The 57,671-nt window shown below is 38.8% G+C and carries 52 protein-coding genes, 6 tRNA genes and 1 riboswitch (1 of these 59 running past the window's edge); of the genes, 14 read left to right on the top strand and 44 right to left on the bottom strand.

Annotation, left to right across the window (positions count from 1 at the left end; translation table 11 throughout):
* Positions 1-178 precede the first annotated feature (178 nt).
* The 3 genes from LREU_RS07830 to adhP all read right to left on the bottom strand — a co-directional run bounded on the left by LREU_RS07830 (position 179) and on the right by adhP (position 4,355).
* A complete protein-coding gene (locus LREU_RS07830; RefSeq protein WP_003668795.1) occupies positions 179-2,671 on the bottom strand; it encodes an ATP-dependent Clp protease ATP-binding subunit in 2,493 nt (830 codons plus the stop codon).
* A 14-nt stretch (positions 2,672-2,685) separates the two neighbouring features.
* Positions 2,686-3,153, bottom strand: a complete 468-nt coding sequence (locus LREU_RS07835; protein WP_003664589.1) for a CtsR family transcriptional regulator — start codon at positions 3,151-3,153, stop codon at positions 2,686-2,688.
* A gap of 173 nt (positions 3,154-3,326) precedes the next feature.
* On the bottom strand, positions 3,327-4,355 hold the full coding sequence (gene adhP / locus LREU_RS07840) for an alcohol dehydrogenase AdhP (RefSeq protein WP_003668796.1): 1,029 nt from the start codon (positions 4,353-4,355) through the stop codon (positions 3,327-3,329).
* Positions 4,356-4,749: 394 nt separating this feature from the next.
* Between adhP and LREU_RS07845 the strand changes: the two genes are divergently transcribed.
* Positions 4,750-5,571, top strand: a complete 822-nt coding sequence (locus LREU_RS07845; RefSeq protein ID WP_003668797.1) for an alpha/beta hydrolase — start codon at positions 4,750-4,752, stop codon at positions 5,569-5,571.
* 149 nt (positions 5,572-5,720) lie between these two features.
* On the opposite strand, the gene LREU_RS07850 is transcribed toward LREU_RS07845, so the two are convergent.
* From LREU_RS07850 to LREU_RS07875, 6 genes are all read right to left on the bottom strand, one after another.
* Positions 5,721-5,794, bottom strand: a tRNA-Pro gene (locus tag LREU_RS07850).
* A gap of 45 nt (positions 5,795-5,839) precedes the next feature.
* Positions 5,840-5,913, bottom strand: a tRNA-Arg gene (locus LREU_RS07855).
* Between the two features lie 5 nt (positions 5,914-5,918).
* Positions 5,919-5,990 (bottom strand) — tRNA-Gly (locus tag LREU_RS07860).
* 90 nt (positions 5,991-6,080) lie between these two features.
* Positions 6,081-6,163, bottom strand: a tRNA-Leu gene (locus LREU_RS07865).
* A 7-nt stretch (positions 6,164-6,170) separates the two neighbouring features.
* Positions 6,171-6,243 (bottom strand) — tRNA-Val (locus tag LREU_RS07870).
* Positions 6,244-6,308: 65 nt separating this feature from the next.
* On the bottom strand, positions 6,309-6,950 hold the full coding sequence (locus tag LREU_RS07875; RefSeq protein WP_003668798.1) for a deoxynucleoside kinase: 642 nt from the start codon (positions 6,948-6,950) through the stop codon (positions 6,309-6,311).
* Between the two features lie 259 nt (positions 6,951-7,209).
* Between LREU_RS07875 and tnpA the strand changes: the two genes are divergently transcribed.
* Positions 7,210-7,668, top strand: a complete 459-nt coding sequence (gene tnpA, locus LREU_RS07880; RefSeq protein WP_003664118.1) for an IS200/IS605 family transposase — start codon at positions 7,210-7,212, stop codon at positions 7,666-7,668.
* A gap of 150 nt (positions 7,669-7,818) precedes the next feature.
* On the opposite strand, the gene LREU_RS07885 is transcribed toward tnpA, so the two are convergent.
* The 7 genes from LREU_RS07885 to LREU_RS07915 form a co-directional block, all read right to left on the bottom strand.
* Positions 7,819-9,294: an amino acid permease gene (locus tag LREU_RS07885; protein ID WP_003668799.1), complete on the bottom strand. Its 1,476-nt coding sequence runs from the start codon at positions 9,292-9,294 to the stop codon at positions 7,819-7,821.
* A 127-nt stretch (positions 9,295-9,421) separates the two neighbouring features.
* A riboswitch (Lysine riboswitch) is annotated at positions 9,422-9,596 on the bottom strand.
* Between the two features lie 37 nt (positions 9,597-9,633).
* Positions 9,634-10,089 (bottom strand): GNAT family N-acetyltransferase, encoded by a 456-nt coding sequence (locus LREU_RS07890; RefSeq protein ID WP_003668802.1) that lies wholly within the window; start codon positions 10,087-10,089, stop codon positions 9,634-9,636.
* Between the two features lie 70 nt (positions 10,090-10,159).
* Entirely contained in the window at positions 10,160-10,834 is a 675-nt protein-coding gene (locus tag LREU_RS07895) for a phosphatase PAP2 family protein (protein WP_003668803.1), read from the bottom strand.
* 55 nt (positions 10,835-10,889) lie between these two features.
* Positions 10,890-11,363 (bottom strand): threonine/serine exporter family protein, encoded by a 474-nt coding sequence (locus tag LREU_RS07900; protein ID WP_003668805.1) that lies wholly within the window; start codon positions 11,361-11,363, stop codon positions 10,890-10,892.
* Between the two features lie 11 nt (positions 11,364-11,374).
* A complete protein-coding gene (locus LREU_RS07905; RefSeq protein WP_003668806.1) occupies positions 11,375-12,130 on the bottom strand; it encodes a threonine/serine exporter family protein in 756 nt (251 codons plus the stop codon).
* 108 nt (positions 12,131-12,238) lie between these two features.
* Positions 12,239-12,439 carry a cold-shock protein gene (locus LREU_RS07910; protein ID WP_003664604.1) on the bottom strand — a complete coding sequence of 67 codons (201 nt, stop codon included), beginning with the start codon at positions 12,437-12,439 and terminating at the stop codon, positions 12,239-12,241.
* Positions 12,440-12,585: 146 nt separating this feature from the next.
* Positions 12,586-13,260 carry a metal-dependent transcriptional regulator gene (locus tag LREU_RS07915; protein ID WP_003668809.1) on the bottom strand — a complete coding sequence of 225 codons (675 nt, stop codon included), beginning with the start codon at positions 13,258-13,260 and terminating at the stop codon, positions 12,586-12,588.
* A gap of 182 nt (positions 13,261-13,442) precedes the next feature.
* Between LREU_RS07915 and LREU_RS07920 the strand changes: the two genes are divergently transcribed.
* Positions 13,443-14,363 carry a cation diffusion facilitator family transporter gene (locus LREU_RS07920; protein WP_003668810.1) on the top strand — a complete coding sequence of 307 codons (921 nt, stop codon included), beginning with the start codon at positions 13,443-13,445 and terminating at the stop codon, positions 14,361-14,363.
* A gap of 65 nt (positions 14,364-14,428) precedes the next feature.
* Here the strand turns inward: LREU_RS07920 and LREU_RS07925 are convergent, their stop codons facing one another.
* The 3 genes from LREU_RS07925 to LREU_RS07935 form a co-directional block, all read right to left on the bottom strand.
* Complete coding sequence (locus LREU_RS07925) at positions 14,429-15,121, bottom strand: VIT1/CCC1 transporter family protein (RefSeq protein WP_003668812.1); 693 nt, start codon at positions 15,119-15,121, stop codon at positions 14,429-14,431.
* A gap of 14 nt (positions 15,122-15,135) precedes the next feature.
* Positions 15,136-15,819, bottom strand: coding sequence for a VIT1/CCC1 transporter family protein (locus LREU_RS07930; RefSeq protein ID WP_003668814.1), 684 nt, complete (start codon positions 15,817-15,819; stop codon positions 15,136-15,138).
* 171 nt (positions 15,820-15,990) lie between these two features.
* The gene (locus LREU_RS07935) at positions 15,991-16,467 is read right to left on the bottom strand and encodes a universal stress protein (RefSeq protein ID WP_003668816.1); all 477 of its coding nucleotides are present in this window, start codon (positions 16,465-16,467) and stop codon (positions 15,991-15,993) included.
* 277 nt (positions 16,468-16,744) lie between these two features.
* Between LREU_RS07935 and LREU_RS07940 the strand changes: the two genes are divergently transcribed.
* Genes LREU_RS07940 through LREU_RS07955 form a run of 4 tightly spaced genes read left to right on the top strand, consistent with a single transcriptional unit; the run spans position 16,745 to position 19,632 of the window.
* Entirely contained in the window at positions 16,745-17,485 is a 741-nt protein-coding gene (locus tag LREU_RS07940; protein WP_003668818.1) for an amino acid ABC transporter ATP-binding protein, read from the top strand.
* 12 nt (positions 17,486-17,497) lie between these two features.
* Positions 17,498-18,328 carry a transporter substrate-binding domain-containing protein gene (locus LREU_RS07945; protein WP_003668820.1) on the top strand — a complete coding sequence of 277 codons (831 nt, stop codon included), beginning with the start codon at positions 17,498-17,500 and terminating at the stop codon, positions 18,326-18,328.
* Entirely contained in the window at positions 18,328-18,966 is a 639-nt protein-coding gene (locus LREU_RS07950) for an amino acid ABC transporter permease (protein ID WP_003668822.1), read from the top strand. Before LREU_RS07945 ends, LREU_RS07950 begins: the two co-directional genes overlap by 1 nt.
* Before the next feature lie 12 nt (positions 18,967-18,978).
* Positions 18,979-19,632 (top strand): amino acid ABC transporter permease, encoded by a 654-nt coding sequence (locus LREU_RS07955; protein WP_003664620.1) that lies wholly within the window; start codon positions 18,979-18,981, stop codon positions 19,630-19,632.
* 112 nt (positions 19,633-19,744) lie between these two features.
* Here LREU_RS07955 and LREU_RS07960 read toward each other — a convergent pair whose 3' ends face one another.
* From LREU_RS07960 to LREU_RS07975, 4 genes are all read right to left on the bottom strand, one after another.
* Positions 19,745-20,932, bottom strand: a complete 1,188-nt coding sequence (locus LREU_RS07960) for a CPBP family intramembrane glutamic endopeptidase (protein WP_003668824.1) — start codon at positions 20,930-20,932, stop codon at positions 19,745-19,747.
* A gap of 147 nt (positions 20,933-21,079) precedes the next feature.
* Positions 21,080-22,936 (bottom strand): ribonuclease J1, encoded by a 1,857-nt coding sequence (rnjA, locus tag LREU_RS07965; protein ID WP_011953539.1) that lies wholly within the window; start codon positions 22,934-22,936, stop codon positions 21,080-21,082.
* Between the two features lie 274 nt (positions 22,937-23,210).
* Positions 23,211-23,558 carry a hypothetical protein gene (locus tag LREU_RS07970; protein ID WP_003668828.1) on the bottom strand — a complete coding sequence of 116 codons (348 nt, stop codon included), beginning with the start codon at positions 23,556-23,558 and terminating at the stop codon, positions 23,211-23,213.
* A gap of 78 nt (positions 23,559-23,636) precedes the next feature.
* The gene (locus tag LREU_RS07975; RefSeq protein ID WP_003668831.1) at positions 23,637-24,083 is read right to left on the bottom strand and encodes a MerR family transcriptional regulator; all 447 of its coding nucleotides are present in this window, start codon (positions 24,081-24,083) and stop codon (positions 23,637-23,639) included.
* A gap of 132 nt (positions 24,084-24,215) precedes the next feature.
* Between LREU_RS07975 and LREU_RS07980 the strand changes: the two genes are divergently transcribed.
* Entirely contained in the window at positions 24,216-25,724 is a 1,509-nt protein-coding gene (locus LREU_RS07980; protein ID WP_003668833.1) for an MDR family MFS transporter, read from the top strand.
* Entirely contained in the window at positions 25,724-26,452 is a 729-nt protein-coding gene (locus tag LREU_RS07985) for a DUF4811 domain-containing protein (RefSeq protein WP_003668834.1), read from the top strand. Before LREU_RS07980 ends, LREU_RS07985 begins: the two co-directional genes overlap by 1 nt.
* 210 nt (positions 26,453-26,662) lie before the next feature.
* Here the strand turns inward: LREU_RS07985 and LREU_RS07990 are convergent, their stop codons facing one another.
* The gene (locus LREU_RS07990) at positions 26,663-27,535 is read right to left on the bottom strand and encodes an RluA family pseudouridine synthase (RefSeq protein WP_011953540.1); all 873 of its coding nucleotides are present in this window, start codon (positions 27,533-27,535) and stop codon (positions 26,663-26,665) included.
* Between the two features lie 77 nt (positions 27,536-27,612).
* Positions 27,613-27,687: transfer RNA gene (locus LREU_RS07995), tRNA-Asp, on the bottom strand.
* Between the two features lie 154 nt (positions 27,688-27,841).
* On the opposite strand from LREU_RS07995, the gene mprF reads away from it, so the two are divergent.
* The gene (gene mprF / locus LREU_RS08000) at positions 27,842-30,427 is read left to right on the top strand and encodes a bifunctional lysylphosphatidylglycerol flippase/synthetase MprF (protein ID WP_011953541.1); all 2,586 of its coding nucleotides are present in this window, start codon (positions 27,842-27,844) and stop codon (positions 30,425-30,427) included.
* A 58-nt stretch (positions 30,428-30,485) separates the two neighbouring features.
* Here the strand turns inward: mprF and LREU_RS08005 are convergent, their stop codons facing one another.
* The 10 genes from LREU_RS08005 to LREU_RS08050 form a co-directional block, all read right to left on the bottom strand.
* Positions 30,486-31,058 (bottom strand): DJ-1 family glyoxalase III, encoded by a 573-nt coding sequence (locus LREU_RS08005; RefSeq protein ID WP_003668839.1) that lies wholly within the window; start codon positions 31,056-31,058, stop codon positions 30,486-30,488.
* A 12-nt stretch (positions 31,059-31,070) separates the two neighbouring features.
* Positions 31,071-32,054, bottom strand: coding sequence for an alpha/beta hydrolase fold domain-containing protein (locus tag LREU_RS08010; RefSeq protein ID WP_003668841.1), 984 nt, complete (start codon positions 32,052-32,054; stop codon positions 31,071-31,073).
* A gap of 48 nt (positions 32,055-32,102) precedes the next feature.
* Positions 32,103-33,662: an MFS transporter gene (locus LREU_RS08015; protein WP_003668843.1), complete on the bottom strand. Its 1,560-nt coding sequence runs from the start codon at positions 33,660-33,662 to the stop codon at positions 32,103-32,105.
* Between the two features lie 76 nt (positions 33,663-33,738).
* A complete protein-coding gene (locus tag LREU_RS08020; protein ID WP_003668845.1) occupies positions 33,739-34,392 on the bottom strand; it encodes a uracil-DNA glycosylase in 654 nt (217 codons plus the stop codon).
* Positions 34,393-34,404: 12 nt separating this feature from the next.
* Positions 34,405-35,772 carry a threonine/serine exporter family protein gene (locus LREU_RS08025; RefSeq protein ID WP_003668849.1) on the bottom strand — a complete coding sequence of 456 codons (1,368 nt, stop codon included), beginning with the start codon at positions 35,770-35,772 and terminating at the stop codon, positions 34,405-34,407.
* A 55-nt stretch (positions 35,773-35,827) separates the two neighbouring features.
* Positions 35,828-36,715 (bottom strand): LysR family transcriptional regulator, encoded by an 888-nt coding sequence (locus tag LREU_RS08030; RefSeq protein WP_003668851.1) that lies wholly within the window; start codon positions 36,713-36,715, stop codon positions 35,828-35,830.
* A gap of 165 nt (positions 36,716-36,880) precedes the next feature.
* Positions 36,881-38,302: an anion permease gene (locus LREU_RS08035; protein WP_003668853.1), complete on the bottom strand. Its 1,422-nt coding sequence runs from the start codon at positions 38,300-38,302 to the stop codon at positions 36,881-36,883.
* 72 nt (positions 38,303-38,374) lie between these two features.
* Positions 38,375-39,769 (bottom strand): flavocytochrome c, encoded by a 1,395-nt coding sequence (locus LREU_RS08040; RefSeq protein WP_003668855.1) that lies wholly within the window; start codon positions 39,767-39,769, stop codon positions 38,375-38,377.
* Positions 39,770-39,887: 118 nt separating this feature from the next.
* Complete coding sequence (locus LREU_RS08045) at positions 39,888-41,276, bottom strand: class II fumarate hydratase (RefSeq protein ID WP_003668857.1); 1,389 nt, start codon at positions 41,274-41,276, stop codon at positions 39,888-39,890.
* A gap of 294 nt (positions 41,277-41,570) precedes the next feature.
* A complete protein-coding gene (locus LREU_RS08050; RefSeq protein ID WP_003668858.1) occupies positions 41,571-43,199 on the bottom strand; it encodes a malolactic enzyme in 1,629 nt (542 codons plus the stop codon).
* 136 nt (positions 43,200-43,335) lie between these two features.
* On the opposite strand from LREU_RS08050, the gene LREU_RS08055 reads away from it, so the two are divergent.
* Positions 43,336-44,217, top strand: a complete 882-nt coding sequence (locus LREU_RS08055; protein ID WP_003668859.1) for a LysR family transcriptional regulator — start codon at positions 43,336-43,338, stop codon at positions 44,215-44,217.
* A gap of 199 nt (positions 44,218-44,416) precedes the next feature.
* Here the strand turns inward: LREU_RS08055 and LREU_RS08060 are convergent, their stop codons facing one another.
* The 3 genes from LREU_RS08060 to LREU_RS08070 form a co-directional block, all read right to left on the bottom strand.
* Positions 44,417-45,010, bottom strand: a complete 594-nt coding sequence (locus tag LREU_RS08060) for a peptidylprolyl isomerase (RefSeq protein ID WP_003668860.1) — start codon at positions 45,008-45,010, stop codon at positions 44,417-44,419.
* Between the two features lie 73 nt (positions 45,011-45,083).
* The gene (locus LREU_RS08065; RefSeq protein ID WP_003668861.1) at positions 45,084-46,130 is read right to left on the bottom strand and encodes a zinc-dependent alcohol dehydrogenase family protein; all 1,047 of its coding nucleotides are present in this window, start codon (positions 46,128-46,130) and stop codon (positions 45,084-45,086) included.
* A gap of 50 nt (positions 46,131-46,180) precedes the next feature.
* Entirely contained in the window at positions 46,181-47,719 is a 1,539-nt protein-coding gene (locus LREU_RS08070; protein ID WP_011953542.1) for an IS1096 element passenger TnpR family protein, read from the bottom strand.
* A gap of 143 nt (positions 47,720-47,862) precedes the next feature.
* On the opposite strand from LREU_RS08070, the gene LREU_RS08075 reads away from it, so the two are divergent.
* Positions 47,863-49,260, top strand: coding sequence for a DUF2252 domain-containing protein (locus LREU_RS08075; protein WP_003668864.1), 1,398 nt, complete (start codon positions 47,863-47,865; stop codon positions 49,258-49,260).
* A 63-nt stretch (positions 49,261-49,323) separates the two neighbouring features.
* Here LREU_RS08075 and LREU_RS10130 read toward each other — a convergent pair whose 3' ends face one another.
* The gene (locus LREU_RS10130; RefSeq protein WP_003668866.1) at positions 49,324-49,497 is read right to left on the bottom strand and encodes a hypothetical protein; all 174 of its coding nucleotides are present in this window, start codon (positions 49,495-49,497) and stop codon (positions 49,324-49,326) included.
* Positions 49,498-49,641: 144 nt separating this feature from the next.
* Here LREU_RS10130 and LREU_RS08080 point away from each other — a divergent pair, with 144 nt between their 5' ends.
* Entirely contained in the window at positions 49,642-50,679 is a 1,038-nt protein-coding gene (locus tag LREU_RS08080) for an aldose epimerase family protein (protein ID WP_003668868.1), read from the top strand.
* Positions 50,680-50,757: 78 nt separating this feature from the next.
* Here LREU_RS08080 and LREU_RS08085 read toward each other — a convergent pair whose 3' ends face one another.
* Both LREU_RS08085 and LREU_RS08090 read right to left on the bottom strand, forming a co-directional pair.
* Positions 50,758-51,198 carry a hypothetical protein gene (locus LREU_RS08085; protein ID WP_003668870.1) on the bottom strand — a complete coding sequence of 147 codons (441 nt, stop codon included), beginning with the start codon at positions 51,196-51,198 and terminating at the stop codon, positions 50,758-50,760.
* 177 nt (positions 51,199-51,375) lie between these two features.
* The gene (locus LREU_RS08090; RefSeq protein WP_003668872.1) at positions 51,376-52,620 is read right to left on the bottom strand and encodes a D-alanyl-D-alanine carboxypeptidase family protein; all 1,245 of its coding nucleotides are present in this window, start codon (positions 52,618-52,620) and stop codon (positions 51,376-51,378) included.
* A 193-nt stretch (positions 52,621-52,813) separates the two neighbouring features.
* Here LREU_RS08090 and LREU_RS08095 point away from each other — a divergent pair, with 193 nt between their 5' ends.
* Positions 52,814-53,611, top strand: a complete 798-nt coding sequence (locus LREU_RS08095) for a serine hydrolase (protein WP_003668874.1) — start codon at positions 52,814-52,816, stop codon at positions 53,609-53,611.
* Between the two features lie 152 nt (positions 53,612-53,763).
* Here the strand turns inward: LREU_RS08095 and gtfA are convergent, their stop codons facing one another.
* From gtfA to LREU_RS08110, 3 genes are all read right to left on the bottom strand, one after another.
* Positions 53,764-55,221: a sucrose phosphorylase gene (gene gtfA / locus LREU_RS08100; RefSeq protein WP_003668877.1), complete on the bottom strand. Its 1,458-nt coding sequence runs from the start codon at positions 55,219-55,221 to the stop codon at positions 53,764-53,766.
* 26 nt (positions 55,222-55,247) lie between these two features.
* A complete protein-coding gene (locus LREU_RS08105) occupies positions 55,248-56,465 on the bottom strand; it encodes an MFS transporter (protein WP_003668879.1) in 1,218 nt (405 codons plus the stop codon).
* Between the two features lie 296 nt (positions 56,466-56,761).
* Positions 56,762-57,671, bottom strand: the 3' portion of a protein-coding gene (locus tag LREU_RS08110; protein WP_003668880.1) for a dipeptidase. Its footprint extends 425 nt past the window's final position; 910 of the gene's 1,335 nt are visible here — the last part of the coding sequence; its start codon lies off the right edge, out of view; its stop codon occupies positions 56,762-56,764.

Raw genomic sequence — 57,671 nt, forward strand, 5'->3', positions numbered from 1 at the left:
AAATGAATGCAATTTGGTAGCTTTTTCTTCTATTATCATTAGAGAACAAAAGTTACAATTATAGCGTTTTTATAATACATAAAACTCAAATATTCAGTTTGTGTATTTCAAATTTAACAAAGCTAGAATGCAAAAACGGTAAATTACTCTGCATTTTCAGAATAATTTACCGTTTCTTTTATTTATTCAATTTTAATTCAACAGCTTTATCTTCATCCGGCTTCTTTACTTTAAAAGTAATTTTACCTTGATGCGCACCTACTGTTACGTCATCCCCCACATTGATTTCACCACTAAGCAGTCCAGTACTCAAATCATCCTCAACATGATCTTGTAAAGCACGACGAAGCGGACGAGCTCCATAAGCGGGATTGTAACCAAGCTTTGCGATCACATCAATTGCAGCAGGCGTAACTTTCAAGTTAATACCTTGCTCGCTTACCCGCTTATTTAAATCATTAACCATGAGTTTAACAATTTGATGAAGTTCTTTCTTTTGTAATGAATGGAAGATAATCGTTTCATCAATCCGATTAAGAAATTCTGGGCGGAAGTATAACCTCATTTGTTGCTTAATCGCCGCCGCCATCGCATTATAGTCTTGTGACATATCTTTTGCCCCAAAACCAACCTCTTTCTCATCCTGAAGCTGAGTTGCTCCAAGGTTAGAAGTCATAATAATAATGGTATTTCTAAAATCAACGCGCCGACCTTTTGCATCAGTTAAGTAACCATCATCTAAAACTTGAAGTAATAAATTAAATACATCCGGATGTGCCTTTTCAGCTTCATCTAATAAGACAACTGAGTATGGATGTTGCCGTACTTTTTCAGTTAATTGGCCACCCTCGTCATAGCCGACATATCCTGGAGCAGCACCAATCAAGCGACTAGTACTATATTTTTCCATATATTCTGACATATCAATCCGGATCATATTATCTTCCGAGCCAAACATTGCAGCGGATAATGCCTTGGCAAGCTCTGTTTTTCCTACCCCAGTCGGTCCTAAAAACATAAAGGAACCAATCGGCCGACTAGGATCCTTAAGCCCGCTTCGTGCACGCCGAATTGCCTTAGCGACTACGGTAACTGCTTCATCTTGACCAATTACTCGTTGGTGCAGAACCTTTTCCAAGTTAACCAATCGTTCACTCTCGCTCTTCTTCAATTGAGTTAAAGGAACTCCTGTCCATTCAGCAACAACTTGTGCAATGTTTTCACCAGTTACTTTCAATTTATAGTTATGAGAATCCTTTTGTTGAGTACGTTGCTTTTTGCGATCAATCTTATCTTTTAGTGCTAATTCTTGTTGACGAAGAGTAGCCGCACGATCAAAGTCTTGATTATCAATTGCTTCTTCTTTTTGGGTTCGCAAATCTTCTAACTGACTTTCTAATGAAGGCTGATGATTTTTCTTATCTTCAGCATCAATCCGAACCATAGCTGCCGATTCATCAATAAGATCAATTGCTTTATCCGGCAAGAAACGATCTGAAATATAACGATCCGACAATTTAACCGCTTCTTCCAACGCTTCATCAGTAATCTTAGCATGGTGGTGTTCCTCATACTTCGGTCGTAGTCCTCGCAGGATTTGCAGGGTTTGGTCAGTAGTTGGCTCATCAACTTGAACAGTAGCAAAGCGTCGTTCAAGTGCTGCATCAGATTCTATATATTTCTGATATTCGTCAAGGGTAGTAGCACCAATTGTTTGCAACTCGCCTCGCGCTAAGGCCGGTTTCAAAATATTGGAAGCATCAATTGCACCTTCAGCGCCACCAGCACCAATTAAGGTATGGAGTTCATCAATAAAAAGAATCACATGCCCGTCGTTTTGAATCTCATCAATCACTTTCTTAAGGCGATCTTCAAATTCTCCTCGATACTTGGTACCCGCAACTAATGATCCCATATCAAGCATCATCAAACGTTTATTAGCCAATTCAGCTGGAACCTTACCATCAACCATCCGCTGAGCAAGCCCTTCAGCAATCGCCGTCTTCCCTACACCAGGTTCGCCGATCAGCACAGGATTGTTCTTGGTACGACGACTAAGAATCTGCTCCACACGTTTAACTTCCTTATTTCGACCAATTACAGGATCAAGCTGGCCATTCCGAGCAAGTTCTGTCATATCACGAGCTAGTTTATCCAATGTTGGTGTACCAGTTTGCTGAATCCGTCGACGAGATGATTGACGATTAGGATTGCGTTGCTGACTATCAGCAATCCCTAACCGCCGTAAAATTACTTTTCTCATCTGTCGTGGCACAACATCTAGACTATATAAAATCCGTGAAGATAGGACACTTTCATCAGCGATTAAGGCTAATAATAAGTGTTCAGTGCCAATCTTCAATGCATGCATTTGTTGGGCTTCTCGACCAGCTAACGATAATACTTGCTTTGCTTTTGGTGAGTATGGGAGATAATCTGAAGCTCCCAGATTTTCCATCGTTCCATAGCCAATTAAGCGTTCAATTTCTTCACGAATATCATCGTTTGTAATAGAAAATTGTTCAAATATTTTATTAGCAATCCCATCTTTATCCATTGAGAGGGCAAGCAGAAGGTGTTCAGTCCCTACTGCTTGGTGTTTAAAGTATTTTGCTTGTTCTTGTGCAATTGCTAGAACATGCTTTGCACTTGGCGTGAACATATTATCCATGTACAATCCCCCTTTTAACTTTCATAGCGAAGTCGATTCAAGAATGATACTAATATCCGGGCGCGAAGTTGATCTTCAACCTTACTATCATTAACTGCTAATGCTTGTTTAGATAATGCAACAAGCATAAGGTCTCCTTCACGTCTCGTAATCACGTCTTCTTCATATAACGTTCGAACAATATCAAAAGCATCACGTTCACGAACCGAGTCGCCAATTGCTTGAATAAGTGAGTTTAGCACATTTACGTCATCAAGTAAATTAACTCGCTCGATTCGAATGTATCCGCCGCCTCCACGCTTACTCTTTACTAAATAACCATTTTGAATGGTAAACCTCGTTTTAATAACATAATTAATTTGTGACGGTACCACATCAAACTGGTTGGCAATCTCAGAACGACGAATTTCGACCTGAGCTGAGTCACCAAGTATTTCTTTTAAGTATGCTTCGATAATATCTGAAATACTTTTATTCTCCATTATATCACCTCGGCTCTTTTGACTAATCTTGACCATTATTTTAACACACTTTTAGAGTCGGCGCCTACTTGTATGATCATTCAGTTACACATTTAAGAAAATAATAAAGACTAGCGAAGCATTCAAGCGCAACACTAGTCTTTTAGAGAATTAAATATGAACTACTTTTTTAATTAGTCGTTATCGTTGTGAACAAAATCAACAACATTCCGACCAACAACCTTGTTATCCTTAAGTTCTTGGATCATATCATTAATTTCGCTTAACTTACGAGTCTTAACAATTGGGTGAACCTTACCTTCTGCACCAAATTGGAAACATTCAGCTAAGTCTTGACGGGTACCAACTAATGAACCAGCAACAATGATACCATCAAGAACAGTCTTAGCAATGTTAAGCTTCATGTCACCTTGTGGAAGCGCAACGGCAACAAGCTTACCATCTGGGCGAAGTGAATCAACTGCTTGGTCGAATGCAGAGGCAGAAACAGCTGTTACTACAGCAGCGTGAACACCGCCAACCTTTTCTTGAATTTGCTTATCAACATCACCGTCATGACGGTTAATTAAAATTTCAGCACCATTCTTCTTAGCGGCTTCAAGCTTATCAGGATTACCATCAACAGCGATAACATGAGCACCAAATACGTTGTGAGCAAGTTGAATACCCAAGTTACCTAAACCACCAGCACCAACGATTGATACCCATTGACCTGGCTTGATGTCAGCAACCTTTAATGCCTTGTACATCGTAACACCAGCACAAGTTAATGAAGTAGCTTCAACAGGATCAAGACCTTCTGGAACCTTAACAGCGTAGTCAGCTGGTACGATACATTGTTCAGCCATTGCACCGTCAGCAGTGTAACCCGCATTAAGAACGTTCCGACAAAGAGTTTCACGACCAGTTAAACAATATTCACAGTGTCCACAGCCCTTGAAGAACCATGCAATTGATACACGGTCGCCAACTTTCAAGGAAGTAACGCCAGGGGCAACCTTAGATACACGACCAACCCCTTCGTGACCGATAATACGACCGGGCTTCTTACCAAAGTCCCCAGCAGCAACGTGTAGATCAGTGTGACAAAGACCACAATATTCCATGTCAACTAAAGCTTCACCGGGCTTCAAATCCCGAAGTTGAACATCTTTAACAGTAACAAAACCGTCTACTGGATCATTAATAACAGCAGCTTTCATAAGGTAAGATCTCCTTTATTAATAAACAAATTACTTTTTTACAATGCTTATAGTACCATAAGTCCTAGACAAATTTAAAGTGAAAATTTGCACATTTACCGAAATAAATAATTTTGTTTTTTTATTAAAGTACTGATATAACAATAATAAAGTCCAGTAAATCAATTCTATTCATATTGTATAGTAAATCACTTACTAATTATCACTAAAACTTTACTGTTACAATTTTAGACGCTCCCTATTAATATGGATGTTATAATTTAATCAATTAGACAAAGGAGTGAGTAGCTAAGTGAAAATGTAAAGCGGCAACATATTCGTTACAATAATCAATCGTTATGGAACGGCAATTGCTGCTGATATCTACACCCCTAAGAATCTAGAAGAAGACAAATTGTTACCAGCCATCGTAATCGGGGTACCTTATGGAAGCACAAAGGAACAGGCAGCAGCAATTTATGCAAATACGTTTGCTCAATTAGGTTTTGTTACCCTTGCATTTGATCAAGTATACATGGGCGAATCAGCTGGCGAACCTCGTCATGTTGCTTCTCCAGACTTATATGCGGAATCTGTTAGTGCCGCAGTTGATTATCTAAGTACAAAAGCAAAGCATGTCAATCGCGAACAAATAAGTGTTATCGGTATCAGTGGAGGGGCAGGCTTTGCTCTTAGCGCTGCGGCTGTTGATACACGAATTAAATCTGTTGTAACAATTTCAATGTATGATATGACAGATATTCGTGAGATGGCTAATCTTGCTCCTGAACAATTATTCCAGCTTAAAGATCAATTATCAAAGCAACGGTGGGACGATTTTGAAAATGGGCAGCCTGACTATCACCCTTCCTTCCCAGAAGAACCATATGATAGTATTGACAATTTACCAAATCATGATGAATTAACAAATGAGTGGCTTCGTTTTTACGCTCTTAAACGTGGCTTCCATCCCAATGCACGTGGAACTGCAACAACCACTTCTAATTTAGCAATGCTTGAATTTTCTGCGTTAGACTATATTAAAGAAATTTCACCACGACCAATCCTATTTGTTTATGGAGACAATGCTCATTCCCGCTCTTACTCTGAGAGAGCTTATTACCTTGCTAACCAACCAAAGCAAAGATTGATCGTAGAAGACTGCGAGCATATTGATCTGTATGATAATATGGAAAAAATTCCAGTAAATCAAATTGCAAAGTTTATAAAGGATTAGTTTCAACGCATAATCAAACGACAAATGCCAATCAGCGCCTCAATTATGGAGCACTGGTTGGCATTTTTCTTTTAAATGTTTTCGGAAATTAATAATAAAAAAACTGCTATCTCTTCTACTATAGAAATGATAACAGTCTTTTTAACTTATCGGAATTACAAGATTTGAACTTGCGACCTCTGCGTCCCGAACGCAGCGCTCTACCAAGCTGAGCTAAATTCCGAAAAAATAAGCGTAACAGTTAAACTGTCACGCTTACTATAATTAGTGCACCCAGAAGGAGTCGAACCTTCAACCTTCTGATTCGTAGTCAGACACTCTATCCAATTGCGCTATGGGTGCATATAAGCGGAAGACGGGATTCGAACCCGCGACCCCCACCATGGCAAGGTGATGTTCTACCACTGAACTACTTCCGCATGTCTCTGATAAGTTATTCCCTATCAACGATTATTAATATTACACGAAAATCTCATCAATGTCAACAAGAATTTTCAAAAAATATTAAATGCGGATGAAGGGACTTGAACCCTTACATCAAAATGATACAAGATCCTAAATCTTGCGCGTCTGCCAATTCCGCCACATCCGCAAATTAATGGAGGATACAGGGCTCGAACCTGTGACCCCCTGCTTGTAAGGCAGATGCTCTCCCAACTGAGCTAATCCTCCATAAATAGGCTTGCTATATAAATCAGCCTATTCAATATATCATCTATATGATCTTTTGTCAAATCCTATTTAAGATTTAATTCAATTAATTTTTCATCAATCATGGCTAAGACCTTCTTAGCAGCAGCCGGATCTTCAACAAAATCATATTTATCACCATCAATAACCATCTTAGGACTTTCATTATAATCCTCATACCATTGAACATAACGCTCGTTTAAGTTTTTATAATATGAATATAAGGAAGGATCATTAGCAATTTGTTCAAATGAACGTCCCCGCTTCTTAATCCGTTCAAGCATTGTCTCAAACGAAACCCTAATTGTAATTAAAAGGTTGGGGGCTTTTTGGTGTGGTTGCTCTGGTAATTCTTCCATCATGTTACCTAATAATGAAGAATAAATATTTGACTCTGTTTCCGTAGCTCGACCCATATCCGCGTTTAACTTGAATAATAAGGCATCTTCAAAAATTGAACGATCCAAAACATTTAAATCATTCGAGTATGAATCTTTAATCTCATCAAGTCGCTTGTTTAAAAAGTAAATCTGTAATAAGAAACCATATTTTTTAGGATCTTTATAAAAAAGCGGCAAAATTTTATTATCGTCAACAGATTCATAGAAGGCTTGGCTATTAAGATGGTCTGCCAATAACTTTGTCAAACTGGTCTTTCCTGCACCGATTGTCCCGGCTAAAGCAATCATTAGTTATTTCCCCCTGTTTCAAATTCAAAAAGTAACGAAAACAATTCTAACATTTAAAATAAAAAGGAGCGAGTATTTTCTCGTTCCCTTTTTATTAATGTCTTTAGACCTAGTTGAGTGCGCGAGCAGAGCGAGTGCACGAAACAAAAAACCACCTGCTATGCGGGTGGGCGATAAAAATTATATAAAAAAGGCCTCTTTTGCCTTAAGATGTAGGTGTTCAAGCCAAAGTCAATAAGGGAAAAGAGGTTATATAAATATGGCTAATAAATTAAATAGCTTAGCCCATACGAAGTGGTTATGTAAGTATCACATCGTATTCATACCAAAGTATAGACGTAAAGCGATCTTCAATCAATACCGAAGAGACCTGAGAGATTATATTCGTTTGTTGTGCAAATATAAGGGAGTAGAAATAATTGAAGGTCATATGATGCCAGATCATGTGCACTTGTTAGTAAGTATTCCGCCGAAACTAAGTGTCTCGCAGTTTATGGGATACTTAAAAGGGAAAAGTGCATTAATGATGTTTGATCGACATGCAAACTTAAAATACAAATATGGGAACCGACATTTTTGGGCTGAAGGCTACTATGTGAGTACAGTTGGATTAAATGAATCCACGATAAAGAAGTATATCCGAGATCAAGAGAAACATGATATAGCAATGGATAAGCTAACAAGTGTGGAATATTCGGACCCTTTTAAGGGTAAGTGAGGTAGTATAAACACCGCTTAAAGCGGTGGCAAAGTAGTCAGAGCATTTTGGCTTGAGCAAAGCGAAAGCCAGCGCCTTGAGACGCCGGCTTTTATTATCGGCTTATAGCCGATGTGCAAACCACCCGTTTGACGGGTGGTTATGATTTTATTAATCATCTTCCGGTTCGTACGATTCACCCTTTGTTCGCCGTGATAAATCAACCTTATCAAGCGGAATCAAGTGCGTCTTGTAACGAATCTTGTAGTAGAAGAAAAGAATTAAGAATAATGGAATTCCCATGTAAGTAATTAAAATGTTTTGCCAATCCATTTTTACAAAAGCATCAATGTTTTGACCACAAATAACGACAATACATAGAGCAAGCGCGAATACTGGACCAAATGGGAACCCTGTTGCATGATACTTCAATTCAGACAGTGTATGTCCTTGCTTAAGAAATGCTTTCCTAAAGCGGTAGTGGGAAATTGCAATTCCTAACCATGCAATAAATCCACATAATCCAGATGCACCAATTAAGTAGTTATAAGCTTTGGGACCAATGAATTGAGTTGCATAGGCTGCTAATGAGACAACCATCGTTCCCAGCAAAGCATAAATCGGAATACCACGCCGGTTTACATAACCAAAAATCCGCCATGCATATCCTTCACGCGCTTGTGAATAAAGCATCCGGGTTGAGGCATATAAACCAGAGTTAGCAGCAGAAATGACGGCAGTTAAGATAACCGCATTCATTGCACTAGCTGCAAAGGCTAATCCCGCCCGCTTAAACACAATTGTAAATGGACTCATTGTAATGTTTGAAACATCTTGATTCAATAAGTTCTTATCTGTATAAGGCAGGATACAAGCAATAACAAAAATAGCAAAAATATAAAAAAGTAAAATTCGCCAGAAAGTTGAATGAATTGCCTTGGAGACAGACTTTTCTGGTGTAGCGGCTTCACCAGCAGTAATTCCAACTAATTCTGTTCCTTGGAATGAGAAACCAGCAACCAAGAAAACGCTAATAATCGCTGGCACTCCCCCAACAAACGGTGCTTGCTTGTAGTGGAAGTTGCTTAACCCAACAGGCTTACCGCCCATAATTCCAAAAATAATTGCAACACCAACAATTAAAAATACGATAACAGTGACCACTTTGATTAAAGCAAGCCAAAATTCGGTTTCACCATAAGATCGTACCGATAAATAATTGATTAAGAAAATTAGCGCCATCACTGTTACACTAAAAATCCAGCCTGGAACATTGGGAAGCCAATAATTCATTACAATTCCCGCAGTTGTAACATCAACGGGAATTGTAATTGCCCAGTTAAACCAATAATTCCAACCAAGAGCAAATCCGAGCGCTGGATCAACAAATTTCGTCGAATAAGCTGAAAACGACCCAGTCAATGGCATATATGTTGCCATTTCACCTAGACTCGTCATTAGGAAATAAACCATAATTCCCATAATTCCATATGCAACCAATGCTCCACCAGGTCCCGCAGTTGAAATAGCGGATCCACTGGCAATAAAAAGTCCAGTACCGATTGTTCCACCAAGAGCAATCATGGACAAGTGACGCGTCTGTAATGTCCGTTCCATATGACCCGTCGACTTAGATTCATCTGCCATAAATATATTTCCTCCAAATTTGTGTGTCTTAACGTCAACATTTTCGAAGAGGATAAATTAAAAGGGTCTTCTGATCGGTAACCCTACCAGAAGACCCAACTTAATACCTATAATTAATCGTTGAATCAATTTAGGAAGCGCCCCGCAATTATTGCGACAGTCTATAGCCTATTATGACTATAGCCCAACACCTACCAGAAATAAGCTAAGTAGTGTTTCGGCATATTTCCCTTTCACTAATACTCCGGTGCTTATTCACCTAATATCAGTTACTAATAAAATATGCAACCTCTTCATCGAATGAAATTATACCCCACTCAAATAAAAATGCAAGCCCGATTATTTAATAATGCGTTGCCATAAATCGTCCTTGTCATAAACAAAGCCACATTTAATAAGCACTCGCTGGGAACGATAATTACTTTGTTTGCATTCCGCATGAATCGTAATTTTAGATGGCAAAATAGAAATAAATTTTTGAAGTGCAGCTGTCATTATGCCTTTATTCCATTGGTCTTGCTGCAAAAGATAGCCTAATTCATAATGATGAGCAATTCTTTTTCCTTCATCCCCATACCAAGGGCTTAATACAACCATTCCCACTACATCCCCATTTAGTTTCACTACCATAACATGATTCTGGTGAACAAATATCTTAATAGCTTGCACACGATTTTCTCTTTGAAGAGGTAAAAATAATCCCACTGCTCGTGTTAAATTTTCATCGTCTAATAATTTAACTATTGCTCCTAAATTGTTATTATCTTTTGCTGATTCAATTATAATTTCACACATTTTTCTCCTATTTCCCGGGAAATAAAAAGAGGAGCAACCAAATAAGATTGCCCTTCATCAATTCCAATTATTAAATTTCAACACTACGAAAGAACGGAATTCGTTGTAATCGTGGTGCCCAAGCGACATAGAGCCATTCAGCTACTTGTAACCATGCATAAGCTAATAACATTGCACCAATAGTATCAAATGGCCAGTGAGCATAAAGATATACCCGTGATACCGCCAGGAAGAAAACTGCAAATATTAATAAGATTTGCAAAATTGTGCGAACAGATGCTTTTTGAATAAGCGGAATTACTATTAAGAATAAAATTGCTACTACCAAGAAGAATCCTAAAGTGTGCCCACTAGGAAAACTATAGCCATCATCTGCCGCTAAGTGTTGTGCAGGACGGACCCGCTTAACGATGTGTTTAATGATTGTTCCAAGCACATCTCCACCAAAAATTGTTCCTAGTGACCACAAAGCTGGAATGCGATAACCTTTCAGCCATAAAACACCTGCAATAATAAATACCCATACTAAATCTAAGACCGGTTTAGCTAAAAATGAAAGTAAGCTCATCAAAGCATGGAACCAACCAATGTCTTCCAGACGCTGACTAGTAAATAATGACTGCAAAACAGCATCAATCATTGTTAGCACTGACGAATTAAACATAATTAATAGCATCAATGCAAGAAAGAAACCACCGCTTAAGGCAAAACGCCACCAACGATGATCATCACGTTCAATAAACATAATCAAGGATTCTCCTAACTTAAATTAATTAATCAAAAATGAGTATACCACAGTGTCAAAAATTCCATCGTGATTTTTTGATTAAATATTTATGAAGATAGTTCAAAACACGATTTAAAAGTTCCCCTAACCCAAAGCCAAGCGTAATTGCCCCAACAATTACAACTACCTGATAGAAATAAACAGTAACAAGGTGGTAATTACCAATAGCAAAATTACGAACCATTTTATAAGCCTGTCCTCCCGGCACGAATGGAACTAGCGCAGGCACATTAAAAACAATAATTGGCATTCGTTTTCGACGAGCAGCTGCCTGACTCAATACCGAAATTAAGATTGCAGCAACTAAATTACTAAACGCAAGGCCAATTCCACTGCAATAATACATTATCCAATAGATTACCCATACGCCTCCGCCAATCATCCCCGCAGTATTGTAGGCACGTTTAGGAATGTTTAAGAGGATCCCAAAACAAACTGTCGAAACATAGCATAAGAAAAATTGTAATAATAGGGTACTCCAATTCATCTCCTACCCTCCTAATTAAAGTGCAAAACAATTACTATCGCGCTACCAATCGAAACGGCAGTTAGGATCGCCTCAATCCCTCTTGTGGGTCCGCTGATTAAATTTCCTGAAACTAAATCCCGCGCCGCATTAGTTAAGGGCACTCCAGGAACCAGAGGCATAACTGCGCCAATAATAATATCATTAATATTATTAGCGAGGTGCATCTTAACAAAGATCACCGCTAAAATACCTATAATCAAGGAAGAACAAAACTCTCCTAAATACTGAATCTTAAATTTTCGTAAGAGATATGAAAACGCAGCATAGCCTATCCCACCGGCAAGGAAGCCGGCCCAAGAATCAGAAACATTGCCTGTAAAGACAATCATCAATGCGCCACTTAAAATTGCAGCGGCAAATGATTCGTACCAATTTTGCCATCTTGGCATCTTTTGGCGATCAATCTTTTTTAATTTAGCAAATGCTTGTGGAACATCAATTTTGCGCCGTGCTAGTTCACGAGAAACTTCATTTACCTCCGCAATTTTACTTAAATTATTTTTTCGATGACGAATAGTAATTACTTGAGCATGGGGATCATTAATTGTTCCGACTACAATTCCGGTCACAGTTGTAAATGCCTGAAAGTCATGTAAGCCAGCACTTTGGGCCATTCGAGATAAGGTATCGTTAACTCGTTCCATATTTGAGCCGTTTTCAATTAAAAGTCTCCCAGCCAGTAAACAAGTTTTAAGTGCGAGTGCTTGTCGTCGTTTTGTTAACATCTTTTCGCCTTCTCTGTTCAAAGATATTTATTATTATCCTCCGTTTAGATAGGGAGCTCAATACTAAAAAAACGACCGGAAAAATCCAGTCGCTTTTTAGTTTAGTATTTAGTCTTTAACGACATTTGCTGCTTGAAGGCCACGTTCACCTTCCTCAACATCAAATGTAACATGTTGACCTTCACTTAATGACTTAAAGCCATCCCCTTGAATAGCAGAAAAATGAACAAATACATCATCGCCACTTTCACGCGTAATGAAGCCATAGCCCTTATCGTCATTAAACCATTTAACAGTTCCTTGTTCCATATTGGAAATCCTCCTGTGCATTAAGCACTAATATAATTTGTAATTCGTCTCAGGTGAAGAGATCCATTTGCAATGAAACAATCGAACCAACCGCACTTAAAAAAACTACAAAAACCATTGTATCACATAAGCAATCATTTACATAATTAATCTTTATTTTCTTGAGCTGTGTCCGGTTCAATAAAAATATTATGTGATGCCTTATATGAAACATTAATTTCTTGGTCGTTATTTTCTTTTTGAATCACAATTGGTCCTTCAAAAGGCTCATGGCGAATTACAGTAACTTGTTCTTGAGGTCGTAATCCTAACTCTTCTAAGTAAGTGAGAAGTTCATGATTATCTAAGAATCGTTCTAGTTCAACTTTTTCCCCATCATCAGCATCTGCCAATAAACGATGCGTTACATCTGGAAACTTGCCATTAGCTGATGGAATTACTCCACCATGCGGACAATGATCAGGGTGTTGAAGAAAAGAATCTAAGGCCGTTGCTAGGCGATCACTTGTCTGATGTTCAAGAATTTCCGCTTCTGAATGAACATCTGCAAAATTATAGTGAAGCTTATCTACTAAAAATGTTTCCCATAAACGATGCTTCCGAACTAATTCCGCAGCATACTTTTGTCCTTTTTCCGTTAAAGAAATACCGGCATATGGTTCATGAACAACCAGCCCTTCGTCAGCCAACTTAGAAATCATCTCGGTTACTGATCCAGCGGCAATTCCTAGTCCAAGGGAAATCTCTTTATTAGAAACTTTTTTATGACTACCACCTAATTCAAAAATAATTTTTAGATAGTCTTCCTTCATTGGAGTCAAATTGTTTCACCTCTGGGTATTAAAATTTGGCCTACGATCGGTCATTGTGTGTTTTTATATATTAACATTGAACCCAAATTGATTATAGCATATTATTAAAAGTGTAGTTTGGAAAGCCTAACTTTTTTGTTATAAGCTTTTTACAAACCCGCAATCGATCTTTACGGAGGAGTAGGTAAATCATGGACGAAAAAGTAACAGGGAAACGCTTTTTAGCAGTTCCCCTCCTAAATGTATTAATTACAATTGTTGAAATTCTTGGAGGTATTCTCTCTGGAAGTTTAGCCTTACTATCAGACGCTTTTCATAACTTGGGAGATTCGCTTTCCATTGTACTAGGCTATTTTGCCCAGCATATTGGGGGACAGCCAGAGAATCGGCAACGAACTTATGGCTACCGGCGAGCTGAAATCCTCTCAGCATTAACTAATAGTATTTTCCTGATTGTTATCTCTGTCTTCTTAATTATTGAAGCTATCAAACGGTTAGAGCATCCTCAGCATATTAACGGGGGCATTATGTTAACCGTGGCCGTGATTGGTCTTCTTGCAAACTTTATTTCCGCAGCCCTTTTACATGCTGGTAGCGAAGACAGCTTAAATGTTAAAGCAACTTATCTCCATATTCTAAGTGATGCACTTTCATCAGTTGCCGTTATCATTGGAGGAATCATTCTTACCTTTGTTAATGTTCCATGGCTTGATCCCGCCTTGACAATTGGGGTTGCCCTCTATATTGCTTATGAGGCTTGGCCAATTATTAATCAAACCATTAAAATTCTCATGCAGTCCTCCCCAGATCTTGATTATAATTCCATCGAAAATGATTTAAAGCAAATCGACGGAGTTACGGCAGTTCATCACGTCCATGCATGGATGATGGATGAACACCGAATCATTTTCTCTGCCCATCTTAATTGTGATGACTTGCCACTAAGCCAGGTTGAGCGAATCTATAGTCAAGTAGAAAAAATCTTGTATGAAAAATATGGGATCTGTCACGTTACTATTCAAGCAGAATATCACCGTGGGAAAGATGAAAAATTATTCAACACTCCTGTTGATGAAAAGAACGTTATTAATAACGATTTCAAAGAGGACTAAAATTAAAAGGAAGCAAAAAGTTGAGCGAAAACTCAGCCTCTTGCTTCCTATTTTTTTTACATCGATTAAAATAATTTTCCGACTCCATAGTGAATCGTAATCGTAATCAAACCAATAATAATATTTCGAATAACTGCAATTTTTACAAGCCCGTTCCCGAGTTTAGAACTGATATAACCGGTTAGAGCGCTCGTAAAAGCAACCGCTAAAATCACGGCATACCACTTATATGCTTCGGGAGCAAAAGTCATCGCCATCAACGGAATCAAGCCTCCAGCAGCTGCTGAAAAAAGAGAAGAAAATGCCGCATCCCAAGGGTTAAGATAGTGACCAAGCTCAATATCATACTTAATCCGAACAACCGTCTCAAGGGGCTTTTTATTAAGGAGGTCTTTAGCAATTTTGATTGATGTTTCAGGGGTAACTCCTTTATTTACATAATAGTCTTTTACTGCCGCAAGTTCCCCTTCATAATCGATTTTTAAGAGCCGCTCTTCTTTAGCAACGGCCGCTTTTTCCGTATCCTTTTGAGTAGATACAGAGGCATATTCGCCAGAAGCCATTGAAAATGCACAGGCAAGCAAATCAGATAAGCCAGCAATGAAGATAGTAAAACGGTCACTTGTCGCTGCTGCTACCGATACCAAAACACCGACAACAGTCAGAATGCCATCATTTGAACCTAGTACCCCTGCTCGTAACGTATTCAGTTTTTCTTCCATTGTTTGCTTCTGATGTTTTTTCACCTTAATACTCATTTAATCTCATCTCCCTACCGCGCAAATAATTGTCCAATCAGGTATGTAACTCCCATTGTTAACAATCCAGCAACTGCATTTCTGATCATTGACTTAATTCGGTTAGATTTTCCTAAAACTGCCGCAAAATAACCAGTAATTAACAAGGCAATCAGAACTGCAATTGCGGTTGCTAAAATTCGAACGTTTGTGGGGGAAACGGTAACCGCCACCATCGGTAAAATTGAACCGGTTGGAAAAGATATAAAGGAAGCAATCGCCGCAGCATATGGGCTTGTAAACTCATTGGGATTAAAGCCATAGCGCTCTTGAACAGTTGTCCCTAAAGCATCTTTTTCCATTAATTCTTTCGTCGCTTGTTTAGCTAGTTGCGAATCGATGTCTTGAGCTTCATATTTCTTTTGAACATAGTCAAATTCATGCTGGTATTGATTTTGAAGGCGTTGCTTTTCACTAATCAATGCCATTTTTTGCGAGTCCTTTTGGGTTGAAACCGAGACATACTCCCCCATACACATTGAAATCATCCCGGCAAGTGTTCCCGACAAACCTGCAATTAAGATAGAACGGGCATTACTCGTTGCCGCTGCCACCCCGATAACAATTCCGGCAATTGAAATAATCCCATCATTAGCCCCCATCACACTTGCACGCAGAACGTTTACCTTTTGTGCTAGTGACATCTTTTTCTTGGACACATTTATCCCTTCTCTCTTTTAGTTTAGAATCATTATAACATAGAGATGAGTAAAAACAACCAAATAATCTTCAAATGATATTCTATCTTAGAATCATTAAAAAATATACTTTCATGTAAAAAGCGATAGTCCTAATCAGAACTATCGCAATAATCTTAAAAATTAAATTATTTATTCATAAGCCTGAACAGTGTTTGTCCGAATAACAAATACTGACGTTCCAGCATGACGAGCCATGTATGATGCCTGAGAACCAACCGCCTTACGATTACCCTTCTTACCAATTGAACCAACAACTAATAAATCTGGCTGAAAAGCGGGGATAACATGATTACAAATCCGCTCAGCTGGCCGCTCCCCACGATCAACAATCGCCGTAATCTTTTCTGGATCAACGCCGTAATCAATTGCTGCTTGGACATATTCATTTACCCGTTGACGTAATTCGTCTTCACTACTATGAACATAATCCTTATCTAAGATTTGATATACATTTACCCGGTCAGTTTCCAGAATTGATACAATTCCTAGCTCTGAACCATCACGTTTCGCCTTATCAACCGCGTATGAGAAAGCGGCACGGGCATCTGGTGCATCGTCAACACCAACGAGGATCTTCTTGAACTTCTTTGGCTTTATTTCGAACATTAGTATTCTCCTCCCTATGTTCTACACTTTAACGGTGAAGCATTACTCGCTCCTCTTCGTTAAATCATATTCTTCACTCCTTATGTTACTACTTATCTCGATTTTGTAAATAATTATTTTGGCCTTCCTAAAATAAAAGTGATTTATTAAAGAATTTTATAATTATTTTTTCAAATTCACTTCTACACAATTCTCATTTTGACGACTTATAGAACAATCGATATAATAAAAGTTACTTACTTCTTGATAATATCAACGAAATGGGGTTAATTATTTCATGTCAATGATTGAATTTCATAATGTACAAAAATATTATGGCAAGTTTCATGCATTAAAAGATATTAATTTAACAATCGATGATGGTGAAACAGTTGTTTTAATTGGGCCATCTGGCTCGGGAAAAAGTAGTTTAATCCGGACCGTTAATGGTTTAGATCCTATTAGAGACGGTCAATTAATCGTTAATGGGTTTGACCTTGCCGATAAGAAAACCAATGTAAATTTAATTCGAAAAGATGTCGGAATGGTCTTTCAACACTTTAACTTATACAACAATAAGAGTGTTATCGAAAACATAATGCTCGCACCACGAATTGTATTAAAGCGTCCGGAAGAAGAAAACCGTGAGTTAGCAATGAAACTGCTTGATAAAGTTGGCCTTGCAAATAAAGCTGAAAGTATGCCTGCTCAGCTATCTGGAGGGCAAAAACAACGAATTGCGATTGCCCGCAGTCTGGCTATGAAGCCTAAATGCCTCCTATTCGATGAACCAACAAGTGCTCTCGATCCTGAAATGATTGATGATGTTTTAGACGTTATGAAAGATATCGCTAAAAACTCCAACATGACAATGTTAGTAGTGACCCACGAAATGGGCTTTGCACGGGCAGTTGCTGACCGGGTTATTTTTATGGCAGATGGTCGGATCTTAGAAGACGATTCAACCGAAAAATTCTTTGGCGACCAGCCTTCTACAGAGCGTGCTCGCGAATTTATGAGTAAGATCAGTGGTCACTAAGGAGGAATTATAATGAAAAAGTATTGGCGATTGATTAGTCTTAGCGCCCTCCTCTTTGTTGCTCTCCTTACTCTTTCTGCCTGCGGTACCTCAATTGCAAAAAAAGATGTTCTGACCGAAGATATGCGTAGTCAACGAATTACCTGGGGAGTTAAAGCAGATACCCGCCTATTTGGGCTGGAAAATATCCGGACAGGAAAGCTAGAAGGATTTGAAATTGATCTTGCAACAGCTATTACAAAAAAGATCCTCGGCCCACAGGGAAAACCAATTTTTGTTCCTGTAACCAGCGGAACCCGGGTGCCCCTATTAAAAAATGGTAATATTGATGCGATTATGGCAACCATGACGATCACTCCTGAGCGAGAAAAGCAAGTTGACTTTACCCATTCTTACTTTGATGCTGGTCAATCTCTCCTAGTTAAAAAGGGAAGTCCAATCAAAAACATCAGCGATTTAAATCGACGAGGTGCTGTAATTCTTGGGGTTTCTGGATCAAATTCAGTTAAAAACGTTGCGAAGTTTGCTCCTAAAGCACGTGTCCTTCAATTATCTGACTATGCTCAAGCGATGACGGCCCTTAAATCTAAACAGGGGGATGCCCTTACCACTGATAATGGGATTCTCTATGGGATGGCAGCTGAAAACCCAGGCTATGAAGTTGTCGGCGGTAACTTTACTAAAGAACCTTATGGAATCGCCGTTAACAAAAATCAAACGCGTTTTCGCAATAAATTAAACTGGGCGTTAAGAGAAGTTGAAAAGGATGGAACCTACAACCGTCTTCTTCTTAAATGGTTTGGCAATGTTAAAGGATTTAATTATCAGGAGATGAAGCGCTAATGTTAAATTTAATTATAAATGAGTGGCATCCCCTTTTAACCGGCCTCTGGAATACTATTCTATGTAGCCTTATTGCACTAATCGGGAGCCTTATTATTGGAACCTTTTTTGCCCTTCTCGAGATTTCGCAGCATCGGGTTTTAAAAATCATCGGTCATGTCTATGTGGAGGTCTTTCGTAATATCCCACTATTGGTAATTACAATGGCTTTTTTCCTGATTATCCCAATGTATGTAGTGAAAATTAATGGATTTACTGCGGGAACAATTGGCTTAACTCTTTATACGTCTGCATTTATTGCTGAAACTGTGCGTGCTGGAATTAATTCAATTGATCCTGGTCAAATGGAAGGAGCCCTTGCCAATGGACTTACTTATGGACAAGCGATGCGCTACATTGTTTTACCACAAGCATTTCGCGTTGTTATTCCACCACTTGGCAATCAATTTATCAATTTGGTTAAAAACTCATCGGTCCTTGCCTTTGTCGCTGGCTTTGATCTTATGTACCAAGGAAATCTAATTGCAAACGATACCTTAGCAACTATGCCCACGTATTTCATTGTCGGGATCATGTACCTCATCATCACGCTTCCGTTGAGTTATTATATGCGACACCTTGAAAAGAAATTAGCCTAGGAGGGATGATCAATGCAAAACTTTATTGACGCTTATTCATGGATTAATATCCGTTTCCTCCTAGAAGGACTTTGGATTACGATTGAAGTTTCCGTAATTTCAATTATAATCAGTTTTATTTTGGGAACTTTTCTCGGAATTATTCGTTACGCTAACATCAAATACTTATCAGCAATTGTAGGATTCATTATCGATATTATCCGTAATCTTCCTCTCCTGCTAATAATTTTCTTCACCTACTTTGGCCTCCCCAATATCGGAATTAAACCAGAAATTATTCCTGCCGCAATTATGGCGCTTTCAATTTTCGAATCGGCAATGGTTGCTGAAATCGTTCGCTCAGGGATAAATTCGATTGATTACGGTCAAACGGAAGGGGCATTAGCTAATGGATTAACTAAGTGGCAAGCATTACGAATTATTGTCTTACCACAAGCAATTAAGAATATGATGCCGGCTCTCGTTAGTCAGTTCATTTCATTAGTTAAGGATACATCACTAGCAACAATCATCGTCTTGCCAGAGTTAATGTACCACGCCCAGATCATCTATGGTCAAAACACAAATTATATTATTCCGATGTTCGTTGCGTTAGCAGTCCTCTACTTTATTGTCTGCTACTCATTATCATTGGTTGCACGTTATTTGCATAAACACATTGCATAAGTATAAACAGAGGCTGAGAAAAACAACAGTTTTTTCTCAGCCTCGTTTTATATGAATATTGTTACGATATCGCGGAAATTAACCACAAGGCGGTTAATTTCCACTCACTTATTTAATACTGAATCATAAAGTCAAACCGTTGATGCTCTCCGGTCAAGCGATTAACATGCCGTTCCATCACTTGACGTCGTTGTCCAAACATCATCCAAACGGCGATTCCAATAAATACTACTAATTCTATTCCCGTCCCAATCCAATTTTGAACTGTTACTTTGCCAGTCATCAACGTTGAATCAGAAGCAATAAATGCCGTCCAATCTAATAGGAAGTGCATTACCATTGCTAGCCATAATTGACCAGTATAAACATAAACGGTTGCAAAAAATAGTCCAATCCCAGCTGCGCTAACTGCTTGTAAAACAGTCATTGACCATTCTTGAGGGCCATAGTTGGTAAGATGAACAATTCCGAATAAAATTGAACTCGTTGCTAATGCCAACGGAAGGCGTTGCTTAACATTGCGCCAAGCATAGAATAAGATGCCAAGAATAGCAAAACGGAATAAGGTCTCTTCCATTACCGCAGCCTCAAACGCCGAAAGGGTAAAATCCCAATTAGCACGGTGGAGCCTTGGCATTTCTCCCGTATTTAAGGCCATAAAGATAATATCAACAACAACTAATCCAGCAAATATCCCCCAATTAAAATCACCGCTCCAGTGTGGTTTTAATCCTGGCCATGATAAATGCCACGTCCGCATAACAGTTGTCGTAAGAATAAAGAAAGCAACTGCGCCAACTGCACCAGTCGATAATGCTAATAATAAGAAGTGATTATCAACCAAGTCTGTTGGTAAGGCAATCAATGGCGTAAAAACCACCTGAGCTAACCAGGCAATAAAGATTAGCCGTTCGATGCTCCAATGCATGAACTCACCAATTACGCTTGCAAATGGTGCAAACATAATAAAGTAATAAAAAATCATCATTGTCACAACGCCCCGGGATGGTAAATGTAATAGAACAATAATTTCTCGAACCATTACATCCCAAGCAAACACTAAAATTATCGGCTGGGCAATTACCTGCAGCCATGCATTCAACTTTTTAACTAACAAGGATACATTAGGTAAGAGTTCAAAGACTAAACCAATTCCTAAAATAATAACCATGATCAATAATGCTAATGCAACGGTCTGACGATTAAATTCGTAATTACGAATCATCATCATTGCCAAAATGACCAGGGTCGCCCCAATTTGAACCCGGTACCAGATCCTAAGATAATCGTTTCCGGTCATTTTTCCTCATCCTCTCTGGGAAATCTAAAATAATTGCTAAATATGATCATACCAAACAATCTCCTTAGTTTTAAGAACAAATCTTCTTTTTTTAGTTTAAACCACAAAAGAACCTGCAGGCAAAAAAACTGCAAGTTCTTTTATCGTTTATTTTGTGTTTCCAGTTGCAACTGGTTGCTTCTCTTTACTATTCTTCTTTTTAGAATGTTGCTGAGAGTTCCGGTGGGAATGATTATTCTGTCGTTCGTTTTTATGTGTTTGATTATTTTTATTGTTTGGTCGACGATAGTGTTGGTTTTCGGAACGATTATTACCGTTCAAAATTGTCACCATCGGAATAATCACTGGACGACGACCGGTGCGATCATAGAGTAATTTTTGTAAACGGCTGATAATTGTCCGGTTTAATACCCGTTGATCAATGTGTTTGTGATTCTTAAATGTATTAAGGATTGCCCAGAATACTTCATGATTGGCTGCCTTAATCAGCTCTTGTGATTCATGCATATAAACAAAGCCACGAGAAACAATATCAGGCCCCGCAACAATTTGATAATCCTTTAAGTCGACAACCGCAATCGCTGTTACGACACCTTCTTCTGAAAGCAAGCGTCGTTCGCGAATTTCTGGATTTCCAACCGTATCTCCCGCATCACGACCATCAATATAAACATCACTAACACTATCAATATGGTCCGCCACTCGACAAGAGTCTTTCGTAAGAGCTAAAACATCCCCATTTGCAAGGACAAAGCTATTTTCCTTTGGTACACCAGTCATTTCAGCTAACTTAGTGTGAATTTTTTGCATTCGGTATTCCCCGTGAACCGGAGCAAAGAACTTAGGCTTCATTAACCGTAGCATAAATTCTTCATCGACTTGACCACCGTGTCCTGATGTGTGGATATTATTAACATACCCGTGAATTACATTAGCCCCGCTCTCTTCAAGCTTATTGATGAGGGCATTAACACTAGTAGTATTTCCTGGAATTGGGTTACTAGAGAAAACAACTGTATCTTCCGGCTGAATAGTAATTTGACGGTGAGTACCATTAGCAATCCGACTAAGGGCTGCCATAGGTTCTCCCTGCGATCCAGTACACATGATCAATACTTTTTCTGGTGGATAATTGTTAATTTCATTTTGGTCAATAAGTGAATCTTTAGGAATGTTAAGGTACCCTAATTCTTGACCAGCAGTGATTGCATTTTCCATACTGCGACCAAAAACCGCAATCTTTCGCCCTTGCGCAATTGCGGCATCAGATGCTTCACGCAATCGATAAACATTAGATGCAAATGAGGCAAAGATAATGCGTCCCTTAATTCGTTCAAAGATCCGGCGAATATGGATATCAACCCAGCGTTCAGACTTTGTAAATTCTGGTCGTTCAGCGTTTGTACTATCTGATGTTAAAAGGAGAACCCCATCGTCCCCTAACTTAGCCATTTGTTGAAGATTAGGACCTGGTAAATTACCAACTGGTGTTAAATCAAACTTAAAGTCACCAGTCTGGACAATGGTTCCTTGAGGAGTATGAACGGCCACACCCAGGGTATCAGGAATTGAGTGCGTTGTTCGGAAAAAGCTCACCCATAACTTCTTAAAATGAACTTCATCAAATTCATTAATTTCATGCAATTCGGCATTTCTTAGTAAGTGTTTTTCTTCCAGTTTTCCTTTAATTAATGACATTGCAAATGGTCCAGCATAAATAGGTGCATTGACCTTTTGTAAGAAGAATGGTAATCCTCCAATGTGGTCTTCGTGACCGTGAGTAATAAAGATTCCCTTAATCTTATCTTTATTTTCAATGAGGTAATCATAATTTTGAATTACGTAATCCACTCCTAGTAATTCATCTTCGGGGAATAAAACTCCACAGTCAATAACAATAATTTCATCTTGGAATTGTACACAATACATATTTTTACCAATCTCACCAAGACCACCCATGGCGTAAAAGGCAACTTCATTGTTTTTAATCTTTAATTTTGTCATAATACCTTTCCTTCTATAGATTTTTATCATGTTAATTAACGGAATTTAAGTAAGCCAAAAGAACCGCTTTGTTCTGACAAGGTCGGTTATTGATATTCATTTTATTATTGGCACTTAATCTTAATTATTTAATCCGTACGTAAAACTAACTATTATTTTACCACATCTACAAAATTGAAGGTAGTAATTGCCTAATTCTTTGATTAAAAAAGAAGGTGGGAGAAAGTATTTATCTTTACTCCACCTTCCTTTTTAAATCCCACTAGTTGCTTGCCTAATCTTCTTCTGGTAACTGTTCCTCTTTTTGTTCCCAAGCCTTCATCCAATCAACAACCGGTTCCCCATCTTCATGAAATTTAACATTAGTCAATGCGGTTAAAATTTTTTGATAAGCTGGCTTACTTAGCCGCGTGCTTACATTAACTAATTCCTGATGACCCATAAAAGCATTATCGCACAAGATTTGATTAATTGTAGCCATTAATTCATTAGATACTTGTGAGCTAAGGATCTCTAAACTGCCCCTACGATATTGATCAACATAAAAATTAATAAAGGAATTAAGGGCAACTTCTTTAGCATCCTCGCTTAACTCACTATAACTTAAGCCTGTTGTAGCCAATTGTTATTCTTCCTTTCTCAAATTAATTTACTTTGGTTATCCTCTACATTTTAACCTTAACACAAAGTTTATTATCCGTTAATTTTCTTTCCGATCCCGAATACGAAGACTAGTCTTTTCACCATCAATCACTGCATATACTTCTTTTGTGGAATCTTCAGCTAATGCACCCAGCTTAACTTCTCCACTATCTTCTCCAGTTTGTTCTACCTCTTTGATGCCGTCCGTAATAAAACGGGTAAAAATCTTATGAAGCTCGCGCCGTTTTCGTTCCTTTTTTACAGCCATCGCTAAAGTAAAACCTTGATCCAAAAATACTTTAATCGTTAATACCTGAAAAATTGTTGGAAAACTAAAATAGTGATTTTTATTCTGCTCATCTTGTTCAGATTTAATATAACCCTTTTTCTCCCAATATCTTAGTTGACTAGTAGAGACACCAGTTACACGTGCTACTTCACTCATACTAATCTTTAATTGTTTACTAGCGATCATTTTTCTAATTTTTTCAGAAAGCGGATCCATTATTTTCCTCCAAAGTGTATATTTCAATCATAAATTACCAAAAATTCGATATCTTTGTCAAATAATTTGACAAAGATATCGAATAGTATTATATTTTTCACATTGTGAAAAACGTAGAGGAGGATTCTATTAGTGAATCAAGAGCAACAACCTGTTGATATTAATGGTCAAACTTATAATCGTTCCTTAATGATCTTCGTCCTATTAATTGGAGCTTTTTGTACCATTTTAAACCAAACTATTCTTTCAACAGCCTTTCCCGCATTAATGGATGCTTTTAATATTAGTACTGCCACCGTTCAGTGGTTAACTACTGGTTTCTTAATGGTTAATGGGATTATGATCCCCGTAAGTGCCTATTTAACCAGTCGTTTTAATACTAAGAGTCTTTTTATCATTGCTATGTCAACCTTTGAAGTTGGGACAATCTTAGCATGGATTGCTCCATCGTTTGCCGTTTTATTAGCCGGTCGTCTTATCCAAGCGGTCGGAGTAGGAATTAACATGCCCCTAATGCAGAATATTATGCTGACTGTTTATCCTCCTGAGAAACGTGGCGCTGCGATGGGAGTAAACGGCCTAGTTATTGGATTAGCCCCAGCAATCGGGCCTGCTCTATCTGGATGGGTTATCGATAGTTATAGCTGGCGGTGGCTTTTCGGAATGATCGCCCCCATTACTGCTTTAGTTATCATTGTTAGTTTTTTTGCAGTTAAAAATGTTATTCCTAATAAAAAGCCGCATCTTGACTGGCTTTCTGTTGTTATTTCAACATTAGGATTTGGGAGCATGCTTTACGGATTCTCAAGTGTCGGTGATAAGGGGTGGACAGATCCGGTTGTCCTTTCAACCATTATCATTGGGGTGATTTTAGTTGGAATTCTAATCATGCGTCAAAATAAGCTAGACGATCCGTTCCTTGAATTCAAGGTATTTGAAAGCAAAGAATTCTCCCTTGCGACCATTCTTAGTTCAATTGTAATGATGGCAATGGTTGGGGTAGAATTCGTCATCCCTCTTTACCTTCAAATCATTCATGGAATGTCCGCCTTCCATTCAGGTCTTACCCTTTTATTTGGAGCCCTTTTCATGGGAATTATGAGTCCAATTACTGGGAACTTATTTGACCGTCATGGTGCTAAACGCTTAGCCTTTACGGGAATGTTTATCTTAACTGTTGGAACAATTCCTTTTGCCTTTATTACTCGTGATACCCCAACTATTTATATTGTCTTCTTATATGCAGTCCGGATGTTTGGTATTTCAATGGTAATGATGCCAGTTACTACAGCGGGAATGAATTCTCTTCCTTACAATCTAATTTCGCACGGTACAGCTGTTAACAATACCATTCGTCAAGTCGCTACTTCTGTGGGAACAGCTATCATGATCTCTGTTTTGACAAATATTACCAATAGCAATCGACCTGCTCATTCACTGCTGACACAATCCCCATTACAATATAAAGCAAAGATGTTTGATGCTACTTTGATGGGGTACCATGCAGCATTCTGGTTTGCAATCGCCTTCTCACTCATTGGTTTATTCCTTACATTCTTTGTTACAAGTGGTAATGGAATTCACCTCCGCCTTGATAGCGAAGACATTGCAGAACCAACTGATAAAGGAGGGATGAAGTAATGGTTATTATTTTAACTTTTCTAGGAGCACTCGCCTTTTTTGCTTGCATGATGTTTATTCGGCAAAAAAGCCTGCGAATTATTTTAGCCACACTCACGGGAATTATCTTTGTGGGCTCAACTCTTTTGATGACACTAAATTACAGTCACCATTTTGGAATGCAAAAAGTTACGACAACAACCACCAAGCGGATTTACTCTGCTTCAAATTCCTCAATGCCCCTGGCAATTTATCAACCGGTTGGTAAAAGCGGCCGCGATGATGTTTATATTTATAACACCAAAGTCAAACAAAAAACGCCTTACCATACCCAAGCAAACGAATACACCACTAGTCGAATTAAATGGACTAATGGTTCTACCCCTCAGCTCGTAACAACTGAGACGCGCTGGCAATATCGTAATAATTTTTATAAAGTCCTATATGCATGGTCAGGAATGAACAATGCATTAGTTAAGCGAACTAACGTGCTAGAATATCCACTAATGTATGTTAAACTCACAACGAGTCAGGCAGATAAACTTGCCAGAGTTGCTAAATCTGCTACGGGTGCCAAATTACAAGCACAAGCAGCAGAACAAGGACGCGCTTTTGTTACATCAAAGGTTCAAGCAGCAATGGCTAAGAATCCTAACATGACTGCTAAACAAATTCAAGAAGTATCAGCACAAGCAGAACAAGAATTTCAGGCCCAAAGCATTCAACAAATTTTAAAACAAGTTAAGTAAAAAATAGTGAGTGGGAATTAACCTTCTCGACAAGGCGGTGGGCTAAGGATAGAACGGTGATTAGCACGGCACGGGCTGATTATCATTCGGACTTAGCCTCGAGCCTTGTGGTTACGACGCGAAGCTAGTTCCACGATATCTTAAATAATCTTCACATAAATAGAGAGGCTGTTAAAAAAACGAAGTTTTTTCAGCCTCTCTATTTTGTATTTAAACTAATTCAAAAAATGCTGCAGGCAATTCTGAGGTAAATGTCATTTGTTTAAGGGTGAAGGGATCGTTAAAGCTAATTTTACTTGCATGAAGCAACTGATGATCATATTTACTAGTATCGCCGCCATAAAGATGGTCACCAATTAGGGAATGACCAATAGCAGCAAAGTGAACCCTGATCTGGTGTGTGCGTCCAGTGTGAAGTCTTACCCGCACTCGTGTCCACTTTGCGCCTCGTTCTTCAACCCAATACTCGGTCAAAGCTCGTTGCCCATTCTCGTCAATTACCCGTGCAGCCTGCCCATCCTTTCTTCCAATCGGCTTGTTAATCTCGCCATGCTCGTCCATAACCTGTCCTTCTACTAAAGCGGTATATTCCTTCAGCATTTGATGTTGCTGCACTTGCTGACTGATCATACTGGAGGCGATATGATGCTTAGCGATAAGAAGTAATCCCCCCGTAAAGCGATCCAGTCGTGTAATTAAATGAGGGCGGAGATCTGCAGAATTATTTGCGATTAAGTATCCCTTTACCCGATTTAAAACCGTATCATTTTGAACGGTTGGTCCTGGGATAGAAGTCACCCCTGCTGGCTTATCTACTACCAACCAATTATCATCTTCATAAACAACATTTAAGGGCTCATTACTACTTTCAACAGTATCATCAGCTAATTCTGGTTGAGCCTTAATGGTTAAAGGTTGATTAGGAAGAATCTGGGTTGTTGGCCGTACCTTCCGATGATCAACAAGGAATTCCCCTTCACCGTTTTTAAGATCGTTAAATAAACGATGCCCCATCCCCAATGACTGAAGATACTTCTTTATTTTAATCGGTTCGGTTCCTCGGTATATCCACGTATTTTCCATCTTAATTTCCTCCATCAACATTGAAAAAGATACAAAAAAAGAGCTGATGACCTAAATCACAGCTCCTTAATATTGAACGGTCCGTACGAGACTCGAACTCGTGATCTCATCCGTGACAGGGATGCGTCCTAAACCAACTAGACCAACGGACCAACTTGACAACAAATAAAAGTATACGAGATTTATCGAAATTAGTCAACAAAAATTTGTGATTTATTTTTGATTTTTCGTTTTTCCTATCTATACCGTAAAAATTATCAATAGTTTATAATGAAAGTACTAGCTATTATTAAGGAGGAGTTTTTAATGCAGCAGTTGGGCAATCGCCTATTAAACTGGTGGTCTAAGTATTCAAAAATCATAAAAGTAGTGTTTGTAACCTCAGTCCTAGTCTTTGTTATTCTCGCGTTAGGTAACTTTTTTAAAACAGTTAAATGGCATGAAGTAGGAGTTGGTTTAGCAAACCTGTCTTGGGAAAGTATCATCCTGCTACTAATTACGGGATGCATCGCAGTCATTCCTATGTTGGGGTATGATTTTGCAATCACTCATTTATTACCCGGGAAATTTAAGAAATCATATATTATCCGCTGTGGATGGATTACTAATACTTTAACAAATATTGCCGGATTTGGCGGAATTCTTGGTTCTACTTTACGAGCATACTTCTATCGAAAGAACGCAACTAAGAAAGAGATTCTACTTGCTATCTCTAAAATCGCTGTTTTCTTACTCTCTGGTTTATCTGTTCTTTGTTGGGTAGCTTTGATCATCATGTTTGTGTTTCACGATGGCGGCCACTTCAACCAATACGCACTTTGGCTTGTGGGAGGCGGATTATATTTTCCAATCGTTTTTTATTTTACTGTTATTCATAATAGTAAAATATTTAAGAATATCACGCCCAAAGTAGGGACCTTTTTAGTCACCAGTTCAACTTGTGAATGGCTATTTGTAGCACTTTTTTTCTTACTAGTCGGTTGGTGCTTAGACGTTCGGCATAGCCTTATTAGCGTTCTGCCATTATACGTTGTTGCCCAAGTTCTCGGGGTTCTTTCAATGATTCCGGGGGCACTTGGTTCGTTTGACCTTTTAATGATGTTAGAACTGTCATTACTTGGCGTTTCCCAAACTACCTCTGTTATTTGGTTATTACTATTCCGAATTTTTTACTACATCGTTCCCTTAATTATTGCCGGATTCATGTTCTTGCACTCTCTGGCATCCCAAGTTAACCAGTTTTTCGACGGATTACCATTGCTAATGGTCCGCAAACTTGCTTACTATTTAATTACAACATTTATGTATGTTTCTGGGATTCTGATGCTTATTACTGCCTCAATTCCAGACATCACAGCACAAAATAAGATTATCGCGAACCTTTATCCCTATACCTTCTTCTTCCTCCACCAATTGACAACCATCTTATTTGCACTGGCTATGCTTGCCTGTGCTCGCGGTCTTCAATCAAAGGTGAAAAAGGCATACCTTCCTACTTTAATATTATTGGTAATTGGAATTGCTAATACCATTTGGAACCTGGGAACATTGAGCTTAACAATTTACCTCGTCATTGTTTTGATACTTGTTTTACTCTCTCGCCATGTGTTATACCGGAAGAAATTGGAATATTCAATTGGAAAATTCGCAATTGATAGTCTTATCTTTGCTGGGGCATGTATCCTCTATGTAATTGTCGGGGTTATTAATGCTCCTCAATATTCCAGTAAGCACCACATCCCTGATTTTCTATTTTTCCCTGGTGAAAAGATTTGGATTTCCGGACTTTTCGGATTAATCCTCGGCCTCTTATTAATTTTCGTTATTCTGCGCTACTTTATGGCCGGGACTGATCCTTTCAATATTCCAAACGTATTTGATGCTGAACGGATCCGCAATGTTATTAAAGAATATGGAGGAAATGAAACTAGTCACCTCGCCTTCTTAAAAGATAAAAGTATCTATTATTACAGTGTTGACGATCATGATAAGCTCTTTTTCATGTATCGCCGTAAATATGATCGCTTGGTCGTAATGGGCGATCCAGTTGGAGATAAGGATAGTTGGCGACCAGCTCTTCGACAATTTGTCTTAGAAGCTGATAAGTATGGCTATCAGCTTGTCTTTTATGAAGTCTCCAGCGATATGACAATGCTTCTTCATGAATTTGGCTTCGACTTTATTAAAACCGGTGAAGCTGGCCTTGTTAAGCTGGCAGACTTTACGCTTGCTGGTAAGCGACAACGATCACAACGAACATTGATGCATAAATTTGATCGTGAAGGCTATACCTTCTCTGTTGAAAAGCCACCATTTAGTAAAGAATTAATGCAAGAGATGAAACAAGTCTCCGATAGCTGGTTAGGAAACGAAACAGAAAAAGGATTCTCTCTCGGTTTCTTTGACTCCTACTACATTAATCAAGCACCTGTTGGCATTATCCGTGATAAAGACGGCAAAATGGTCGCCTTTGCAACGTTTATGCCGACAGGGGGTAAAAAGATTTTAACAATTGACCTCATGCGTCATAGTAAAGATGCCCCTTCTGGAATCATGGATAAAATTTTCATTAGTATGTTCCAGTACGGGCAGGAAAACGGTTATACCTACTTTGATCTCGGAATGGCACCTCTTTCGAATGTTGGTGAATATCAATTTAGCTTTATTGAAGAAAAAGCTGCACACTTCATCTATGAATATGGATATCATTTGTATGGCTTTCAAGGATTACGGCGATACAAAGATAAATATGCGACAGTTTGGTATTCACGTTATACTGCCTTCCGTAAGAAGAATTCAATCATTGCCACAATGATGATTCTAGTTAGTGTCGTTAACCAACGTGTTGATCAGCAAAACCACCGTTCAATCTTCTGGTGGTTGATTAAATAATGTTAAGAGGGTGAGGAAAAACTTTTCCGTTTTTCCTCACCCTCTTTACTTTTATCGCCTATTTTTGATCCATTAAATAATCATATAGCATCTCATGCTTAATCTTATCAGTGTTGTATCCTAATACCTCTGCAATCTGATAAGCAAAGGCTAAGGCAGTTGCGGGACCACGACTGGTAATGATTTTTCCGTCATTATCAACAACCGTAATATCCTCTTCAAAATTTGCTGTTGGGGCAACCTTAGCAATTTCCTCGTTAATTCCCGGGAAGCAAGTATAGTTATGATTATCAAGCAAACCATACCGCGCCAAGGCAATCGGAGCAGCACACATTGCGGCATCCCACTTATTTTCTGCATTGCGTTTTTGCATCAATTTCATCAACCTATCATTATCGCGAAGCTTTTGGGCACCCCCGCGACCACCAGGAAAGGCTACCACATCATAATCGAGGAGCCGATCACTCATTACCTCGTCACAAGTTAATTCAATTCCGTGAGCGCCAGGAACATAAAGATCCTCTAATCCGACCATTGTGGTTTCAATCCCCATTCGCCGGAGAACGTCCACAATTGTAAGTCCTTCTACTTCTTCACAACCTGGTGCAAACACTACAGCAACTTTAGCCAAAATATCACCCCATCAATTATTGATTATTGCAACTACCCGTTTCATTACACCCTTTGCTTCTGGAATTTGATAAAGCGGGTAAATATGAAACAGTCCACGACCCGTATATGAGTTTACAGTGATCCCAGCGTCACGCAATTTTTGAACAAACAAGGTCACATCAGGATACATTATTTCCCTTGTCCCTACAAAAACAGTCACATCGCGCAACTGATCAAGATTCCCATATAAAGGACTTAAGCGATAGTCTTGATGATCCGTATCACCGGCCCACATCGTACCAATTTTTCGCAAACCGTTCACTGCTAGTGTAACATCTTTATCCTCATATTTGCTAATGAGAGGATTTGTAAGGTCAAGATCGAGCCAAGGAGAAAATAAGATGAGGTGACCAGGCTGTGGAAGCCCCTTTTTACCAAGATATTCACAAAAGCCAGCTGCTAATCCCCCACCAGCTGAATCGCCCATAATAGTTACTTTACTAGCAGGCATAAGGGTATAAATTTTACTATAAAAACTAGCAATTTCTTGGTAGGCGGTACGGTAAGTAGCATGCGGAACCAACGAATAAATCGGGACATAAATCTTCGCATCCGTGGCGATTGCCAACCGATTTAAATATTGCCAATGAGTCTTATCGGGGCGCTGAATATAGGCTCCCCCGGTTAGGTACATGATTACTCGTTGATTATCTCCATGATCATTTAAGACATATGTTGTTACTTCCTGTTCTTGACGTTGAACATCAACCGTCACTACAGCAGCAGGCAAGTAGTAATCAGCCTCGTTGTCAATCCATGCGTTCCCCACTAAGGCATTAAACTTATTATTTTCTGCAAGATCGTTTTTAAATCCGCTTAATTGAATTCCCATTTCAGCAAAGGTTGCTTTACTAGAACGATGAGCACCACATCGTCGTAACTCTCGCAAACTATTCTCAAGATTATTAGCCAAATGACTAGCAATTTGAGTATTAAATTTCTTTATTTTCTCCACTGAAACGATCGCTCCTCATTTATAATCTTACTATTATCCTATCATGATTTAAGATTTTGTGTCTTTAAGATTACCTAAAGCCATTAGCTCGCGTTGGTGACAATGATTTTGCCAGCCTAAAATCACAACCAAAATTAAGGCAATAACGATTAAAATTACTGCCGCAATGATAATGTCGCGATATCCATTATAAAGTATCGTACGCATGGTTGGTAAAAGCTTATCTGGAAGGCTACTAGCAGTTTGGGCATTCGATAATTTATTTAGCATTCTTAAGGTAATTCCGCGGTGCGTTTGAACACCCTGGAATAGCTCTTGGTTAAGAATAACGCCATAAACCGCGGACATAAGGGTCTGGCTCAAAATTCGCAATAAGTATCCTAGTGAAGTAGCAATTGGCACATCCCGTAATTCAGCATCTGTTTGAACATTAATCTGTAAAATATTAAAGACAAGACCAACACCGAATCCTTCAAAAGCACCCATGAATAAAATAAGCCAGAATGGTGTTTTTTGTCCCCCAATCATTATTCCTAAATAAGCAATAAAAATTGAGGCTGCACCACAGGTAACAATCCAGTATTTTCCCCACCGTTCCTGCAATACCGGTACTAATTCTGAACCAATAAAGTTAGTAACCGCACCTGGAATTTGCGTCATTCCGCCAAGCAGCGCACTTAAACCTAAAATTCCCTGAGCCCACATTGGAATATAAGTGACAAATGCAATAAATGAGCCCCAAATTATGACGAATAAAGTAAAATCAATTACTAGTTCGCGATTTTTAAACAGACGGCTAGGAACAATTGGGTCGACCGCCTTACTGTCAACTTTTATCATTCCGCCAAGCAATAAGAGACCAACAACTATTAAACAGCCCACTACTAAGCCAGAAGCTGAACCAATCAATTGAACAGCTACTAAAATAATTACTAAACTGACTACCAGTAAAGTCGCTCCAAGATAATCAACTGGCTTACCGGCAGCTTGCTTTTTCACATTCTTATAGAACAAGCTAATGATCGTAATCGCAATTAAAGCAATCGGTACATTAACATAGAAAACCCAGTGCCAGCTCAACGCGTCAACAATCCATCCACCGAGGAGGGGACCAATAATCGAAGCAGTTCCAAAACAAGCACTGGCAATTCCCAATACTTGAGCTCGTTTTTTTAGGTTGTCGTACAATTCAGCAAAAACAATAAACGGGATTGTATTCATTCCTCCAGCACCAATTCCCATTACAGTTCGCGCGATAATAAACCATAAAATATTAGGAGCTAATCCTTGAAAGATTGCTCCAACTAAAAACATGGAGGTAGCAGTAATATAGGCTTGCTTGTTTCCCTTATGCTCACCAAACTTACTCCATAATGGGGTCGCAACAGCCATTCCCAAAAGAAAAGTTGCGATGATCCACCCCATATATTGCAACCCATGAAGGTCACTGGTAATAGCTGGCAAGGCTGTATTTACAATCGTACCATCCATTCCCGCCATGATGTTAGATAGTAACAACGCACCAGTAACAATTGTTCGTCGTTGTTGTAATTCCACTTTTTCATCCCCTTTAATTCTCTCCGTACTAAAGAGGATGGAACAGAGCATCTAAGTGCGTTGTCCCATCCTCTTGAATTACAAACTGTTTTCCATTATACGACCTTAGGCATAAAAAGTATAATGGTTATTTTTTCATTTTCTTAATATCCTGCCCTAACTGTTGCCAATCTGCTTTAATAGTAGGCTCCAATCGGCGGGCATAGAGTACTGCGGCCGGATGATACATTGGCATAATCCAATGCTTGTCAGCCGTCAACTCATAACCATCATGCGCATCATTAGTTCGTTGAATTTTTTCGTGGAGAAGTTGCCCATGAAGCTTACTAATATTAGCCTGACTACCAAGCAGCCGTTGTAAAGCCGTATTGCCAAGCGTAACAATAATTTTCGGCTTAACTTGTGCTAGTTCCCAATCAAACAAAGGGGCAAATGCTAAGACTTCTTTTTTAGTGGGAGTACGGTTAGGCTTTTTTTCAATTACTTCACCCGTCTTCTTATCAACTACCTTTTTAATACTATAAGGCCGTTGACGAACTACACTGGTAATATAAACGGTTGAACGCGAATATCCGATTGATTCAATCAATTTCATCAGTTCTTGACCGGAAGCACCAGAAAAAGGAATATTTACCTTTTCTTCATGACGACCAGGAGCCTCTCCTACTAACATCAAGTCTGGATTAAGTGGTCCTTGACCTGGAGTAAAGCCTGTTAATTGTCGATCCTTTGTTTTTTCTTTTACCTCTGCCAGGAGTGTTGGCGGATATTCTGCAATCATATTCTCAATCTCCTATCCATTATGTCGCCACTTAGAATCTGTAAGAATACGAGCAGCAATCAATCCCATTGGCAAGAATACAACAATCATAAGCGCCTTGGTCATCCAAAGCGTTCCTACACTAATCGAAGTTAAACCGATATTATACATTGCCCGATACATATAAAGTCCCGGGACCATAATAACAATCGATGGAACCGTGATTGAAATTTGCGGATATTGAATCTTACGTTTAACAATCGATGCCAATAACCCGGCAACTAACGCCCCTAAAAATGCGGCTGCTCCTGCCGGTATTCCGGTCAAGTCCGTTAATTCTAAGCGTAAGGTATTAGCAATCGCACCAATACAACCGGCAATAGCTGCCATTTTAGGCGTACTGTTAAACATTATTGAGAAGCCAAATACCCCACAAAAGCTGGCTGGCAGCCGGAGTAAAAAGAGCATTAATGCCGATAGGGGCAATGCTTGAAAATTCTCAGGACGCAGGTTAACCATTAATGCTACAATCCACCCAACCAATGTAGCAACTGTAATAATTGCGATTGCATAGGTCATCCGTTCAAGCCCGGACCGCATATCAAGTTTTGAAATATCAAGGCCACTAGTAATAAATGGAAATCCCGGAATAATAAACAGCATTGCGCCGATATACCCTGCTTCATGACGCGAACTCACATTAAATGTTAATTGCATCAAACTTAAGGCCAGCAGGTAAGAAAGACACGCAACTGCAACCGCGACCGCTACTCCCGCAAATAAGGTAATGTGATGGTCAATCATCTTACGGCGGACATAGTTTCCGAGGCCAGCTCCGATAAAACTACAAAACATTTCAACTGGTCCACCCCCCAGCAGAAATACGAAGGCGCTACATGCCAGCGCAGCTGCTAGTCCTACTTGGTAAGGAGCGTAATTTCCTTTTGAGTGAGCGATTTCTTCCAAACGGGAGTGGATTTCTCCAATTGTCATCTCGCTCCCATTCTGGTCAAATTCTTTAATAAATCGCTCCATCTGCGAAAGTTTTGTCGTATTTACGCTTGTGCTTGGCAAAGATATTGCCTGCGTGTAACTATGGTGGGCATCCATACAAGTATATTCGAGGGAAACTAACCCAATATCGACTGAACAAGTCATTTTCAACGTCCGGGCAACTGTATTCATTGAATCACGGACTCGCCATGCCCCCGTTCCATAAGAAAGCATCATTAATCCAATTCGCCCGACAATCGCTGCTCGTTCTACTAAATTAGCCTCATACGCAGGGGTGAAATTATCGTTTGTAAAAAAGTCATGCCATGGAATCGCCATATGATGCTTATCAGACAAATGTTCAGTCGGCTCAAAATCATTCGCTGAGATCTCTTTATCCTTACTCAAAACCCATCCAGCTCCTCGTATAAATTCTCTTAACTATTTAATTATACGGCGACTGTCAAGCGATGGGAGTAATTTCTTTTAATTTAGTGATTAATTGCTGTTCATCATCGCTTAAAATGTAATCCTCCCGTGTGGCAAGCGAAATAAAAAACTTTTCCGGAATTGGGTCTTTAATATCGAGGGCAACAATTCCTGGTTCATCCTTTACCGCATCTTTAACCATCAAACTAATTCCCTTATTTTGCCGTACCAACTCTTTAATCCAGGAAACATTTGGCACCTTATAAATTGCCGTTTGTGGATTAATTTGGGCATAGGTAGAATAAGCTTGGAAGGCAGCTTTATGCACATATTGCTGGTCATAATTAATAAAGATTTCGTTCGTTAAGTCTTGAAAACTAACTGCCTTTTTCTTTGCAAGCGGATGATCAGCACTTACGATGATACTAAATGGTCGCGCAGTTATTAATTCCGCAAAAATACCGGTTTGATCAATTGGCGCAATTGACCCCAGCATGGCAATATCGATCTTTCCTGCTTGTAATTCACTTAGCAATTCATGAGACCCCACAGAAACGATTTTTATTCGTTGAAGAAGCTGCTTAGAAAGATTGCCGATAATGTGTGAAATATACATTTTTCCAATGATTGGCGGAAGACCGAATTTTATTTGTCGTTGATCGGACCGTGCTATTTCTTGATGGGCAATATCTATTTTTTTGTTTATCGCCAACGCTTTTTCATATAGTAACTGCCCACTGCGCGTAATCATTTCATCCCTATGAACACGATCTTTGCGCACTAATTTTGTGTCAAATTCTTGCTCAAGGCGACGAATTGCCTGGGTAATACTAGGTTGAGAAACATTAAAATACTTTGCTACTTGCGTATAATTTTTTAATTTAACTAACATGGCAAAGTATTGTAAATCACGAGTATTCATCGTCTTAACCCTTTCTATGTCGAAATAATATCTTTATCTTACGTCAATTAAGTATTCATTTGCAATTAAGATTCTGAATATTCTTATAATGCTTGTATTCATCTTTGGCCTAACAAAAAACTACTTGGCAAATTTCACCAAGTAGTTTTCTTTTAAGATAAATTTTTACCACATTCCAATAACTTTCATCCAAAGACTACCAATACCGATCCATACGACAAGGTAGAAAATACCAAGGACTAAGTTTAATGACCACCACTTCGATTGTGGAACATAACCTGAACCAAAGAGAACAGGAGCTGGACCAGAAGCGTAGTGAGTAGTAGATGCCATTAAGTTACCGAAGAAACCAAGCATCAAAGCTGCAAGCATTGGTGGAACATGAGCTGAAATAGCAACAGCCAAGAATGCACTATACATTGCAGTTACGTGAGCAGTAGAACTAGCAAATAGGTAATGTGAGTAGAAGTAAGCAATAATTAAGATCACTAATACCAAAATCCAGTTCATACCGTGAAGCGAGTTACCAACAGTCTTACTCAACCATGGAATAAATCCTAAAGTTGTCAATTGACCGGCCATCATAACAAGAACAGAGAACCATGTCAAAGTATTCCAAGCTCCCGTTTCATGAAGAACATCTTGCCAACTTAACACACCACAGAAGAGTAACAACCCTAATGCAATAAATGCAGCAAGTGTTGCATCGATCCCGATAAAACTTCCGACAATCCAGAGAACTAAGGCAATAACAAAGATAACAGCCATTAATTTTTCTGGTAAAGTCATTGCTCCCATTTTAGAGAGTTCGTCTTCTGCCCATTGCTTAGCATTAGGAGTTTCCTTAATTTCAGGTGGATACATTTTGTAGATCAACCATGGAACAATGATTAAGGAAATAATCCCTGGTACCAAGGCAGCTAAGAACCAACCAACCCAAGTAATGTTTACACCATTACTCTTGGCAAGTGTTTGAACCAATGGGTTAGCGGCCATGGCTGTCATAAACATTGCCGCAGTAATCATATCACCATGATATTCAGCAAAGATCAAGAAAGAACCGATTTTACGTTCTGTTCCTTTTTTAGGATCTGAACCAAACGATTGAGACAATGATTCAATGATTGGGTATAAAACACCACCAGCACGCGCAGTGTTACTTGGTGTAGCTGGTGCTAAAATCAAATCAACACCGATCAAGGAGTAAGCAAGTCCTAAAGTCCGCTTACCAAATGCCTTAACAAAGTTCAATGCAATCCGCCGACCAAGTCCGGTCTTAATGAATCCCCGGGCAATGAAGAAGGCCATTGCGATCATCCAAATCGATGCATTCCCAAAACCAACAATTGCTTTTTCCATTGGAACTGTCTTTGTTAAAACAGTTAAAGCAAAAGCAATAATTGAAACACCACCAATTGGAAGTGGACGGGTAATACATGCAATGATTGTAGCGACAAACAAAGCAAACATATGCCAACCAGCAACTGGAACGGCAGCCGGTTTAATAGGAGTCATAAACCATAAAATCAAACCAATAATAACAGGCCAAATGAACCCCTTATAATTTACACTTTCTAATTTTTTCATTTCCTTATCCCTTATATAGTTAAGTAATTAATTGATAATTGCTCTAGGCAGTTTCTCCCTGCCCATTATTTTTTACTTTAAGCCACGGGCGTAAACAGTTACTTGTTGACCTGCTTGCCGTCCAAAGACAATTGTTTCTGCAATTGAGTTACCACCAACACGGTTATTACCATGTAAACCACCAGCAACTTCACCTGCAGCGTATAATCCCTTGATTACATCCCCATTGCCATCAAGCACTTGAGTCTTTGTATTAATATGAATACCACCCATAGTGTAGTGAATTGCAGGTGCAATATGAATTGCGAAGAATCCTGGCTTAGTAATTCCACGATCCATTCCTGTTGTCCGATGGAATTCTTTATCGTCATGATTTCCAACAGCTTCATTCCATGTTGCGACTGTCTTTTTTAAGTTCTCAGGATCCATGTTGAGGTTCTTTGCAAGATCCTCAATCGTATCGCCATGAACAACAAGACCAACTTTATCGTAAAATTCAATTGCCTTAGCATGGTCACGAATACCTTGGTCAAAAATTAAGTAAGCACTGTGTTCTGGAAGGGCAGTAATCGCATTAGAAACAATCTTTCGAGTGTTTAATTCGTTAACAAACCGATTACCTTCAGCATTAACTAAGATTGCACCTTCACCACGGACAGCTTCACCAATAAGGTAAACATGAGGATTATCTTGTTGAACAGTTGGGTGAACTTGTACAAGATCCATTTGCATTAATTCACCGCCAACGCCTTCAGCAAGCTTCAAGCCATCACCAGTTGCTCCTGGTTGATTGGTAGTCTTGTAATCAGCAAGGTCAGGGCGGAACCGTTTCATGTATTCTTTAGAAGCACCGAATCCACCAGTAGCTAAGATAACAGCCTTTGCGTGGATGGTTTTAATCAGGCCATCAGCATTAGCTTCAACACCGATTACCTTGCCTTCATCATCTTGTAAGAGCTTGTTAACTCTAACCTTGTTGAATACTGGAATGTTTTCCTTTTGAACAACTTCCAATAAACTCTTTACTAAGAAACCACCAATTGGCGCCATACTTGCTGGACGGTGAGTACGCTTGCGAGACATTCCACCAGTAATTGTAATGTCATCAAGCTTAATCCCATGATCAGCTAACCAGTCGATTGCTGGGGCTGTGTGATATACAAAGTAACCTAGCATATCCTTGTCGTTTAGACGTCCACCATCTTGGTATGTTTCGTGGTAGAAATCGGCAACGTTATCAATTACTCCATGTTGTAATTGCACGTTGGTTTCAGCGGCGTTCATTCCTGAAGAAGCCCGGTTAGTATTTCCACCAAGTTCTTCTTCCTTTTCAAGAACGACCGTCTTCATTCCCAATTCGTTTGCTTGAATTGCTGCGGAAAGACCAGTTCCACCAGAACCAATTACAATAACATCGTAATCATTATCTAACTTGCTTACAGATAATGGTTGGAATTTTTCAGCCATGATATTGCTCTCCTTTTAATTATATTTAAATGTATTAACAGTCAAAAAGAGTGGAACAAGTTCTTTTTATTGCTTATCTCCACTCTTGCCAAAATTGGCATTACTTTTAACTCAGTTCTTATTTATCCCGATCAACGTTGGTCATCTTAAGCATGTCCATCCATTCATCGTATTGTTCTTCAGTAAGCTTACCAGACTTCAAAGCAGCTTCTTTTAATGTGCTACCAGCTTTATCGGCAGCTTGAGCAATCTTAGCACTGTCATGGTAACCAATGTGTGGTGACAAGGCAGTAACAGTCATTAATGAATTATCAACTAATTCTTCCATCCGCTTTTCATTAACTGTCATTCCGTGGATCATCTTGTCAGCAAATCCAGTAATTGTTCCAGTTAATAAATCAGCTGATTCGAGGAATGCATCAATCAATACTGGCTTGTAAACATTCATTTCAAAGTTACCTTGTGATGAAGCCATTGTTACTACAGTATCGTTACCGAATACCCGTAAAGCAGCCATTGTTACAGCTTCTGCTTGAGTTGGGTTAACCTTACCTGGCATGATTGATGAACCTGGTTCGTTAGCTGGGATATTTAATTCACCGTAACCTGCACGAGGACCAGAAGCCAAGAAACGAATATCTTGAGCAAGCTTGAACATGTCGGCTGCTAACGTCTTCAAAGCACCGTGAACAACATCCAAACCAGAGTGGTTAGCTAAACCGTAGAACTTGTTTGAATCAGCAGTCAAGTTTAAGCCGTAAACTTCACTAAGCTTTTCAGCAATCTTTTCAGGCATTCCTTCTGCAGCATTCAAACCAGTACCAACAGCAGTACCACCAATTGCCAATTCATCTAATGTTGGTTCCAAAGTCTTAATGTAATCAAGGTCATGTTCTAAGGAAGCAATGTAACCAGAAAGTTCTTGACCAAATGTCAATGGAACAGCATCTTGCAAGTGAGTACGTCCAACTTTAACAGTCTTCATGTACTTTTCTTCCTTAACCTTTAATTCATCAATCAAGTGTTGAACAGCTGGTTTCAACTTATCAAGCGCTTCTAAAGCAACCACATTCATCGCAGTTGGGAATGTATCGTTTGAACTTTGACCCTTGTTAACATCATCATTTGGTAAGATTTCAATGTCAGGGTTAATTTCATGAGCCTTGTGCGCAACAACTTCATTAGTGTTCATGTTGGTTTGGGTACCAGAACCGGTTTGGTAAACCTTTAATGGGAAGTCCTTCCGCAATTCTTCATCACTTAATGCGAGTAATTCATCAATCGCTTTAACGATTAAATTACCCTTTTCTTCAGAGATAGCTTTAGTTTCCATATTAGCTTGGGCCGCTGCCTTTTTAATGTTCAATAAAGCACGGATGATTGCTAATGGCATGTATTGACCGGTTGGGAAGTTATTCCGACTCCGTTCTGTTTGTGGTCCCCATAATGCTTCAGCAGGGATTTTAACAGGACCTAACGTATCTTCTTCAGTACGGTATTCTGACATCTCAAAAACCTCCAATATATTAATTGAGCAATTTTGTCTTGTGAAATGTTACACATCATTTACACGTATATCCTACCTTGTAAGTAAAGCTATAGTCAAATCTTTAATTTTCAATAAATTTCACTTATAGCTATTGCCTTACAAACTGTTATAATAGCTTTTTTCAATCGTGTTTGCAAAAGTTTCACAAACTTCGATACAAAAAAACACCTAAGATTTTTTAATTTCTTAGATGCTTTTCTATTTTTGTCTAATAATCTGGTTTTATTATTCACAAAGATGAAAGCTGACTGATTAATATCGTGGTTTCCAAATTTTCTCTTCTACCACTTTCTTCGCATCAGTAATTTCATCGCCTGCTAAGCCTTGGTCGATAGCAGATTCGGCTACTAGTTCAGCTACTCGCTTAGAAAACTCTGTTAACTTAGAAACAGGAGGCAACACCGCCGCTCCTGGCTTTTCAGGATCAACTAAGCCGCTTAAAGCATGAGCAGCTGCAGCAAGCATATTATCATTTAACACTTTGGCTTCAGCAGCCAAGGCACCAAAACCAACTCCGGGATAAATTAACGCATTGTTAGCTTGCCCAATTTGGTAAACAGTTCCATTATACTCGATATCTTTAACCGGAATTCCCGTTGCGATTAATGCCTTTCCATCAGTCCACTTGAGAAGGTCGGCTGCTTTTGCCTCTGCTAACTTAGTTGGGTTAGAAAGTGGGAAAATAACAGGCCGTGGAGTATGGGCTGCCACTTCCTTTACAACCGCTTCATCAAAACTTCCTGGCTGAGTGGATGTACCAATCATTACTGTTGGATGAACAGCCTTAACAATCGCAAGTAAATTAGTTAATTCATCAGCATTAGCAAATTCGCTCCGTTGACGGGTAAATGGCTTTTGCTTTGGTGTTAAGCCGGGCGTATCGTCAAATAATAATCCTTGCTTGTCAACAAGGTAGAAGTGCTTCTTTGCTTCTTCGGGGGTCAGGCCTTGACGGATCAATTCGTCATAAAGCATCTTAGCGATTCCCATTCCAGCGGTCCCTGCACCGAATGTTAAGAATGTTTGGTCCGTTAACTTTTCTTTTGAGATATTCATGGCTCCTAGCACACCAGCTAAGGCAATAATCCCGGTTCCTTGAATATCATCATTAAAGGTTAAAATCTTATCCTGGTACTTATCAAGAATCCGTGCAGCCGTTCCCCGACCAAAATCTTCAAAGTGTAATAAACTCTTAGGGAACAATCCTTCAACTGCATCAACAAACTTATCGATAAAGTCAAAGTAAGGTTGTCCCTCAACCCGCTTAATTCGATTTCCTAGGTAATTAGCGGACTTCAACAATTTTTCATTATTAGTCCCTGCATCAATAGAAACTGGGAGAACTTGGGATGGATCAATTCCAGCCGCTGCCGTGTAAACCATTAATTTCCCAACAGAAATGTCAACCCCATTTACACCCCAGTCACCAATGCCAAGGATTCCTTCAGCATCTGTAACAACGATGAGGCGAATATCACGACCATCGGCGGCATCAGTAAGTTCCTCTTTAATTAAGTCAGGATGCTCAATGCTCAAATATGCAGCATCTTGCGGCTTAATGTAACGTTCATTATATTGCTCAATCGCCTCAGCAATTACGGGATCATACACAACCGGCATAAACTCCGCAATATGTTTTTCCATCAAGTAGAAGAAAAGCGTACGGTTAGTATTGAATACTTCCATCAACAGGTGGCGTTGTTCAATCCGTGAGTTCTTAGATTGATATAACCGGTAGATTTCGTCTGCCTGTTCCTCAATCGTTCTTACACAAGATGGTAACAAGCCTAATAAACCATACTTTTTTCGTTCTTCAATTGTAAAAGCAGTTCCCTTATTCTTAAAGGGATCATTCAACATTTGCATTCCTTTACGCAACATTATCGCCTATCCTTTACCTTTTATCTGTTTCAACAATCTTAGGGTAATTCCAGCGCTAGTTTATAGTCAAATTTATGCTATGATATAAATAAAATTGATAGTACCCATTATAATTACTGACAGAAAGGCATTTACTATGAAATTAAACGACCTAAAATATTATCAAGCACTGGTAAAATATAAAAATTTTTCGCAAGTTGCAGCAAAATTCAATGTCAGTCAACCTACTATTACAATGGCTATCCAACGACTAGAAAAAGATTTTGGCACGTCATTTTTTGTTCGTGACCATGTCCATAAACAATTGCATATTACGCCGACCGGTAAGCAATTTGCCGTTCACGTTGACGTTATTTTAAACGAATTAAGGATTGCCCGCCAAGAAATCAATCAAGCTGAATCATCCAGTATTCGCTTTGGCCTGCCACCTATTATCGGCAATTACTACTTTCCGCCATTGACCCCGCTATTAATGAGAGAAGGACTTTTAAGTCACTTGGAAACCTCTGAGCACGGTTCTAAGGAAATTCTCAAGATGCTTAAGCACGGCAACCTTGACATGGCATTACTTGGATCGCTTAATCCCCTAAAAGAAGTGGGCTTAAAAACTACCGAACTAGCTGAGTATCCCTTTAAGATTATCGTTAGTAAGCATCATCCCCTCGCAACTAAAAAGGAGATTGATTTTGCTACCCTTAAAAATGAACGCTTTATTGTTCCTGATACTGAATTTTTTCATGAGCAAGCCTTTAAGCAAATCTCTCATTTGGCTCATTTTCGTCCCCAAGTCATCTACCGCACCGCTGACATTCACGTTATCAAAACCATGGTTGCGGAAAATCTTGGAATTGCTTATTTAACAAGTTTAGCGATTACCCTAGAAGATAACATTCATTCATTAAATGTTACTAGCCCGTTAAAACAATCATTTCGCCTGTCAGCTGTTACCCGTTCAACTGAACTGTTAACAGCCTCCAAGCAGAAATTATGGGATCTCTTAACTACAAAAAAAGAATGAGAGTGGAAAATAACCTCCTCGACAAGGCGGTGGGCTAAGCTAGAACGATGATTAGCACGGCACGAGCTGATTAGCGTTCGTACTTAGCCTCGAGCCTTGTGGCGACGCGAAGCTAGTTTCACGTTATCTTACTATTGTTCATAAAAGCAGTTGAGGCTGGGAGAAAACAAAAGTTTTCTTCCAGCCTCATCCCTTTTTATTACTTCTCTTTTTCAATCTTAATTGTTTTAATAATAACGTCTTTCTTAGGCTTATCCATCGCATCCCGCTTAACCTTGCTGACCTTTTCGACAACATCCATCCCGGATAACACTTGGCCAAATACGGTGTGATGAAAGTCAAGCCACGGTGTACCACCATGTTTTTCGTAATAATCAATAATCTCTTGTGGGTACCCAACGGCCTTCATTTGATCAATCATATTTTCTGGAACATGTTCATTAGTGACAATAAAGAATTGACTGCCATTTGTGTTCGGACCAGCATTAGCCATTGAAAGAGCACCAGTGAAGTTAAATAGTTCTTCAGAAAACTCGTCTTCAAACGGGTGACCATAAATACTTTCGCCACCACGGCCGGTTCCAGTTGGGTCGCCACCTTGAATCATAAAATCCGGAATAACCCGGTGAAAAATTACATCATCATAATAATTTTTCTCTGCTAATTTAACAAAGTTTTCAACTGTTTTAGGTGCGTACTTTGGAAAAAGTTGGGCCGTAATTGTTCCCATTGTAGTTTCAATTACTGCTTTTGGTCCTTCAACTTCATCCAATGATAATTGGGGATATTTCATAAATAAAGCCTCCTCTTTTCTCTTCTAAACCTCTCTAACTATCTTAGCAGGAATCAGAAGGAAAAGACAATTATTAGTCCTCACTAACACGTAATACACAAGCTCCCTTAATATCACCGTGCTTAACATAGCGTAATGCTTCGTCAGCCTTTGCTAGGGGATATTCGTGGACTTCAGGATGGATATTAAGACGATCAGCTAATGTTAAGAATTCTTCCCCATCACGACGAGTATTACTCTCAACACTCGTTAATGTCTTTTCGTGGAATATTTCTTTTTGGTAATTCATTGTTGGAATATCAGTCATATGAATACCGGCTAATGCTAATGTCCCCCCTGGAACTAAACTAGCTAAAGCCGGCAAGACCATATCACCAACCGGCGCAAAAATGATTGATGAATCCAAAGGAACTGGTGCTGGGTCATAGGAGCCCTGAACAGAAGCACAACCTAATTCTAGGGCGAATTTCTTGGCATCCTCACCACGCGTAAAGACATGCACTTCAATTCCCTGAGCAAGTGCAATTTGAGCTGTAATATGAGCTGAACCACCGAAGCCATATAATCCTAGGCGACCGCCAGCCGGAACATTGGCACGTTCAAAGGCCCGATAACCAATAATCCCTGCACATAATAACGGAGCTGCCTCTAGGGAATCAAACTTTTCTGGAAGCCGATATGCAAATCCTTCTGGAACTGTGACATATTCTGCATAACCGCCATCATGATCCCAACCGGTATAAAGTGAATGAGGACAGAGATTCTCATGACCTGATCGGCAAAACTTGCATACACCACAAGCATGCCGAAACCATGGAATCCCAATTCGCTCACCAAACTTAAATCGTTGTGTCTCTGGTCCAAAGCCGACAACTTTACCAACAATTTCATGACCAGGAGTAACGTGTTCGTGGTGAACCGGCAAGTCTCCTTCAGTCACGTGCAAGTCCGTATGACATACTCCACACGTTATTACCTTAACAAGGACTTCTCCCCGTTTAGGAGTCGGCACAGGCTTTTCGGTAAATTCGATTGGTGATTCCTTACCATCAATCGGCCCAGGAGTTGTGACTGCCCAAGCCTTCATTGTTTTCGGAATAGCATTTTCGCGTTTTTCCATCCTTAAAGACCTCGATTAATTAAATATTTCATTCTCTATTGTAGTGCTTTTTATTCATAAGAGTGTCGTATTTTTTCAATTTGACGAGACCATTGATCCTTAAATTTTGGAATGTTTAACGGCTCATTAATAGCTGGATCATCTTTTGCCGCTTGGGTCAGCCCTTCTACTCCTCCAATATCATCTAGGATTCCATTTCCAAAACCGCTAACAATTTGGGGACCAGTATGAGCCGGAAGTCGCTTAGGTTTTACTTCCTCAAATTTAATTTTAAAGTTCCACATATCGCCAAAGTCATATACTAGGTTATATTCATGGTCAAGATTACAATCGCCTACCCAACTTTGAGTAATATCTTTTGATTGACCAAAGCCGCTATCAAGAATCGGCAACTGATAATGAGTATTCCCCTGATGCAGTTCAAATAAGTGGTGTCCGTCCGCGTTAAATGCTGCTAAAATTGCAAAGCACAACATGTCCAGACGCGTATCACCGCTGACGGTAAATCGCCGCCACATTTTAGGATGGTAATCACTAAGCTCAACATAAATAGTATATTGTTTATTAACATATTGGATTGCATGCTCGCGTTGGTTTCTTACTTGCCGCTGCATATCACGAATTATACGTTGCAGGTGATACATCCGCTGTTTAGAACCAAGATCTTTTATCCCCTGACTAATTGCTTGAACAAACAAATCGTAGTCTTCACTAGAGAAAAGATCTTCTGCCCGTAAAAACTTCCCAAATTCGCGAAAGGCATCACTTTTAGAATGAAAGCCGGTATCAGTAGGACGATCATTATGTAGTTTTTCATAGTTAATTAAATAGTGATAGACCAAGGTAATATCATCAAGAACAGATTCGCCCAGGGCTTCACAGTAACCGATGTAATCTGCGGCACAATCCAAATCCCGATCAACGATGCTCTCGCTTTTTCCACGACTTTCTAAATAACCTTGATAATCATCTAAAATCTTTTCTCCTACCGCTGTTGCATTCATGATATCGTTAATTGAAAGTGAGCGGTAAAGATAGCGACGGTTATGTTCATTAAGTTTAGGATGAGTAGCCACCTTAAAGTCCGTAACTGAATAATCTTCAAAAACATCCATTACAACATATTCTTCGTCCGTTGTCTTATTGGTAATCCGTGTCTGTTCCGCTAATTGAAGTGCAATTTCAGCATTGGTCGGGTCTTTTTCCCAATCAATAATTGAATTAGGCCCCATCATAAGGTTCTCATACATCTGCAATTGCTGTTGAGTTTCTGGCTGAATTTGACGTGTAAATACTACTTTGCTAAATTGGGCGTCACGAATCATCCTAATTTTTGCATGGGGAATTGGCGAAACTTCTAATAAACTTAAGAATTCACGCTTAAATGCCGCAATAAAAGAGCGTGAGTCATTAAAGCGTTGAGGATAGCGTACAATAATTGGCAACGACATTAAGTTATTCATAATAATCATGAATTCCCCAGTAACACGAATTGTCCAAACATTTGTCTCTAATAGATCAGATGGAGCAATCACCTGTGAATTAACATGCAAATGTTGGGCAAGTGAATTTTCCACTGCAATAATCACCCTATCAACCCCTCCTATAATTTCGCTTATATTAATTTTATTTTGAAAAGCATTATTTATCAACTTAATCAAACCATATTTACAAATAAATTAGAAGATTTAAAATAAGACATAAGTATTGTCTCTGAAAGGATGCGCAACTTTTGATTAATCAAAATCTCGATATCTTTGACTTACGAAAAATTCAAATCAATAAAACCAAAGCTGAATTGGAAAATAATGGTAAACGGCAGCAAAAAGTAGTCTCTAGTGACATGTTAGGAACCTTCACGCCAGTTGATCGGGACCCCGTTAAAATAATTCAGATCACTGAAGCCAACATGATCCCCGAGCTGCTTCCATTGCGTCACCAAAGAATGATTGCCAGTCGCTTTTCATTTTTCCGTGGAACTGCCGAATTAATGGAACATGACCTTAAACGACAGGCTCAAAGCAATCTTCCCATAATTATCTGCGGGGATGCTCATGTAAATAATTTTGGCTTTTACGCCTCCCCTGAACGCAAACTTCTTTTTGGCCTTAATGACTTTGATGAAGCTCGAATCGGAAATTGGGAAAGTGATTTGAAACGGTTATTAGTTAGTGCTGAACTAGCAGGCGAAGAGAACGGTTTTGATCGCAATGACCTTTACCACCTCCTTCAATTAACCACTAAGACCTACCGCCATACTATCAAAAGCGCCAATAAGATGAGCCTTTCCCAACTGTTTTATTTTTCATTTGCCTATGAAGACATGGGGAAAGCGATTGAGTCTTTTGGTGATATTTCAACGCAAATGCAAACAGTCCTTAATAAGGTTCTTAAAAAGAGTCAGCGTAGCAATTCAGAAGAAATAATCCAAAAAATGGCGACTATCAATAACCAAGGGCACCTTGTTTTTCGGGATAATCCACCACGCGCACGTCATCTTAGTGCTGTGCGTTATCAACAGATTGTTAAAGGATATAACAAATATCGCGAAAATGTTCGGCAAGATGTTCGAGTCCTTTTAGCAAACTTTCACATTTCTGATATTATCCGCTACAGTGTCGGGGTTGGCAGTTTCGGAACACGATGTTACTTAATCATGCTTACTGGCAACGATAATAGTCACATCGTTCTACAAGTCAAAGAAGCTATGCCATTGCGTTATAACTTACTTTCCCTCCCTGTACAGCAAGTGATTAGAAATGGAGGGATCGCTGGTCAAAGAATTGTAACAGCGCAACGGGTTCTCCAATCCTCATCCGATCGCTTTTTAGGGAGCACTACTTTCGGCGGTCGTAGTTATTACATTCGACAGTTCCGGGATATGAAAGAATCAATTAATGTTAATAAACTTGACTTTGAAAGTTTTCAATTCTACTGCCAGACGTGTGCTTACTTGCTAGCGATGGCTCATTTCCAAAGTCCCACCGCACCGATGATCCGTGGTTATTTAAAACATCAAAAGATATTAGATACTCTTTTACCAAATTGGGCTTTAAGGTATGTAGATCAAGTCACAGCAGACTATGGACAATTCAAATTGGCAATCGCTAAAGGAAAATTAATAAATTAACTGTAATTAAAAAGGACTTGCATTCATCGTTTTGCAAGTCCTTCCTTAATACTATTTTTAATACTATTTTTCAGAATTTTTTCGCTGATCACTTCCATAACGGTCTTGTTCCTTGATTACACTGCTTTTACGGCGATGCTTATTAATAAAATCTTGCTCAGCAGCGAAAATCATTAAAAAGTCGATAAAATTTTTACTAAAATTCTTTTTAAATTTGTCCCATTTATTTTTGGTCATTTTATATACCTCATAAATATCATCTATCTTTGCTTTTATTTATTCTAGCATATCTATTTTTGTGCAAACGATTGCGTAATTTTAAAATAAAATTGTGGTAAAATAGAATTTGTAAAAGCGCTTACTTCAAGGAGGAAATATTTTATGGAAATATCTAAAGTACCATTTGGAACCTACAAAGGCGATCCAGTAACAAAATACATTTTAACGAACGATAATGGTGTTCAAGTAGGAATTCTTGATTTTGCCGGTTTACTTCAATCTTTTAAAGTTCCAACAAAAGATGGTGGTAAGGCCGATATGATTTTGACTTCTGAAAACCTCGACGAATTTACTAATAATGGCTTTTGTACTAATCGCTTAATCGGCCGGGTTGCTGGACGAATTGCAGATGGTAAGTTCAGTATTAACGGTAAAGATTACCAAACCGAACAAAACGAAGGTAAAAATGCTCTTCATGGTGGAACTAATGGTTTTTACAATCATATTTGGCATGTTGACAGCACAGAAGCAACTAACAATTCTGTTTCAATCACTCTTAGTTTAACCTTAAGTCCTGAAGTTGATACGTATCCTGGTAAGATGCATGTCACTGCAACCTACACTTTAACTAATGACGACTTTCTTTCACTTAAGATGTCGGCTACTACTGATGCAGATACGTTGTTCAACCCTACCAACCACACATACTGGAATATGGCAGCAGCAAATGTTCCAACGGTGGATCAATTAAAGCTTTATGTCAACTCCGAAAATCACTTAGCTGTTGACGACGGCAAGATTCCAACTGGTGAAAAGATCGCTAACGAAGGAACTCCATTTGACTTTAGTACCCCAACTACAATGGGCGATGCGCTAGAAAAAATGAGTTCAACTAAGGAAAACGGTTTTGACGATATTTGGGAAGTTACTCCTAGTCTCACAAAGCCAGTTGCCACACTTGAAGATCCAGAAAGCGGCCGAAAGATGAGTCTTTACTCCGATCGTAACGGATTAGTTATGTATACGATGAACTCAGATGATGCAGCGGTTTACAATCACGGACAAGTTCATCCCCACCTTGGATTAGCAATGGAAGCGCAAAATCTTTCGGATGCACCTCATCACCCAGAATTTGGCGATATTACTTTACATCCGGGCGAAGAAAAAGCATACACCATTAAATGGCACGTTGAATACTAATTAAATTACCAAGTGAAATGCACTAAAAAAAGAGATCGACAATTTGCCGATCTCTTTTTATGTGTTAGGAATTATAAATTAGTCTTTGTCATCTGGGTTATACTTCCCAGCCTTTTGAAGGATTTCCTTTGCCTTTTCAAGGTAGTGGTGTTCTGCACGGAATGCCTTGATCTTGCCACCTTCATCATCGGTAAGAGCTGCTAGCTTTTCATCAAGTTCCTTAAATTCCTTGTTAAGGTCCTTAATAACGCCTTCTTCATCTTCCATGTAAACATAGTGATTTTCTGCTGGATCTTTACGACCTTCACCAGCACGTTCTTCAAGCTTTACTGAGTCCTTATCTACTTTCCAAGCATGCTTAAGGATTGACTTAATATCCTTAATTGTTTCGTGTTGAGCAGTACGGTGCTTCTCATTGTCAACACTATCTTCAATCTTTGTTAAGTGTCCTTCAGCATCTGCAATCTTCTTTGCAATACGATCCAAAGCCTTAAGTTGACGTTTTGCGTAATCAGCCATAAATAATTACCTCCTAATATAATAGCTATAATTCCTAATTCACTTTTATTATATTTTTATAATTTAAATTATAAAAATAATACGTCTTAAAATTATAGTTAATTTTATTATGAGGTAATTTCAGCGCCTAAATAAATAGATGATTGATAGAAATTCTCCTATTCAATCATCTATTTATTAAAACATCGACTTTTTAGCAACGCTTTGGCTTGTACTTACTGGAATATTAAAATCAGGCAGTCCTGGAATATGCAACTCAATTGAGCCAACTTGTTGATTCTTCTTTATCGGTGCAGTTAGTTGTTTTTGATCATCTCCCTGCACTCGTAATGTTGGTTTAGTTGCTTGTAATTTCATATTCTTTGGAAGCCAAACGGTAGTCTTCTTTGTTAGCTTAATATTAGCCTTATTCTTATTTTTACCATTCTTTACTTTTACACTAGTAAGCTTGGCCGAAAGATCACTTACTTTTTTGATTTCAACTGGCTGGTACTCATCGACTAATTTATTATAAAAGTCTTGTTGCATCTTCGACTGGTCATTCCATTCCCCTTTTGTATGCAAGGCAACTAAAATAATCCGGCGTCCTGCAAAGGTTCCTGTTGACACAATACATTTACCCGCGCGATCAGTATTTCCAGTCTTTAAGCCGTCAATTTCCCCATCCTTAGGAGCAAAACCGTTTTGTGGCAAAAGAGCATTCACATTTGTCATTAAATATTGTTGATCTTTAGTTACATCAAAGTTAGCAAACTTTTGCTTTGTAATGTCGAGAGTTTCAGGATAATTTTCAACAAGATACTTTGAGATAAGCGCAACATCTTTAGCAGATAATAAGTTCTCTGCGTCTTTATCTACGCCCTTAAGTTTATGCTTTCCTAAGTCCCCGTTAGGCAGCCCGATCATATTGTAGATTTTTATATCTGTAACTCCTGCCTTTTTCGCAAATGCCATCATCTTTTTATTAAAGGCTGCTGTACTGCCCGCGTCAGCTAATGCCAATGCTTCTGTACTTCCATCAGCAGATACGAGCATCATCGAATCAACTAACTGACGGACTGTGTATTCTTCCCCATTCATTAATGGGACATTTGAAAAGTGCCAATCATCCGCCATCTTGGCAACTGCTGGTGTAATCTTAATCTTTTGATCCCATTTTAAATGATGGTTTCGAATATCTTGTAAAATTACTCCTAAAGTTAAGATTTTAATTACAGATGCAATTGGATAGCGTTTAGTTGCATTTTTTTGGTATAGAACCTGGCCACTTTCTGCATCAATCGCATAAGCTGCTCGTGCATCCATCTGAAAAGCTGCAGTATCAGCATGGACTTTTTCGAACATCCCCAAGCCATTTAAACAGATACTAATTATTGCCGTTATTAATAATAATTTGGCAAAAAAAGATTTAACCTTTTTCATTATAACAATTTCTCTCCTTTACACATTTAACTATCATATCCTATTCTGCCTAAAAAAGGTGTAACGATTTGGTAACAATTCAAATGAAATCCTTATTTTTCATTAAATTAAGAAGATGCACCTTTTAACTTCCATAAATTATCTGTATTATTAATAAGTATGCTAATTTTAATCAGAAAGGGTCGGTTAAAAAATGCAAAGATCGCAACGTCATCGTCGTAAACCGCGCAGACTTATCTTAATTATCATCGCTATTCTGCTCATTATTATGGGTGTCCGGCACTTCAGCTCGACAAGTGCCCGCCTAAAATCCGCATGGAATAAAATCATTTTCACTTCCAATAATAATGTTAGTATTGCGGTATACTCACCAAAGACCCACCAAATTTATACTTCTAGTAATGTACCCCAGCATAAGTTTCGAACTGCTAGTACAGTAAAGGTTAGTATTCTAGCGGGAATTCTTGCTAAGCAACAAAGTCCTCTTACAAGTCATCAGAAATCGCTTGCTACTAAAATGATTGAACAAAGTGACAATGATTCAACTAGCGAATTATTTGAAGATTATCTCGGCGGAAAAAACGGTCTCCAACAAACTTTTGAAAAATTTGGCATGACCCAATCTCAGGCTAATAGCAGTTGGGGGTTAACTGTTACTACTCCAAAAGATCAAGTTAAACTATTAAATAATATTTTCTATAAGTCTAAAGTTTTATCTGATGACGAAAGAAGTGAAATTCGTGATTTAATGGGTAATGTTGAAAGTGATCAAGCGTGGGGGATCTCAGCAAGTAGCGATAATTTTGCATTAAAAAATGGTTGGCTAAATTACGGTAAAGATGAATGGATCGTCAATAGTATTGGCTACGTAAAAAATAGTAACGGAACAGACTACACAATTGCAGTTTATACGGATAAAAATCAATCAATGGCCGCGGGACAACAAGTAATTGAACAACTTGCTCGTGTAACAAAGCCAATATTAGACTAAATTGAAATGATAAACAAAATAGGGGCTGAAAGAAAACTTCAAATTTTCTTCCAGCCCCAGTTTTTATAGGTAGTTTATTGAGAGAGATAAAGCGTTTTGGAAAGGAATACTACCTATTTTGTTTTGAGAGAGATTACTAATTAATTTGATGTCTATTTTTGTTCCATCACTTTTTCACCATTAGCTGTAATAGTGAAAGTCTTGTTAGCAGCATCAGCATCAAGAACAGCCACATTCTTGCCATCCTTATCTTTCCGCGTAACCTTGATAGTTGTTTCAGTTGGTGTTTCCACTTCAATTGAACCATCAAGATCAAAGGCTGCAAATTTATTCCGCCATGCAAGTAAGTCTAAGAGATTCTTAACTACTGGACGTTGAACTTCTTGTGCAACTTCTTCTTTAGTGTAGTAGTGACGGTTGATGTTCCGACCTTCCTTAGTCTTTTCAAGTAATTCAAGGTCATTTGAACCAGCAAGTAAACCAACATAGTAAACCATTGGAATACCAGGTGCAAATACTTGGAATGCCCGAGAAAGCAAGTAAGCTTTGTCATCGTCACCTAATGCAGAGTAGTAAGTAGAGTTAATTTGGTAAATATCCAAGTTGTTGTATTCAGCACTTGAGTATTTCCGCTTAACGTTAGCACCAACCTTGTATAATTCATTGGATGCATATTCGATTTCATCATCAGTTAAGATATCCTTAGCATCAACAACCCCAATACCATCATGAGTATCAAGAGTAGTAAATTGCTTCATCGGTGACATCTTTAACCACTTAGCAAGGCGGTTAGTCTTACCAGAGTAAAGGGTATAAAGAGTAGTCATTGGTAAGGTAAAGTCATAGATGAAGAAGTCATGTTGTGAAATCTTTTGTGGAATGGTGTAGTGTTCGTGAATTTCAGGAAGGATGATGGCCTTGTAAGGAGCCAAAATATCTTGAACTTCATTTAAAAGATCCCAGATTTCAGGTTCAACGAAGAAATCATTAGTACCAACCTTCTTAATAGCGTAAGCAAAGGCATCAAGACGAATCATATCTGCACCGTGCTTAACCATGTCAATTAATGTTTCCTTGAAGAATTCGTTAGCTACCTTACTCTTAACATTAATATCAATTTGTTCTTCACCGAAAGTGTTCCATAAGTTTTCAGTAGTACCATCATCAAAGGTAATTTCTTGCTTAGGAGCCTTATCCTTTCGCTTGTAAATTAAATCAACATCTTCTTGAGTTGGACGGTTCTTACCAGCTTTTTCCCAGAACTTTTCCCAACGAATAAAGAAGTCGTTGTACTTAGAATCATCGTGCTTCTTCTTGAAGTCTTGGTACATTTCAGACTTCTTGGAAATATGGTTAATCATGAAGTCAAACATTAAGTAGTAGTCTTCACCTAATGCTTCAACATCATCCCAGTTACCAAAAGCAGAATCAACAACATCGTAACGGTATGGTGCAAAACCACGGTCACCAGTTGATGGGAAGAATGGAAGTAAGTGAACACCGCCGATTGCATCACCGATATAGTTCTTTAATACTTCATGAGTTTCTTTAATATTTTTACCCATTGAGTCAGAGTAAGTAATTAACATTGCTTCATTTTTGATTGGCATAATGATATCCTCCAATAATTTTAAATTTAGTTAGCTTGTTTAGAATGACGAGTTGCAAAGAAAATAATTAAGGCAATAACTATTAGCATTACCCCGTAGATTGGGAATGGTGCGGCAAGATCAAGGCCACTCATTGGGCGACCGACTAATCGATTCATCCATTCAGCAATTGTTGGTGAGAAGAAAGCTCCAAAGTTAAAACCAATCAGTACCATTGAAGTTACTAATGGTTGACGCTTAGCAGGAGCTAAATCCGGCAACAAGTTAAAAATCAACGGAGAAACTAATTGTAGTGGGAAGCCGATTAAAAGCAAACCAATTACTAACATTGCAAAGTTGCCGTTTGCGAAGGCAAATAAGAAGTTTGAAATGGCCATTAACCCGAGACCAAGGTAAACAGTGTTAAAACCTAACGCTTTATTAATTGATCCGTAGAATAAACCACCAAGCGTTGCCCCAATTAACATTAAGGAAAGGAACATTGATGAACCAGTATAGCTACTTCCCTTAATTGCAACGGTTAAGCCAGGGAAACGATTTTCCATTCCAACATAATCTACAACCAAGAGGAAGGCAAAGAGAACAAGGAGGTAAACTACTGGACTAATCTTTTTAATTGGTTCTTCCACTTCAGTTAATTCTTCAGCAAGATCATCTTCGGCAACGTTATTATCCTGTGCTTTGCTATCGTCAGGAACACGAACGGCAAAGAAGAAGAGAACAACAAAGGCAAGAAGGTAGACGGCAAATGATGCATGCCAACCTGCATAGCTAAGAATTAACCCAGCAATTGCCAGGGTACAAGCTTGACCGATTTGTTCAGCCGCAGCACGCCAACCAAGCATTTGAGCTCGAGTTGTACCTTCATACCAAACTGAAATCATCGAAATTGCTTGAGAATTGTATAAACCAAACCCTGCTCCTAAAACTAACCGCGAAATCAAAATCGCAGTGTAGTCATTCGCAAACATGGGAACAATTCCGGCAAGGCCAACAATTGTAACCCCGGCCATAATAATCTTCTTATCAGAAATATTGAACCATTGTTGAAGTAATGGTGAAAGGACAACAAAAATCATTACAGCAAATGATGGAGTCGTAACTAAATATTCTGACTGTGTCTGTGAGATTCCGAGTGCCGCCTTTAATTGCGGTAAAGAACCTTGAATGGCATAAGCACTCGTAACCATGAATGAAACTGACAGGAACGCCAATTTGGTAACAAGAGAATTTTTGTTATTCATAATTAGTAGGTACTCTTTCTATAGGTATTTGATAAACGTTTATCATTACTGTACATCAATAATATACAATGAAGTTTTTAAAATGTCAAACGTTTAACAAAGATTTCCTACAAAAAATTGTAATCCATTACATTGTTATTATAACGCGCCTTAAATGAAAATAGATGAAAACGGATGATAACGCTATTTTAGGTCTCTTTCGGGATTGCTTGTGAATTTTCACGCATTATTTTTTATAAAAAAAGAGTAAAGCAATGACCGATTCATCGTTTTACTCTTTTCAACTTAGTATTTACTTAATCCACACAAAGCTTCTTGATTGCCTGAGCATAGATTTCCATTGCTTTATACATGTCTGGCAATGGCCACTGTTCATTAGCTTGATGCATATAGTCGGGAGTTGTTGGTAACATTCCCCCAAAAGCAACACAATTATTCATCGTTCGGGCAAATGTTGCTCCACCAGAAATTTGCGGTTCAGCAGCAACATCCCCAGTTTGTTCTTTATAAACTTTCATCAAAGTTTGCACTAATTTACTGTCTTTTGGAACGTACAGGGGTGCTAAATAATCAAAATGAACATACTTCAAATCATAAGCTGCCACCTGTTTACTTAGTTTTGCTAGTAAATTATCGCGATCGATCGTTACGGGAATTCGTAAATCAATCTGCATTCTTGTTTCATTTTCATTAATTTCAAGACTAGAAATATTGAAAGTTAATTGTCCAGACTCATCGCGAACATCACCGAGAACATTGCTCCCCGTTGCATCTTCCTTAAATAATTTGCCAATAAAATCAAGTGGCTTAAAATCAAAAACATCATCAAGCGCAATCGCTAACCGTAAAACAGCATTCGTTCCTTCCGGTGCCATCATCGCATGAACAGACTTGCCAATAACAGTAATTGAATTACCGTCACTTGTATATTCAAAGCCATGCTTATCTAAAGCCGCCTTCACTTCATCCTGCTTTGGACCATCGTACACTGCACTATCAGGGACCGCATTAAACGCATTTTTCAAGTTAATCTTTAGTTGATCTGTTCCTGGACCAACGAGATAAGATTGTTGCAACCCCTTTTCAGCATAAATTAATGGAAATTCAGCATCAGGAGAAATTCCACTATCAATCGGCGCTTCCTTTTTATTATATTCAGCAATTCCACGCCATAGAATTTCTTCATCAGTTCCATAAATAAAACGA

Source organism: Limosilactobacillus reuteri subsp. reuteri, from assembly GCF_000016825.1.
Taxonomy (GTDB): Bacteria; Bacillota; Bacilli; order Lactobacillales; family Lactobacillaceae; genus Limosilactobacillus; species Limosilactobacillus reuteri.

Excerpts from the sequence above, each read along its gene's own strand:
- LREU_RS07830 (WP_003668795.1), bottom strand. The coding sequence starts at position 2,671 with ATGGATAATATGTTCACGCCAAGTGCAAAGCATGTTCTAGCAATTGCA.
- LREU_RS07835 (WP_003664589.1), bottom strand. The coding sequence starts at position 3,153 with ATGGAGAATAAAAGTATTTCAGATATTATCGAAGCATACTTAAAAGAA.
- adhP (WP_003668796.1), bottom strand. The coding sequence starts at position 4,355 with ATGAAAGCTGCTGTTATTAATGATCCAGTAGACGGTTTTGTTACTGTT.
- LREU_RS07875 (WP_003668798.1), bottom strand. The coding sequence starts at position 6,950 with ATGATTGCTTTAGCCGGGACAATCGGTGCAGGAAAGACCAGTTTGACA.
- tnpA (WP_003664118.1), top strand. The coding sequence starts at position 7,210 with ATGGCTAATAAATTAAATAGCTTAGCCCATACGAAGTGGTTATGTAAG.
- LREU_RS07885 (WP_003668799.1), bottom strand. The coding sequence starts at position 9,294 with ATGGCAGATGAATCTAAGTCGACGGGTCATATGGAACGGACATTACAG.
- LREU_RS07890 (WP_003668802.1), bottom strand. The coding sequence starts at position 10,089 with ATGTGTGAAATTATAATTGAATCAGCAAAAGATAATAACAATTTAGGA.
- LREU_RS07895 (WP_003668803.1), bottom strand. The coding sequence starts at position 10,834 with ATGTTTATTGAACGTGATGATCATCGTTGGTGGCGTTTTGCCTTAAGC.
- LREU_RS07900 (WP_003668805.1), bottom strand. The coding sequence starts at position 11,363 with ATGAATTGGAGTACCCTATTATTACAATTTTTCTTATGCTATGTTTCG.
- LREU_RS07905 (WP_003668806.1), bottom strand. The coding sequence starts at position 12,130 with ATGTTAACAAAACGACGACAAGCACTCGCACTTAAAACTTGTTTACTG.
- LREU_RS07910 (WP_003664604.1), bottom strand. The coding sequence starts at position 12,439 with ATGGAACAAGGAACTGTTAAATGGTTTAATGACGATAAGGGCTATGGC.
- LREU_RS07920 (WP_003668810.1), top strand. The coding sequence starts at position 13,443 with ATGGACGAAAAAGTAACAGGGAAACGCTTTTTAGCAGTTCCCCTCCTA.
- LREU_RS07925 (WP_003668812.1), bottom strand. The coding sequence starts at position 15,121 with ATGAGTATTAAGGTGAAAAAACATCAGAAGCAAACAATGGAAGAAAAA.
- LREU_RS07935 (WP_003668816.1), bottom strand. The coding sequence starts at position 16,467 with ATGTTCGAAATAAAGCCAAAGAAGTTCAAGAAGATCCTCGTTGGTGTT.
- LREU_RS07940 (WP_003668818.1), top strand. The coding sequence starts at position 16,745 with ATGTCAATGATTGAATTTCATAATGTACAAAAATATTATGGCAAGTTT.
- LREU_RS07945 (WP_003668820.1), top strand. The coding sequence starts at position 17,498 with ATGAAAAAGTATTGGCGATTGATTAGTCTTAGCGCCCTCCTCTTTGTT.
- LREU_RS07950 (WP_003668822.1), top strand. The coding sequence starts at position 18,328 with ATGTTAAATTTAATTATAAATGAGTGGCATCCCCTTTTAACCGGCCTC.
- LREU_RS07955 (WP_003664620.1), top strand. The coding sequence starts at position 18,979 with ATGCAAAACTTTATTGACGCTTATTCATGGATTAATATCCGTTTCCTC.
- LREU_RS07960 (WP_003668824.1), bottom strand. The coding sequence starts at position 20,932 with ATGACCGGAAACGATTATCTTAGGATCTGGTACCGGGTTCAAATTGGG.
- rnjA (WP_011953539.1), bottom strand. The coding sequence starts at position 22,936 with ATGACAAAATTAAAGATTAAAAACAATGAAGTTGCCTTTTACGCCATG.
- LREU_RS07975 (WP_003668831.1), bottom strand. The coding sequence starts at position 24,083 with ATGGATCCGCTTTCTGAAAAAATTAGAAAAATGATCGCTAGTAAACAA.
- LREU_RS07985 (WP_003668834.1), top strand. The coding sequence starts at position 25,724 with ATGGTTATTATTTTAACTTTTCTAGGAGCACTCGCCTTTTTTGCTTGC.
- LREU_RS07990 (WP_011953540.1), bottom strand. The coding sequence starts at position 27,535 with ATGGAAAATACGTGGATATACCGAGGAACCGAACCGATTAAAATAAAG.
- mprF (WP_011953541.1), top strand. The coding sequence starts at position 27,842 with ATGCAGCAGTTGGGCAATCGCCTATTAAACTGGTGGTCTAAGTATTCA.
- LREU_RS08015 (WP_003668843.1), bottom strand. The coding sequence starts at position 33,662 with ATGCTCTGTTCCATCCTCTTTAGTACGGAGAGAATTAAAGGGGATGAA.
- LREU_RS08020 (WP_003668845.1), bottom strand. The coding sequence starts at position 34,392 with ATGATTGCAGAATATCCGCCAACACTCCTGGCAGAGGTAAAAGAAAAA.
- LREU_RS08030 (WP_003668851.1), bottom strand. The coding sequence starts at position 36,715 with ATGAATACTCGTGATTTACAATACTTTGCCATGTTAGTTAAATTAAAA.
- LREU_RS08035 (WP_003668853.1), bottom strand. The coding sequence starts at position 38,302 with ATGAAAAAATTAGAAAGTGTAAATTATAAGGGGTTCATTTGGCCTGTT.
- LREU_RS08040 (WP_003668855.1), bottom strand. The coding sequence starts at position 39,769 with ATGGCTGAAAAATTCCAACCATTATCTGTAAGCAAGTTAGATAATGAT.
- LREU_RS08045 (WP_003668857.1), bottom strand. The coding sequence starts at position 41,276 with ATGTCAGAATACCGTACTGAAGAAGATACGTTAGGTCCTGTTAAAATC.
- LREU_RS08050 (WP_003668858.1), bottom strand. The coding sequence starts at position 43,199 with ATGTTGCGTAAAGGAATGCAAATGTTGAATGATCCCTTTAAGAATAAG.
- LREU_RS08055 (WP_003668859.1), top strand. The coding sequence starts at position 43,336 with ATGAAATTAAACGACCTAAAATATTATCAAGCACTGGTAAAATATAAA.
- LREU_RS08060 (WP_003668860.1), bottom strand. The coding sequence starts at position 45,010 with ATGAAATATCCCCAATTATCATTGGATGAAGTTGAAGGACCAAAAGCA.
- LREU_RS08065 (WP_003668861.1), bottom strand. The coding sequence starts at position 46,130 with ATGGAAAAACGCGAAAATGCTATTCCGAAAACAATGAAGGCTTGGGCA.
- LREU_RS10130 (WP_003668866.1), bottom strand. The coding sequence starts at position 49,497 with ATGACCAAAAATAAATGGGACAAATTTAAAAAGAATTTTAGTAAAAAT.
- LREU_RS08080 (WP_003668868.1), top strand. The coding sequence starts at position 49,642 with ATGGAAATATCTAAAGTACCATTTGGAACCTACAAAGGCGATCCAGTA.
- LREU_RS08085 (WP_003668870.1), bottom strand. The coding sequence starts at position 51,198 with ATGGCTGATTACGCAAAACGTCAACTTAAGGCTTTGGATCGTATTGCA.
- LREU_RS08090 (WP_003668872.1), bottom strand. The coding sequence starts at position 52,620 with ATGAAAAAGGTTAAATCTTTTTTTGCCAAATTATTATTAATAACGGCA.
- LREU_RS08095 (WP_003668874.1), top strand. The coding sequence starts at position 52,814 with ATGCAAAGATCGCAACGTCATCGTCGTAAACCGCGCAGACTTATCTTA.
- gtfA (WP_003668877.1), bottom strand. The coding sequence starts at position 55,221 with ATGCCAATCAAAAATGAAGCAATGTTAATTACTTACTCTGACTCAATG.
- LREU_RS08105 (WP_003668879.1), bottom strand. The coding sequence starts at position 56,465 with ATGAATAACAAAAATTCTCTTGTTACCAAATTGGCGTTCCTGTCAGTT.